Raw genomic sequence first — 57,671 nt, 5'->3', positions numbered from 1 at the left:
CTCCGCGGCGCTGGCGCGCAGGCGGTTAATACGGTTTTCGCTCCACTGCTTGAGCAGCAGGATGAAGAGCGCCAGGATCAGCAACAGGCTCGCCACGGCGAACGCGGCCACGTGGTTATATTCGTTGTAGAGAATCTCGACGTGCAGCGGCAAGGTGTTGGTCACCCCGCGAATGTGCCCGGATACCACCGACACCGCGCCGAACTCACCCATGGCCCGCGCGGTACACAGCACCACGCCATAGATCAGGCCCCATTTGATATTCGGCACGGTGACGTGCCAGAACATCTGCCAGCCATTGGCGCCAAGCAAACGCGCGGCCTCTTCCTCCTGGGTGCCTTGTTCCTGCATCAGCGGGATCAACTCACGGGCCACGAACGGCACGGTGACGAAAATCGTCGCCAGCACAATGCCCGGCAAGGCGAAGACGATCTGGATGTCGTGATCCTGCAACCATGGGCCGAACAAGCCCTGGGCGCCGAACATCAGCACGTAGACCAGACCTGCGATCACCGGCGACACCGAGAACGGCAAGTCGATCAGGGTCACCAGCATGCTCTTGCCGCGGAACGAGTATTTGCTCACGCACCACGCCGCGCTGACACCGAACACCAGGTTCAGCGGCACCGAAATCAACACCGCAATCACCGTGAGTTTCAGGGCCGACAACGCGTCCGGCTCAAAGATCGCGGTGAAGAACGCCCCCAGGCCCAGCTTCAGGCCCTGGGACACCACGATGAACAGCGGCAGTAACAGAAACAGCGCAAAAATCAGCCAGCCGAGGCCAATGAGGATTCGCCGCGAAACAGCACTGCCACGGCGGGCGGCGTTCGAGGAGGCCGCTGCAATAGACGATTGGGACATTTTTCGCGCCTCCTTATGGGGTTTCGATGCGCCGCTGCAACAAGTTGATCAGCAGCAACAGGACAAAGGAAACCACCAGCATCAGTACACCAATGGAGGTGGCGCCGGTGTAATCGTACTGGTCGAGTTTGACCATGATCAGCAGCGGCAGAATTTCGGTTTTCATTGGCATGTTGCCAGCGATGAAAATCACCGAACCGTACTCGCCGACTCCACGGGCAAAGGCCAAAGCGAAACCGGTCAGCCAGGCTGGGAGCAGCGCCGGCATCAGAATATGGCGGAAAACCTGCAACGGATTTGCCCCCAGGCACGCCGCCGCCTCCTCCACTTCACGGGGGATATCGGCCAGTACAGGCTGTACCGTACGTACTACGAATGGAAGTGTTACAAAAGTCAGCGCCAGGGTGATGCCGAGGGGGGTATACGCGATCTTGAAACCCAGGTCCGCCGCGAACTGACCCACCAGGCCGGTGGGGGTGTACAGCGCGGTCAACGCGATACCGGCCACGGCAGTGGGCAATGCGAAGGGCAGATCGATCATCGCATCGATGACTTTGCGCCCGGGGAAGGTGTAGCGCACCAGCACCCAGGCCAGCAGCGTGCCGATCACGCCGTTGATGATCGCGGCGTACAACGCGGTGCCGAAGCTCAGCTTCAACGCGGCCAGCACCCGAGGTGCCGAGATGATTGCCCAGAACTGGTCCCAGGTCAGTTGAGCGGCATGCACGAACATCGCCGCCAGTGGAATGAGCACAATCAGGCTGAGGTACACCAAGGTGTAGCCCAGCGTCAGCCCGAAGCCGGGTATGACGGGGGAGATACGACGCGACATAAAAGTCCTTGGTTGAGAACGCACTAAGCCCCGACGGTGAAGTCGGGGCCCGTTGGCATCTATTTCAGGTTACTGCGCCTGGTAGATCTGGTCGAACACGCCACCGTCATTGAAGAATTTCGGCTGGGCGGTTTTCCAGCCGCCGAAGTCCTTGTCGATGGTCACCAGTTCCAGGGTCGGGAACTGTTTGGCGTACTTGGCGGCTACGTCCTTGTCACGTGGACGATAGAAGTTTTTCGCCGCAATTTCCTGGCCGGCCGGGCTGTACAGGTGCTTGAGGTACGCTTCGGCGATTTCGGTATTGCCCTTCTTCTCGGCGTTCTTGTCGACCACAGCCACCGGTGGCTCGGCAAGGATCGACAGCGAAGGCACGACGATGTCGAACTTGTCGGCGCCGCCGTCTTCTTTCAAGGCCAGGAAAGCTTCGTTTTCCCAGGCCAGCAACACGTCGCCCTGGCCGTTGTTGACGAAGGTGATGGTCGAACCGCGAGCACCGGTGTCCAGCACAGGCACGTGCTTGAACAGGGTCTGTACGTACTCTTTGGCCTTGGCTTCGTTACCGCCATTGGCTTTCAGGCCATAGGCCCAGGCCGCGAGGAAGTTCCAGCGTGCACCGCCGGAGGTTTTCGGGTTCGGGGTGATGACCTCCACGCCGTTTTTGGTCAGGTCACCCCAGTCCTTGATGCCTTTCGGGTTGCCCTTGCGCACCAGGAACACGATGGTCGAGGTGTAAGGCGTGCTCGCTTCCGGCAGACGCTTCTGCCAGTCAGCCGGCAGGCTCTTGCCGAGCTTGGCGATTTCATCGATGTCGCCGGCCAGGGCCAGGGTCACCACGTCGGCCCGCAGACCGTCGATCACCGCCCGGCCCTGCTTGCCTGAGCCACCGTGGGACTGCTGGATCTTCACGTTGTCGCTAGCGTGGTCTTTCTTCCAGAAGTTGATGAACTCGGCGTTGTAGTCCTGATACAGCTCACGGGTCGGGTCATACGACACGTTGAGCAGTTCGTAATCCTTGGCAACCGCGGAACCAGCAAAAAGGGCACTGGCCAGGGCGGCCAACGCAAAATGGCGAATCGACGACATGGTGAAAGCTCCTGGAATTCTTGGTGTGGTGGCTTTTTCTTATGGTCTGGAACGGGTTGCCTGACTCAAGGATCGAAGCCTTCGACGCTCCCGCAGGAGCCGCCGAAGGCTGCGAACTTTTGATCTTTGCTTCAGCTCGACTTGTTGCCCGGATGCTGCAAACGGAATTTCTCTTTGCGTTCGATCTGTACCACCTGGGCGTTGTGCACGGTAATTTCCACCGCGCCAAAGCGCAGATCGCGCAAGGCGCTCTGGATCTCGCGCAAAATGGTGGCTTCGTCCTGCCCGTCAACACTGCGTAGGGATGCGCTCATGGTGCTGCTCCTTTAATGAGATATGCCTGGCAGTGGCGGGCACTGCGTACGGCGTGAGAGCAATAGTAGATAGGCGCAGATATTCTTAAAAAGACTATTTAAGAATGTTTATATAACCAGAATGCATTATTTGATGGGACAAGGGATTGCGGGGGATCTACTATTTTCAGGGCCACACAAAACCCTGTGGCGAGGGGGCTTGTCGGAACGCCGCACCGCCCCGTTCGGCTGCGTAGCAGACGCAAAGATTTGGGGCCGCTACGCGCCCCAACGGGGGCAAGCCCCCTCGCCACAAGAAGCAGCTCAGGCACTCATCCAATCAGCGGCGCCCGAACCCAATCCAAGGAAGCCGCCAGTACAGGTCGCCCAAACCAGTACCCCTGCCCCAGATCGCAATCGTGCTCGAGCAGGAAAGCCGCCTGCTCGACCTGCTCGATCCCCTCGGCATGCACTTGCATCCCCATGCTTTGCGCCAAGGCAACGATCACCCGAGCGATTGCCGCGTCGTCCTCATCACCCGGCAAGCCTGCAACGAATCCCTGATCGATCTTGAGTTTTTGCACCGGTAAACGCTTGAGTCGCAGCAACGACGAATAGCCCGTGCCGAAGTCATCGATGGCCAGCCGCACGCCTAACTCACGCAAGCGATGCATCTGCTCCAGCGCCACTTCCGGATCCTCCATCACCGCGCTTTCGGTGACTTCAAGCTCCAGATACACCGGATCCAGCCCGGTGTCGTGCAGCACCTGAGCCACCTGCTGGTACAACTCACGGCGAGCGAACAGGCGCGATGAAACGTTCACCGCAACAAACGACAACACCACGCCCGCGGCTTGCCACTGGCACATTTGCTGACAGGCCTGGCGCATGACCCAGGCATCGATCTCGGCAATCAACCCGGTGCGTTCGGCAATGGGGATGAACTCAGCCGGTGACACCAGTCCGCGCTGTGGATGCTCCCAGCGCACCAGGGCTTCGACGCCGATCAGACGGCTGGTCTTGAGGTCGTGCACAGGTTGGTAATAAACCCGCAACTCCTGCTGTTCCAGTGCTCGGCGCAACTCGAACGCAATCTCCACGCGTTGCTGGGCATGTGCGGTCAACTCTTCGGTATAGAGGGCATAACCGTCTCGGCCCGCGCTCTTGGCCTTGAACAGCGCCGAGTCGGCGTTGCGCAACAATTGCTCGGCACTCAAGGCATCACTGGGGAACAGGCTGATGCCGACACTGGCGTTGATGAACAACGAATGCCCGTCGATCTGGAACGGCTCCTTGAGCCCATCGACGACCTGCTGAGCCAACGCTGCGGCGTGCCCCGGTTGCGGGCAATTTTCAGCCAATACCGCGAATTCGTCGCCACTGAGCCGCGCCAGGGTGATGCCCGGGCCGAACAAGGTGTTCAGACGCTCAGCCACGCCCTTGAGCAGTTGGTCACCGACGCTGTGGCCAAGGCTGTCGTTGATCAATTTGAAGTGATCGAGGTCGATCATCAGCAACGCACAACCGCGCTTATGGGCCTGAGCCGAGGCCACGGCCTGCCCGGCACGGTCGGTAAACAGCAGGCGATTGGGCAGATCGGTCAGCGGATCGTGGTGGGCCAGGTGCGTCAGTTCATGCTCGGAGTTCTTGATCGCACTGATGTCGGAAAACACCGCAACGTACTGGCTGAGCCGCCCCTGATCGTCATGAACGAGGCGGATCGTCTGCCATTGCGGGTAAATCTCGCCGCTTTTGCGACGATTCCAGATTTCCCCGCTCCACTCGCCGAGGCTGTCGAGTGTCGCGAACATCGACTGGTAGAAACCCGGCGGGTGATGGCCCGACTTGAACATGCTCGGTCGTTGACCCAGCACTTCCTCACACTGGTAGCCGGTGATTTCCATGAACGCCCGGTTCACATGGACGATCAGCCCTTTGTTATTGGTGACCAGCACCCCTTCGCGGGTGCAATCGAACACCGCGGCCGCCTGTCGCAAACGCTCCCGGTCGGCATTACGTTCACGCAATTTGGCGCCGACGCCCAGGCAGCGAAACAAACGTGCACGCGCGATGAAAATCAGCCCGGCACTGAAGGCAACCCAGGCATAACCGTTGATCAGTTGCCAGCGCAGCAGGTCGGTGGAGTTATCGAAGAAACTGTTCAATAAATAACCACTGAACTGAAGCCAGACTACGGAAAGCACCAGGTAAAGTAGCGCTGCACGCAAGGCATCGCGATATGTGGCTGACATTCGAGCGTCCATGTCCCTACAAAAAAGGCTGGAATTATAGAATAAAGAAACATCCCGCCACTCTTATCTGAAAGGGCGACTGGTTTTATCTGTGGGCTAAGTGATAATGCGACGGCTGTTTTTTTCTTTATCGAGGGTCCTATAGGCTATGTGGTACGAAGGTTTTCTTGGCTTATCGCCCTGGTCACTGGTGGCAGTCACCCTGCTGATGACCCACGTCACAATCGTCGGCGTCACGGTCTATCTGCATCGCTATTCAGCCCATCGCTCGCTTGAGCTCAATGCCGGCCTGAAACATTTCTTCCGCTTCTGGCTGTGGTTGACCACGGCGCAGAACACCCGCGAGTGGACCGCTATCCACCGCAAGCATCACGCCAAATGCGAAACCGTCGATGACCCGCACAGCCCGGTCATCAAGGGCTTGTCCACCGTTCTGCGCAAAGGTGCCGAGCTGTACCGCGCCGAAGCGGAAAACCCCGAGACCCTGCGCATCTACGGCAAGAACTGCCCCGAAGACTGGATCGAGCGCAACCTCTACAGCCGCTTCCCGCTGCTGGGCGTGGCGATCATGGGCGTCATCGACCTGCTGCTGTTCGGCACCATCGGCATCACCATCTGGGCCATCCAGATGATGTGGATCCCGGTCTGGGCCGCCGGCGTGGTCAATGGCCTGGGCCATGCCATCGGCTACCGCAACTTCGAATGCCGCGATGCGGCGACCAATCTGGTGCCCTGGGGCATCCTGATCGGCGGCGAAGAACTGCATAACAACCATCACACCTACCCTAACTCGGCCAAACTGTCGGTGAAGAAGTGGGAATTCGACCTCGGCTGGGCCTGGATCCAGGTCTTCAGCTTCCTGCGCCTGGCCAAGGTTCAGCGGGTTGCGCCGATCGCCCACCGTGTCGAAGGCAAAGGCAACCTGGACATGGACACCGCCATGGCGATCCTCAACAACCGCTTCCAGATCATGGCCCAATACCGCAAGCTGGTGATCGCGCCGCTGGTCAAGCAAGAGCTGGAAAAGGTCGATCACTCGGTCCGCCACCAGTTCCACCGGGCCAAACGCCTGCTCTCGCGGGAAACCAGCCTGCTGGACGACAAGCACCACCTGCGCATCCAGACCATGCTCGAGCACAGCCAGGCGCTGAAGGTAATTTACGAGAAACGCCTGGCCTTGCAGCAGATCTGGGTCAAGACCAGCTCAAATGGTCACGACATGCTGGCCGCCATCAAGGATTGGGTACACGAGGCCGAGGCCAGCGGGATTCAATCCCTGCGCGACTTCGCCGACCAACTGAAAACCTACTCCCTGCGCCCCGCCACTGCCTGACCCTGAATCAAGGGCACCGTGGCGAGGGAGCTTGCTACCGCTCGGCTGCGCAGCAGCCGCAATACCTGACGACGCGTTTTAACTGAAAAAACGCGTCGCCAATACCACCCGGCGGGAGCAAGCTCCCTCGCCACGAAAAGCGGGAACTTCGCCCCAAATCTCCTATCTCAAAGACACTTCGCCACCCCGGCGGGCTTTGTGTTGGCCGCTGTCGAAATAGCGGCACGCCCTTTGAGACTTGTGCCGATGGTCAATAAAAACCTACAAGACACATCCCTTCCGCAGTGGCCCGAGGCCGCGCAAACGCTGATGGCGCTGATGCATGCGCAGGGCGAAGTGGCGCGCCTGAGCGAACGCGAACAGCTGTTCAGCTCGCTGCTGGTCAGCGTCAACGCCGTGCTTTGGGCATTCAACTGGGAAACCCGTCAGGTCCTCTACGTCAGCCCGGCCTATGACCGGATCTTCGGCCGCCCCGCCGGCCTGTTGCTGTCCGACTACAACCACTGGCGCGACAGTGTTTATCCCGACGATCTGGACTACGCCGAGCGCAGCCTGGCGCAAGTGCTGGTCAACGGCGCCGTTGAAGACCGCGAATACCGCATCATCGCCGCCGACGGCCAGGTGCGCTGGCTCAGCGACAAGTGCTTCATCAACCGTCAGGCCGAGCCGGGCCAGCCAGTGATCATCGTCGGCATTGCCGAAGACATCACCGAAAAGAAGCAGATGGAAACCGAGCTCCACCGCCTGGCCACCACCGACGTACTGACCCAAAGCAGCAACCGCCGACACTTCTTCGAATGTGCCAATCACGAATTCGAGCAGGCACGCCAGCAAGGCAAGCCGCTGGCCTTCCTGCTACTGGACATCGATGACTTTAAAGTGATCAACGACACCTACGGCCATCCGGAAGGCGACAAGGTGCTGCAACGCATCGCTGAGAGCGGTCGCGCGGCCCTGCGGCGTGGTGATCTGTTCGGGCGGATCGGCGGTGAGGAGTTCGCCGCGGTGTTCCCCGGATGTGCACCGGACATGGCCATGCAAGTGGCCGAGCGCCTGCAACGGGAGATTCAACGGTTGAGTTTCAGCCATGACGACCAGACGTTCGGCATCACCGTCAGCCAGGGCCTGACCAGCCTCACGCCCGAGGATGAAAACCTCGACAGCCTGTTCGCCCGCGCCGATGCGGCGATGTACCAGGCCAAGCGCCAGGGCAAGAACCGGATAATCTCCAGCTAAGAACTGTCTGGCGCTGAAGCCACCTGTGGCGAGGGGGCTTGCCCCCGTTGGGCTGCGAAGCAGTCCTGAATTCTGCAACCTCGCTCTGTCAGGAATACCGCGCTCTCTGGTTTCACGGCTGCTGCGCAACCGAACGGGGGCAAGCCCCCTCGCCACAGAGCCTCGCTCCTACAAGATTGGCGTCTGGCTTATTTTTTGCGCAAGCGCATCAGCTCCGGCAATCCGATCTTGAGCAACCGCGCCGTGCGGCTCTTGGCCAATGCCTCGATCCCCTCATGCTCGGTCAGGCGCGCCAGTTGCGCGGCCATGTTCATCACCAGCGCTTCGCGGGAGTAGACCCCGCCACCGAGCTGATAAACCGCCGCAATCAGCTCACGCAGCTCCAGCGGCAGGCGCCAACGGGTACGCAGCGCCGAACCGTAGGCCGCGCCGAATTCAGCCAAGGCATCGCCGACTTCCTCCCATTCATCCAGCTCACCACCGGCCTGCTTCCACTCCTGCAAACAGCGCAGCAACGCCAAGTCGCCGAGGCGATGCAGCATGCCTGCGCAATAGCAACGCTCCTGATCCAGATCCAGCAAGCGTGCCAGCGTTCGCGCGTATTCAGCAGTGTGCAGGGACAGTTCCCAATAGCGCTCGGCATAGTCCGCCAGTTGCGGATCGCTGAGCCGGGCACTGCGCTTGAGGGCGAGGCCCAGAATCAGGTTCATGCTTTGCCCGGTGCCCAAGCGATGCAGCGCCTGCGACAGGGTTTGCACGGCGGCGCCATGATGCTGGGCCGCGCTGTTGGCGGCAGCGATCAGCACGGCGGTGACTTGCGGATCGGTGCGGATTTCGTCTTCAAGCCGCGTCAGATCGAGGCCATCGGGATTGAGGCTACGCTTGATCGCCACCTGCACATCGGTCATCAGCGGCGCACCCTCTGCCAGTTCACGCCGTCGCTCCAGGTACACCGACAAGCTCATGCCCGGCGCCAGTGAGGGCACTTCGCAAGACACCTCTTCACCAGCATTCAGCAGCAAATCCTGCAGGCGCTGGGTCAGGTTTTCCATGTTCAGGGGTTTGGTCAGGTACGCCGTGGGCGCCAGGGGCAAGGCTTCACGCACGCTGGCACTGTCGTTGCGGCTGCTCATCAGAATGAACGGCAACGGCGGATTACGTTTGCGCTGACGAACGCTACGCAACACATTCAGGCCATCGACGCCGGGCAACTCCCAGTCGACGATCACCAGGTCATAAGGATTTTCCGCCAACAGCTGCAGCGTTTCCTGGCCATCGGCACACAGGTCCAGCCGCGCATCGCAGCGCACATTCAACAACACCTGCTTGAGCAGGTCGCGGGACCAAGGGTCCGCCTCGGCAATCAACACTCGCGGTACAGCGGGTAACACCACAGCAGTCATCTGCACACTCCAACGGCAATGCTTGCACCTTAGTCAATGCTGGCCATTCGATACAGCCCAATTGCCCCTGATGTGTTTCAAGGGGCATAAAAAAACCCGCCGAAGCGGGTTTTTTGTCGATCAGTTCACAAACGGATCAGAGCTCGGCGAAGCACTCTTCGATGATCGCCAGGCCTTTGTCCAGTTGCTCGTCCGGCGCGGTCAGCGGTACCAGCACGCGCAGAACGTTGCCGTAGGTGCCGCACGACAGCAGGATCAGGCCCTTGTCGCGAGCCTTGGCCACAACGGCGGCTACAGCAGCCGGGTTCGGCTTGTGGCTGTCGCCGTTTTCGAACAGCTCGACAGCGATCATCGCACCCAGGGCACGCACGTCGCCGATCACCGGGTATTTGGCCTGAATGGCTTTCAGGCCAGTCACCAGACGCTCGCCAACCGCTTTGCAACGGTCCAGCAGGTGCTCTTCTTCGAACACTTCCATCACGGCCAGGGCCGCGGCGCAAGCGATCGGGCTACCGGCGTAAGTGCCGCCCAGGCCGCCTGGAGCGATGGCGTCCATGTATTCGGCCTTGCCGCACACACCGGCCAGCGGGAAGCCGCCTGCGATGGATTTGGCGAAGGTGGTCAGGTCGGCGGCGACGCCCATCTGTTCCATGGCGAAGAAGGTGCCGGTACGGCCAGCGCCCGTTTGCACTTCGTCAGCGATCAACAGAATGCCGTGCTGGTCGCACAGGGCGCGCAGACGCTTCATGAACTCTTTAGGCGCGACGTAGAAACCGCCTTCACCCTGAACCGGCTCGATGATGATCGCAGCGATGTCACGCGGCTCGGCGTCGTTCTTGAAGATGCGCTCGATGCTGGCGATCGAATCGTCGATGCTCACACCGTGCAGTTCGTTCGGGTACAGCGCGCGGAAGATGCCGCCTGGCATCAGGCCCATGCCGGCCGAGTAAGGCACGACTTTACCGGTCAGGCCCAGGGTCATCATGGTGCGACCGTGGTAAGCGCCGGTGAACGCGATCACGCCGGCACGGCCAGTGGCGGCGCGGGCGATCTTGATGGAGTTTTCCACAGCTTCGGAGCCGGTGGTCACCAGCAGGGTTTTCTTGGCGAAATCACCTGGCACCTTGGCGTTGATTTTTTCGCACACCTCCACGTATGGCTCGTAGGCCAGCACCTGGAAGCAGGTGTGGGTCAGCTTGTTCAGCTGCGCAGTCACGGCGGCGATGACTTTCGGGTGCAAGTGACCGGTGTTCAGCACGGCGATACCGCCGGCGAAGTCGATGAACTCACGACCTTCAACGTCGGTCACGGTGGCGTTCTTCGCGTGGTCGGCGAAGATCGGGTGAATCTGGCCAACACCACGGGGTACGGCAGCGGTACGGCGGGCCATCAACTCAGCGTTAGTCTTGCTCATACATTCCTCATTCGCCGCTCATCGGTCGGCGTGGTTCAAGGATTAAGCGGCGGGGAAGCAACTACGGCAGCATGCGATGATCGACTGCCACAGCGTTCCCGGCCACAGAGAAAATTCCGTTTGAAGCGCGCAAAGGGACAGCGCTCTCGTGCCCTTTGCGTTTGAAGCAATGCCTTGCCGGGCCTATCCCTTCGGGCTTAGATGCCCAGGCAGAGGTATTTGATTTCCAGGTAGTCTTCGATGCCGTACTTGGAGCCTTCACGGCCCAGGCCCGACGCCTTGATGCCGCCGAACGGCGCGACTTCGTTGGAGATCAACCCGGTGTTGACGCCGACCATGCCGTATTCCAGGGCTTCAGCCACACGGAACACACGGCCCAGGTCACGCGCATAGAAGTACGAGGCCAGGCCGAACTCGGTGTCGTTGGACATCGCAATCACGTCGGCTTCGTCTTTGAAACGGAACAGTGGCGCCAACGGACCGAAGGTTTCTTCCTTGGCCACGGCCGCGTTGTTCGGCACGTTGGTCAGGATGGTCGGCTCGAAGAAGTTGCCTTGCATGCTCTTGCCACCCGCCAGCACGGTGGCGCCTTTGCCGACGGCGTCAGCAATGTGCTCTTGAACCTTGGCCACGGCTTTTTCGTCGATCAGCGGGCCAGTGGTGGTGCCGTCTTCCAGACCGTTGCCGATCTTGAGTTTGGCCACGGCCACTTTCAGTTTTTCGGCGAACGCGTCGTACACCGAATCCTGAATGTACAGGCGGTTGGCGCAGACGCAGGTCTGGCCGTTGTTGCGGTATTTGGAAATGATCGCGCCTTCGACAGCCTTATCCAGATCCGCGTCGTCGAACACGATGAACGGCGCGTTGCCGCCCAGTTCCAGCGAGACTTTCTTGATGTCCTTGGCGCACTCGGTCATCAGCTGACGCCCGATTTCGGTCGAACCGGTGAACGACAGTTTGCGCACGATCGGGTTGCCGGTCAGCTCGCTGCCGATGTCGCCGGCGCTGCCGGTCACCACACTGAACACGCCGTTCGGAATACCGGCACGCTGGGCCAGTTCAGCCAGGGCAAATGCAGAGAACGGAGTTTGCGAAGCAGGCTTGAGCACCATGGTGCAACCGGCGGCCAGGGCCGGGCCGGCTTTACGGGTGATCATCGCGGCCGGGAAGTTCCACGGAGTAATCGCAGCGGTCACGCCGATCGGCTGCTTGATCACGATCAGGCGCTTGTCTGGCTGGTGGCCCGGAATCACGTCACCGTAGACGCGCTTGGCTTCTTCAGCGAACCATTCGATAAAGGAAGCGGCGTAAACGATCTCGCCCTTGGCTTCGGCCAATGGCTTGCCTTGTTCCAGGGTCATCAGGCGAGCCAGATCGTCCTGGTTCTCGATGATCAGCTCGAACCAGCGACGCAGCTTGTTCGCGCGCTCCTTGGCGGTCAGTCCACGCCAGGCCGGCAGCGCTTTATCAGCAGCTTCAATCGCACGGCGGGTTTCGGCAGCGCCCATTTTCGGCACAGTGCCCAGAATTTCGCCCGTTGCCGGGTTATTGACCTTGATCGTCTGACCGTTGTCCGCATCGACCCAAGCGCCATCGATAAAGGCTTGCTGGCGGAACAACTGGGTGTCTTTAAGCTGCATGTCGGCTTTCCTTAACAGCACCGCGGCCAGCGCGGAGCGAATTATGATTGTAGAAAGGCGCCTTATAGGCTGCCGTCAGGGAAATCATTCACCGGGCTGAAGCACATAAATAGCGCACTGATCGAACTCGTGCGGTTCAGCACCCAGACAAGAGCGTTTGAAATCTCAAACGAATCCTAGGATCAAAGGGGGTAAAGGACAATAGGCTGTTCGAAAAAAAGAACGAAAACGCCGCATTTGCTTATTTTTTCTGATCAACGTAGCAAACGCAGGTTACGCTTTGGAAAAACGCAGGCGATTCAGCGGCATGGACGCCCGCAGCGCATATGAGTATCATGGCGCCCGCATTGCACCAGTAGCTCAGCTGGATAGAGTACTGCCCTCCGAAGGCAGGGGTCGTGGGTTCGAATCCCGCCTGGTGCACCAAATTTATGTTTCAAGCAGCATTTCTGTGTGCCAGAAACATTTCAGAAGCCCGCCTCGTGCGGGTTTTTTTATTTTCGTCGGTTCACTTGTCCTACAAAGGTCGAGCGTAATTCCTCGGTGATTTACAGAATCGACGCCCCTCTTTATAGAGAGCGTTCATAAGCTAAGCTCGTACAATAAATCTTGAGACTAGCTATGGGCGATCTGGCAGAATCGGCGCTTGCTGGGAGACCAGCAATCCCTCAGAACGTCCAATAGTTCCCAGAGCGGACAGAGATTCATTGAAATGACCTTGCTAACCAAAATTCTTGATGGAAATCAGCAGTCGGCTCTAGCCAAGCTATTCTCCGCGGCAGTGGTTCGAGAACTCGCCCAAAAAGGAAGGTCACCTTTATTTGCTCGTCTAATAAATGAGCACCTCGTAGTCAAAACCTCAAGTCTCACAGAGCCAATCAGTGCGATATTCGAGAGTGCATTCACACTTTTAACGAAAAAAGACTACCGACACGAATACGCGTACAAGTCAGCGATTACAAGAAAATTATTACTAGGTCGACACTCCCTAAAAACCGCCTCTATGGTTACGGAGTTCCGAGTTGGAAGTTCTAAGGCCGACGCAGCGATTTTCAATGGAACGTCCACAGCATATGAAATCAAGTCAGAGCGCGACAATCTAGGACGATTAAACACTCAATTAGACTCTTATAAAAAATTCTTCTCAAAGGTCTATGTCATCACTGGCGAAAATCACCTTAGCGAAGTTATCGACACTACCCCGCAAGATATTGGCGTACTCGTTCTAAACAAACGATTCGGCATAACGACAATCCGAGAGGTTTCGGACTCGCCTAGCAGAGTATCTACGGAAGCAATATTCGACTCAATTCAACTCCAAGAATCTCTTGACATTCTGAAGCACTTCGACATCACGCCGCCGAAACTTCCAAACACAGAAATACGTTCGGCAATACGAGAAATTTTTAAAACATTAGACCCTGCCGCGACTCATCACTATATGGTACAAACGCTTCGACGAACACGAAGCTCGTTGCACCTAACAAATCTATTATCGTCAACTCCAAAATCACTGCAAGCCGCAATATTGTCTACACCGCTGAAAACCAAAGAGCAAAAGGTACTGCTGGAAGCAATAAACACAAAAACAAAGGAGGCCCTGAACTGGGCAAAATAATATGTATCATCCTTATTTTCGCGGAAAACAGTTCGACCTGCTCACAATAAAAGAGTCTGCAGAAATACTCGCTAAAAGTGGGTTCATATCAATTATTGAACCGGTCCGCGAATCTCTAAGCGGGTTAAAAAGATCTATTGAGGCTTTATCTAACGCTGGAGCAATAGCCGCACTGATTGTTAACCCGAACTATGGAGATCATACTGACAGCGCTGAAGCGATTAAAAAATTTGTACACGAAGAGCTAGATACCCACACAAACATTTCCGTCGGAATATTACTTACCAGCACAATCAACACAACCGAAGCACTCTCTATTACCAGCGAATTCCCGAACCGACCTTTATACTTTATACACTCAGGATTCTCCGAACCAAAAGCATTAGCAGAGTCGACGGGGAGTTTGAATAGAGATATCAAACACGTATTCCTTGAAAGTCATTGTGGAAAACTATATCAAAAGCATTTCACAGACTACCAACGAGTTCTATTGCGAGATGGCTTTAAGCGTCAGGCTAATCGTAAATATCCTGATGTAGAGCCATTCTCAGATTTACATGCGACATTCAATGACGAGGGAATGAACGGATTTGGAGACTTTTTGATTGTAGGAGACGAGTATTCGGAGTCTGGTGGACCCGCATACGCGGTGGCTATTCATCTAACATTCATTGATCCAGACATGGACGATGCGATGTACACCTACCACTTCAAATCTGATCGACAAGACACCCCGACTGATCCTGCCGGAAAATTTTATGAGGCATTGGTCAAATTAGTAGCAGCCGTAAAAGAGCCAAACTCAAAAATCCTCAGGACATCCGCAGTTGAAGAGTTTTTGGGGTTATATGATCGAAAGCACTTCCCTGGCTTGGGGTATATTAAAAAGCTTTCGATGAAGCATCACATTGAAGTTCTTGCTAATTATCTCGGATGACTTATCGTGAGAAAATGCTGCTCGAACTGCTTTTGCGACGCCCACCTAGAAACCATAATAACTGAAATATCTGCTTTAACCGATCAATGCTCATTTTGCGGAATGCAAAATATGCCATTGGTGAGCCCAATTCAACTAAGAGAGTATTTCGAACTACTCTCCGGCATCTACACTCAATCAGAGGATGGGAAAACGCTAGGAGAGTGGTTTAAAGCAGATTGGAATCTATTTGAGAGCCTAGATCTCGCGAACACTAAAGATTTACTTTCCGACATATTTGAAGACGGTAATTTACCTAGATCTTTGTTTTCGCCATCAAGTAGATGCGATTCGGACAACCTCAACAAATGGGAGTTTTTACGAAAAGAACTCATGGAAGAAAACAGATTTTTCCCTAAAGGAGCTATCGACTCAGAAAGAATCACATATTTACTTTCGCAACTGATATACAAAGCGGCTCTTCCTGCAAAATGGTATCGTGCTAGAATTCAGGAAACTGACGAAGCATTCCCACTTGAAAAAATGGGGCCACCACCGAAAGACAAAGCAACGCATGGACGAGCAAATCCCGTAGGCATACCATATTTATATATGGCATCGAATATCGAAACCGCAATTACCGAAATTCGTCCACACACCGGTGAATATGTGACAGTAGCGGAGTTCGAGCTCATAGAAGAGCTTAAACTTGCAGATCTTAGAAACCCAAGACGCTCAGTTACACCATTCCCCTGCACCGACGAGATCGAAATTGCGTCATTAAGAGGGGATATTGATTTTTTAGCTAAGCTAGGTGAAGAGCTTACTCGGCCAGTTTTACCAAGATCTGCTGCTGTGGATTACATTCCGAGCCAGTATCTTTGTGAACTTATAAAAAACAATGGCTACGACGGAGTAATCTACAAAAGCTCAGTAGGCAACGAAATCAACATCGCTTTGTTTTATCCAGCTAAAGCTAGAGGAATCCAAACCATTCCACACCGGGTTCTACAGGTCTCGGTGAACGCACAGCCTCGCTAAATATTACTATTAGCGGAAGGGTTGAAGTTAATCTTATAAACTTCAATCCTTCAATAAATCCGCCGCCTCGGCTATCGCCCTCGGGTGAACTTGGTGATCTGTCCCCTATGGCTTGGTAGATCGCTGGAGCTCCGATAGACAATTCAAAAATGGATACGAGGCAAAGATTCCTCCAGATTTCGTTAGTGGCTGGGTTTTAAAGTTGGTTGACCGAGTTGTTTTTTCACTATCAGCAACACAATGACCGTTACCAGGGTGGCATGGAGCGCTTACATGAATTTGAGGCCTCCTATCTTGCGCGGGTCTGATTTTCCACTTAGTAAATCGGAATGGGCCTGTGTTAGGGAAAATAAGAAAACGCTGAAATGCCCTATTATTCTTGATGCGGTCACTTAATTCCCCTGAACACTCCCTCCTAACAGGGGGGAGTGTTCACAGATCAACAGCTAAGGCGTTGTAAATTTCGTATTGAAGGTCTCAGAAATCAGACGCTTCAAGTTAATAACTACGATAGTTTGGCTATAGGTTCCACCATCTAAATTCTCTATCCCGGATATCTCCCATTCAAAATCATTTCCGGCGACTTTGTTGATAGTTCCGAAACAAGTAAAAGAATCCGAAACCTTTTCCCCATCCTTAACATCAATGTCCCAAGCCACAATAAAATCAACAACCGCTAGAGCATGATTAAATGGACCAGAGTTATTGAATTCATACTTATACTCAATCGAACATACATTTTTTTCAGACAAGGGCGCCGGGGTATCCTCCGTACGCATCCCTAAACTATCAATGCCTTGCGTCGAAAAAGTTAACACTCTACGCCAAAATTTTTCCATCCCGATTTTTTTTGGTAGAAAAGATGAAAGTTGCGAGTACAGTATACCAACTAAATACTCTTCACCTGGACGGGGCGATAGAAATAAATGCTCTTTTCCGTTAGAGTCAGTCAAGCGAAAACGTTCTCGAGTTTTAATTTCTTCTTTCGCCTTCTCTAAATACTCAATTTGTTCGTTCAAGAGAATTTCTGAGCTTTCCCTACGCAGCCTATTTAAAAGCTCAGAAAAAGTTTTATCTGAACTTTTTTGCGCGTCGAGAAATTTTCTTATTTCTTGCAAAAAATCCGAATCATTTAAAGTATCGTAAGCTTTTTTACTCAAAGAGTTCCGATTGGTTACTAAATCAAAGTCGCCATCAACTATGATTGTATAATGACTAGCACTATCACCTTCAGATAAAACTTTGTACTCATCAATGAGAGCAAGCAGCTCAGGGTACTTACATATCTTTATCCCTTTAACCGAGACAAAAAGACCTCTTTGATCACTTAGTTTTATCCCCGAGTTGGTGCGCCCTTTCCGAGCAAGTGTCGTATACTCATCGTGTGCACGTCTATTGCCATCGATAGCTAAAATTATTGAAAACTTATTAGAGCCAACATTGAATTTTTTTGCTGCCCGACTATAAAACCGCCCGTCTCTTAAGCGTGCAATTTGAGCAGGACTTTTTAGACTTAGATCAGGATTCCCTCTCTCTAAATACGGATAACCAAATGGAACTTGGAACTCAACACCTGCAGAGTAGATGATGAGATCAGCAGGCTTCAATCCCGCTGATACCTGAGTTCTATGGCTCGCAGTGAACCCCTGCTTATCCGTAATATATCTTGCATCTCCATGCTTTGTATAATACCTAATGTAGTTTGTAACATACGACAATGCAGGATCATCACCCACCGAAAAGTATTTATTATAACCTTCAGTCTCCAGACTATCGATCATAATCAAAGTAGCAGAATTTGAAGTTGGCTTAGAAAGCCTGGACTTCAAATACTCCACAGACCCCGCAGTATCTGCAGACGCCCCAGAGAAAAAATTACTCAACACATTATCTATCTCATCTGTTTTTTCTGGCGAGATATCAAAAGTGGTATCTAAATTACTACGTGGATTTTCAACAATCTTATAATGCCAACTACCTTTTCTCCAGTCACTTGTCGACGCAACTAAAATTCGACTACTAGCAAAACAAAGTTTAGAGCCTTGACATTTGTACCCAATTGCATCCCCTTGTTTTTTGGTAGACTTTCCAATAGAAAAAAAAGCTTCCCATGGCGTTATACCATGCACTTCAGTTTCAACATCAAGACCTGACCCATCATCAAAAAAGACTAACCCATTCCTATCTTTTACGGGTATGTACAATATGTTTTTTGCTTGAGCATCGTACGAGTTTGAAATCAACTCCCTCAAAACCTCGCAAGGATCATTCCTATTAACTGACAACTCACCAAGTACATGCCTAAATTCTATCTGAGGGCGCATCTCAACTTCCTTTTAACTAAATAATTAAACACCTGAGACTTTTATCTACTTTATTCACTGGGGTTACGGCGTACCAGGCATTAACGCCCCTCATATTTCTCGCTTATCTCCAGCGCGTCAAGTCAACATAAATATTTTTTCAAAAATATCAGAAAAATACTTCACGTTGAACAGGAGAACAGGAGAACAGTTGTAAGTTTTCAGCTTCCCTCCTTCGTTTCCGAGCTTAAACCTTTCTGCACTTTCGGCTTTGATGGGGGTGTTCCACAGCGTCTTACCGCTTCAGGTATTTTGTGACGGTGGGTGCGGCCTCAAGGAAACTAATACAGCCCTCTGCCCCCCAGCTAATCCGCACTAACATATTGATAAATTTCGAATTTAAGGAACTCGAAGGCAAAGTCATAGGTTCGAATCCCACCCGGTGCACCATACTTAGAAACGAGAAAGCCGCAGATTTTAGGATCTATGGCTGTTTTGTGCCCATCCTTCATGCCTCAGGGCGAGTTGCTGGAGGGATTCAGTTGTTCGGTCTAACCGAACAACTGCCATTGATTAAAAACCACGAAACAGTTCTTTCATTCAGTCGTCCAATCCTCATCGCCCTCGAAGTCATCTCCTTCAGAATCATCCCCCTTCCGGCTTATTCTGAAGAAAAGCCCTACGCCTCTCGGAGGTTGCAGGAGATCAGCCTGCACGATACCCTTCTGCCGTCGCTGCCAATTCAGCGACCGGGCTTGGAAACCCGACGACATCAAGGCGCAACAGCGCCCCATCACGATTGCAGGCGTTTTTTTTCGCCCGCAATCTTGTGTTATGGCGGCTGTGCGTGGGACGTCTTCTGACGTGCCGGTTTCCTTGATTCCCGGTTTTCCAACCTGCGCACAGCTGTCACCCATTCGCTTGGAAACGAATGCGGCAGCTTCTCAAATCAAGGAAGTGAACTATGCGCAGCATTAATCCGTACAAATTTCGGCTTTTCCCTCACCTCGATTCCACATCGCGTAACGCCCCATCGCTTGTTCTCATGCACTGCTTCGCCAACATCGGAGGTGGTCAATGACCAAGCAATCTGAACTGAAAACCATCGGCTTCACCCCCTTCCACTACGGCTCTGTTGAACCGTTGTTTCGAGTGAATGGTGGTGTACCCATCAGCGAAGCGTTGGCTCAAGCGTCCGACCTGTTGTTCCTGGCCAAATCATTCGCCGAGGATGCAGCCTACGCAAAAGACACCGACCGCCACGCCTGGGCCGCGCATTATTTGACGGCGATGGGTAAGGCGGTAGTTGATGATGTGGTGAAAGTTCTGACGCAACCACCGCAGACGGCGACGCAACAAACCGCTGAATAGCGAGCAACTCCCCCTTGAAATGCGCCCCGATTTTTCGGGGCCTGCAATTTTTGGATGAGTGTTTTCATCGACGGTTACGCTCCGCTTCAACCTCATCAATGAGTGCATCAAGCTCGGCAAATAGGATTTCGGCAGGAATAGCCGGACGTGGGTCATTACGGCTGACGCCAATAGACTCACGTATTTCTGCGGCTCGTTGCTGATAGGCCGTGTCGGGCAAAGCGTAAGTAGCAGGCTGGTTATGGTTGAGAACGGCAACGGGCCGCCAAAGCGGTTTTTTCATTCTGTCGTCCAATCAAACTCGTCGTATTCATCATCGTCTTCTTCGTCCTCGATCAACTCATCATCAAGAACGTCTTCCTCAAGATCATCTTCTGCCTGCTTCGCCAGAAGAAACTCCTTACGACTCTCAGTCACTGCTCGCCTTAATTCCTCACCCTTCACCGGGCAGTTGAGCATTTGGGCGATGCGGTCGATTTTTTGGGCCACGGCATCCTCCAACGCATCGGCTATAGGCCGATAGTGCGCGCTTTCGGGTGTTGTTGCCAAATCGTCGACCGCTGTTCAGCTCATTTTTTCTGCAAATCCTTGAGTTTGGCCGCCAGGTTTTCCTTGGGAAAGCGCTTGTGCAATGTCGTCATCAGCGCTTCGGCGGCTTGGGTCTGACCGGCGTCTTGCAGGCGTATCACTTCCCGTAATTGATCATCCAATGACTTAACCGGCGCGGCGGCGCGTTTGCTGAGTTTGGCTTCGTCGACCATTTCGCTGTTGATCGATTCACGTTGCATCGGTGCAGCAAAATCCGCCATCGGCGCAGCCGGCGCGGGAGCGGACATGGCGCCGGTCGGTTCATCCAGGGAGCGCGCCGCGGCTTCCGGCTTGACGGCCGGTGCGGACGCTTTCGGCGCAGGTGCGAAGTCGTAACTCGGCAGTTGCTCAGGCATGCGTTGCACCAGCGCCAGCATCAGCGCAACCCCGACCAGGCTTGCGAACGCGACTTGCCAACGGGGCTGTTGGCAGGCGCGGAGCCAGCGTTGCCACAGGCTGGGCTTCGGCGCGGGGGCTTCGCGGTGGGCGGTGGCGAGGATGAAGGCGTCGAGATGGGCCGGTGGTTCGCCGCTGCTGTGATCGCGAAAATGCTTGAGCATTTCATCGTCGGGCGATGGCGGTGTTTGTTTGGCGTCAGTCATGTCAGTACCTCCTCGGCCAGCAGCCGACGCAGTTTTTGCTGGGCGTAGCGCAAGCGGCTTTTCACGGTTTCCAGCGGTGTTTCGGTAAGAGTGGCGATCTGTGGCAGGTCGAGGTCGCCGTGGGCGCGCAGCAGGAACACTTCGCGCTGATCGGCGGGCAGGGTTTGCAGGGCGGCTTCGAGGCGCTGACCGTCGCGGCTCAGGCTCAGCAGTTGTTCGGGGTCGGCTGCGTCGTCGATCAGGGCGTGGGTCTGTTCGTCATAGCTGTCGTGCAAGGGGTTGTGGATGCCATGTTTGCGCCAGTGATCGATCAGTCGGTTGCGGGCAATCTGGTAGAGCCAGGTACGAAAGTTCGCCCGGCCTTGTGGCTGACTGGTGCTGCGGATCAGGCTCAGCCAGGTTTCCTGATACACCTCTTCGGCCAGTTCGGGTTTGCCGCTGAGGCCGAGAAGGAATCGATACAGGCCCTGGCGGTGGCGGGCGTACAAAACTTCGAACGCCGGCCCGTCGCCAGAGCGGTAGCGCGCCAGCAGCGATTCATCGCTGCTGGCGGTTGAGCTGATTGCAGGATCGGACATGTCAGCTTTCACTCTATCCGGTTGTCGTTGGGCGGTTGATTCGAGGCGGTGGAGGCTCGCAGGCTCTGAGCTAACTCCACCAATTGCACGAACTCACCGCGCAGGCCAAACGGGTCATCACCCCGTGCACCACGGGCCAGGGTTTCGGTGTCTTTCAGGCTGAAATTACCGGTGTAGCGCCCATCCTTGAGCTGCTGGGAAAAGGCAGCGACGGCGGCGGCAAAGCGCAGGTCATCGCTGGCGGCCGAGAATTTGCCGGTCTCACCCTTCATGATTGGCCGCTCGATCAAGCGACTGTTCCCACCTTCCGGCAACTGATAACGCACCCGCAGCATCGCCAATTCTCCGTTTTTTGCGGAAACATCAGTCGCCGATTTGCCATAGCGCAACGGTTCCAGCCAGCCCTTCTCGCCCTTGGGCACAATTTCGTACAGCGCCGTCACCGTGTGCCCTGCGCCGATTTCTCCGGCGTCGACTTTGTCGTTGCTGAAATCCTCACGCTTCAAGGCGCGGTTCTCATAGCCCAACAGCCGGTATTCGCTGACCTGAGCCGGGTTGAACTCCACCTGCAGCTTCACGTTCTTCGCCACTACCGCCAAGGTCGAGCCGAGTTGATCCACCAGCACCTTGCGCGCTTCGCGCAGGTTGTCGATGTAGGCGTAGTTACCGTCGCCGGCGTCGGCCAGTTGTTCCATCAGGTGTTCATTGTAGTTATCCACACCAAAACCCAGGGTGGTCAGGGACACGCCGGTCTTGCGTTTATCCACAGCCATTTGCTTGAGGCTGTCGAAGTCGCTGATGCCGACGTTGAAGTCACCGTCGGTGGCTAGCAGGATGCGGTTGATGCCTTTGGGAATAAACGCCTGTTGCGCCATTTGGTAAGCCAGTTCAATACCCGACGCGCCGGCGGTCGAGCCGCCCGCCGTCAATTGATCGATGGCGGTACGAATTTTCGCTTTTTCCCGTCCGGAAGTCGGCTCCAGCACCACACGGGATTCTCCGGCGTAGACCACCAGCGAAACCCGGTCCTGCTCGCGCAGTTGATCGACCAGCAATTTCAGGGTGCTTTTGACCAGAGGCAGGCCTTCGCGACGGTCCATGGAACCGGACACGTCCACCAGAAATACCAGGTTCGCTGGGGCCAGCGTTGCCACCGCGCGATCGGAGGCCTTGATGCCGATACGCAGCAATCGGGTATGCGGGTTCCAGGGTGACGGTGCCAGCTCGGTGGTCACACCGAACGGTGAGCCGTCAGTGGGCAAGGCGTAATCGTAGGGGAAGTAATTGACCATTTCTTCCAGCCGCACCGCTCCTTCCGGCGGTAAACGCCCCTGATTGAGCAAGCGCCGGACATTGGCGTACGCGCCGGTATCGACATCGGCGCTGAAGGTCGAGACCGGCGCTTCGGCCACGCTGTGAATCGGGTTATCGGCCAGCGCCTGATATTGCTCGCGCTGTTCATCCCGATAGCCCTGTGGATAAGCCTCACCGGCCGGCACTGGCGCGAAAGCGACCAACGGGCCAGGTCGTGCGCTACGCTTGGCCATCGCGGTGTCCGCCATGGCCGCTTCGCGCACCAATGCTTCGGTTTTCGGCGCATTTTGAGCTGAGGGCACAACCGCTGCCGGGTTGCCCGTCTCAGAGGCTGGTGTGGATGAACCGCCGCAACCGGCAACGGCCAGCAGTAACCCGACGGCGAAACCCTGGGCCGCCGGGCGGAGGACATGCAGAGGAAGTGACATGGGGGCTGACCTCAGGAGGAAATTGACTCATTCATCCTCTGAGACGGACAGCCCACCAGGTTCGGGTTAAGCCGAAGTGAAAAATCTTCAGCGGTGATAACGCCGCACCACGCTGCTGTTTTTCAGCACATGGCCTTTGATCTGTTCCAGCAACTGCGCGCGGGTCAGGCCGGCAGGCAAGGCTTCTGGCGCCAGGTCCAGGGCGTAGATCTGGATGATGTAGTGATGGGAGCTGTCACCGATGGGCGGGCACGGGCCAACGTAGTGAGTGGTGCCTTTGATGTTGGTGCCACCCACGCCTTCGAGAGTGGATTTGGCGCCGACACCAGCCGGGATCTGCCGTGTCGTGGCCTTGATGCCGTAATGAATCCAGTGATCGACGCCCAGGCCTTTCTGGCCGTCCGGGTCGTGCATGACGATGGCGTAGCTGAGGGTGCCCGGAGGCCCGGCGCTCCAGCTCAGGGCCGGGGACTGATTCTTGCCGCCGCAACCGCTGGCATCGCTGGCTTCCGCCGACGTGAACAGCCGATTGTCCGAAACACCGGGAATGCTGAGGGTGAAACGCTCCTGGGCCTGCGCCGGCAACTGCACGCAAAGGGCGACTGCAACGGCCGCCAGCCAAGGGTTCAAAGAGGTCAATCGGGTCATACCGGAGCACCTTGTGCGGGGTGGGGCCGTCGTCGGCACGCAAACTATAGCCGGACCGTTCGTGCGGTGGCAGAGGGAATTGGCTGAACCTGTGAATAAGCACCAAACTCCTAAGTGAAACACCTGCCTGGAGATCGATCATGGCACTGCACCGCGTCGCCCGTTTTGCCGATGTGCCCCTCGACCGTGGCCTTGAGGTCCGTATCGACAAGATGAAAATCGTCTTGCTGCGGGTCGGCGATCAATTGCGCGCCTATCAGGGTAGATGTCCCCACGCCGGGGCGCCCTTGGCCAAAGGTGCGCTGTGTGAGGGTCGGCTGATCTGCCCGTGGCACAAGGCGGCTTATCGGCTCGAAGACGGCGCGCTGTGCGAGCCACCGTCCCTGGACAGTCTGCGGCGCTACCCGCTGGAATTGCGCGACGATGAGGTCTGGGTCGATGACCAGCCGATGCCCGGCCCCAGCACACCGCCGGCGGACGATAAGCGCACCTTTGCGATCATCGGCGCCGGTGCAGCGGGGACGGCCTGCGCGGCGGCGCTGCGGGAGAAAGGCTTCGGCGGTCGGGTGCTACTGATCGACCGTGAGCCCGAAGCCGGATACGACCGTACGGCATTGAGCAAATTCGTGATTGCCGGGGAGATGCCACCAGACGAAGTTCCGCCGCTGCGCGATGAAGATTTTTATCGTGAACAGCGCATTGAACGGATAAACAGCGATGTGATGGGCCTGGATGCACCGAGCCGGACCCTGCGCCTGGCCGATGGTCAATCGTTGAGCTATGACGCCGCGGTGATTGCCACCGGCGGCATACCAAAATCCCTGTCGCTGCCAGGCGCCGATCTGCCGCAGGTGTTCGTGTTGCGCTCGAAGGCGCAGGCGCAGCAGATTCTGACCACCGCAAAACCGGGTCAAAGGGCAGTGATTATCGGCGGCAGCTTCATTGGTCTGGAATCCGCTTCATCCCTGCGTCAATACGGCCTCGATGTCACCGTCCTGACGCGCCATGCCATCCCTTTCGAGGCGCAATTCGGCGAGGCCGTCGGCAAGGCGATTCGTGCCCTGCACGAGGCCAATGGCGTGGTGTTTCATACCGATGGCGAAGCGGCAGAGATCGAAGGCGCAGGCAAGGTCGAAGCAGTGCTGCTGGATAACGGTCAGCGCTTGCCGGCGGATCTGGTGCTGGTCGGCATTGGCGTCACCCCGGCGACCACCCCGTTTACCGATCTGCCGAAGGAAAAAGATCAGTCATTGAAGGTCGACGGCGGCATGCGCGTGACTGAGGGGCTGTGGGCCGTCGGCGATATCGCGACCTTCCCGCTCAATGGCCAGCCCCAACGGATCGAACACTGGCGCCTGGCCCAGCAACAGGCGCGGATTGCGGCGGCGAATATGCTCGGCGGCGACGAACGCTACCTCGACGTGCCGTATTTCTGGACCTGGCACTTCGGCAAAAACTACGACTACCTCGGACACGCCGAGGCCTGGGACGAGGTTGAGTTCAAGGGCGACCCTGAGCATCCACCGTTTATTGGCCTGTTCGCCAAAAACGGCGTGGTAGCGGCGGCCGTTGCCTGCGATCAGGAACGAGCCATGGCGATGCTCGCCGAACGGATGAAACAACCGCTGTCGATGGACGAGGCGTGGCGCCTGGTTCGGGATTTTGCCTGACGCACGTCCGCAACGCGTCAGGCTCAGATGTGGCTTATCGGCTCGCGGTTGTCATCATCTTCGGCCGGCAGGCGGATCACCAGTGGATGTTCCAATGGCGCCAAGGGCGGCGGCAGTTGAGACGGGTCGACCGGGGTGTAGTGTGTAACGACATGGCTGACATCGCCTTCCTGATCGTTGTGAATGGTCATTGAGCCCGGCGTGCGCAGTTTCGCCAGCCGGTCGCCGGTCAACTTGAAGCTTTTGCTCAGCCCCTGATCGTCCACCACCGGCGCCGGCAAGCGGCGCTGGGCGAAGCTCTTGCTTTTGCGTTGTTGATAACGCGCCCAGCCAATCAGGATCACCGCGTTGAACAGCGCCACCCACAGGTAGATCTGCAACGTGCCGAGGGCGTCGAAAAAAGACCCATCGATGCGCGGACCGTCATGGGTATCGATCAATGGCCACAGCCCCTGCGCCAGTAAATACAGCAGCCCGATCCAGGCCAGCACGGTGAAGACAACATCGATCACGACCAGAAAAGGCCGTTGCCGGGTTCTGATGATCTTCATTTGATGACCTCCTCTTCATCGTCATCCAGCGGCTTGATGCCCCGGTCCGGACTGACCCAGCGCGCGCGCTTCTGATGTTGGCCAAACAGCACTTTGGGGAAGCTGACCAGGGTGGTGAGCAGGCTGATGAACCAGAACACCAGCGGGTACCAGACCACCCAGAACATGGTCCTGCCGAGCCCTTTTTCGTAACGTCGGTCGATCATGATGCTGACCGCGAATTGCACCAGGCAAACCACCGCCAATAGCAGCCCGGTAAAGGCCGGTGGCATCAGGTGATGGACGGCAATGGCGGGCGGCATTTCGACGAAGTTGCCGACCCCCCAGAAAATCACCGACAACAGGAAGGTGAAGGCCCAACCGGTGGACAGGCAGTATTCGAACAGCAGTGGCCAGAGGTAACGATGGCGGTATTGCCAGATGCCCCGGATGTTCTTGAACAACACCTCGGCGCCGCCCTGGGCCCAGCGCAAGCGCTGTTTCCACAGGCCGCCGAGGGTTTCCGGCATGAGAATCCAGCACAACGCGCGGGGCTCGTAGAAAATGCTCCAGTGATCCAGCTGCAGCTTCCAACTGATGTCGATGTCTTCGGTGATCATGTCCGGGCTCCAGTAGCCGACCCGGTTCAGGGCCGTACGACGGAAGGCGACGATCACCCCGGAGACGGTGAAGATCCGCCCGAACACTCGCTGGGTGCGCTTGATCAGGCCGATGATCGAGGAGAACTCGCCGACCTGTACCCGGCCGATCAGGGTCGAACGGGTGCGGATTCGCGGGTTGCCGGTCACGGCGCCCAGTCGCGCGTTGTCGAGCATCGGCGCCACCAGATAGGCCGCGGTGTTCGGCGCCAGCAACGCATCACCGTCGATGCACACCAGGTACTCGCTGCGCGCCGCGATGGCGCCCATGCGCAGAGCCACGGCCTTGCCCTGGTTCTCCGCCAGGTGCAGCACCCGCAAACGCGGATCCTGCGCCGCCAGTGCGTCGAGCACCGCGGCGGTGTTGTCCTTGGAGCCGTCGTTGATCGCGATCACTTCGATGTTCGGGTAATGCTGGGCCAGCGCCGCGTGGATGGTATCGGCGGCGTTGTCGCCTTCGTTGTAGCAAGGGATCAGGATCGAGATCAGCGGTTCGCCGGCCAATGGTGGCGGCAAGGTGTCGTCCTGCCACGGCCAGTGCCGCTCCCAGTGCAGCCAGAAATACAGGCCGCCGGCGATCCACAGCCCCGACATGAACAGTGGGTAGAAGAACACGAAGTCCATCAGGAATTGCCCGGTGACCAGAAAGATCAGCCCAAGGGGAACCCCCAGGACGATCGCCAGAACCAATAGGGCCAGAAGTCTGTCCAGCATGTTATGGATTCCACTTGTTGGAGAGCGCCGGCCGCACGGCTTTCAGGTCCGGCTGGTTCTCGAGGAAGTTGTCTGGGTAGTAGCCGAAACTGGTGGCGCCCTGACGCTTGAGGCGGCCCATCCAGTCAGCCAACTGCCCGCCATCGATGTCGGCGTCTTTGTTTTTCCTCCAGTCGCGGGCCTGCAGCTCGAACACCGTGCGATCGAGGGCACCGGGGCGCGATTTGACCGTCGCCACCAGCGTTTCGAGCCAGGGGCCGGATTGCTGGAGGCTCTGTTTTTCCATCAGCGGCATGGCCATCGGCGCTGTCCAGTCGTAGGCGCCCAGGAAGTCGTCGAGGTTCTGCGCGAACCAGGCTTCGCTCTCGGGATTGAGCATTGGTTCGGCGAAAATATTGCGCGCCGTCTGCACTTGCGGGCCGCGAATGGCACGGACCTTGGCGGTCAGCTCATGAGTGAAGTCGATCAGGTAGCGACTCTTGAAGCGCGTCCAGCGTTGCAGGATGGCCGGATCGTCGCGCAGGGCGGCAATCGAACCGGGCAGACCGTTGGCGGCATAGACCTTCAGAGCTTCGGGGCCAGCGTCTTCGAAGTCTGACAGCACCGCGTCATCGTGATAGAGGATGCCGTCGACCGAGGTCAGGCGTGCCACGTCTTCGTAGATTTCACCGATGATGCGCCGCACGTTCGGGTCGAACGGTGACAAGCGTTTGTACTGGTCAGGATCGACTGACGTGGTGCCGGTTTTCGGGTCCCAACGGGTGACTCGCGGCAGCTTCGAATCCAGGGCAAAACTCAGCACCGGCATCCAGGCATAGACTTTCACGTGAGCCCGGGTGCGCAACTGCCAGGCCACGCGGTCAAAGAGGTCGGCACGCATCGGCAGGTGGCGGTTGGGGAAGTACAGCGAATGCACCAGGCCATCGCCCACAGGGTCGGCGAAAGCTTGCAGGAACACCGTGTTGGCGCCCATGTCGGCCATGCGCTGGATCAGCTTGCCGAGGTTGATTTCCTGTTGGGCCGGGTCCGGGTCGTAGACGTTGTCCAGGTCCACATGCACCACGCGCATCGGCGATTCGGCCTGCACCGAGACGACGCTGTTGGCGAAGTGTTCGCCATCCGGGTCCGAGGCCACCAGAAAGCGCGGGCTGCTCATCAGGTTGTCGAGGGCTTCGAGGCCGTCGTCCAGAGTCAGGGCCATCTGATAACCCTGGTCGTTGATCACTTGCAGCGAGGTGCCATCCGCCACGCCGTACGGCCAGACCCAGACTCGCGGTTTGTAGCCAGTGACCTTGCGGATCTTCTCCGAGATGGCCGCTACGTCGGCGCGCATCCGGGCCTGGAATTGGGCTTCGGTTTCATAGCGACCGATGGCGGCGTCATAGCGCCGGGTCGCGGCCGCCGGCTGCAGGTTACCTTGCGGGTTGGCCAACACGCCTTTGTGGCTGGCGTCGGTGTGGGCGGCGATTTCCACCAGGCCGGACCGGGAAATTTCGCGGATCTGCTCCCAGGTCAGGAAATCCGAACGCTTGCGCGGTGTGCCGGCGAAGTCCACCGGCTGGTTCAACGGCGTGTCGATCCACACCCCGACCGGCGCCAGCAAAGCGTGCCAGTTATAGGCGCGCAGCACCGGCATTACGCGGGTGTAGAAGCTCGAATAACCATCATCGAAACTCAGCATGATCGCCCGTGGCGGCAGCTCGGGACCGCCGTTGCGAGCGGCCATGACCTGATCGACGGTGACCGGTGTGTAGTTGTTCTCCCGCAGCCACGCCAGTTGCTCGAGCAGGCGCTCGGTGCGCACGGCCACCACCGCCTGATCGGGGTCGCGGTCTTCGACATCGTGGTATGCGATCCCCAGCACATGGTTTTTCGGCCAGGGTTTTTCATTGGCCGACACCGGGCGTTCGGACGGCGGTGCGAAGGTTGGGGCTTGCTGGGCACAGGCGCTGATCAACAGCACTCCCAGCAGGAGGATGAAACGCGAAATAAAAGGCATCTTCAAACTCTTCTAGAAGCGGTAAGTAAGGTCGACGAGCAGGCGCAGATCGGTTTCCCGGTCACCGTCAAATGGCCGGTTGATCACGCTCAGCAGGCCGCCCACCTCGAATACGTCGTTCCAGCTGTAGCGCTGGCCGTAGCCCAGCAGGGCGATACCGCCGGTGCCGTGATCGCGCTGGCTGTAAGTGCCCGCACCGGCCTGGAACTGCTGGCTCCAGGAGGTTTCGTAGCGGTGGTAGAGCACGTGATTGACGTTCACCGTCGGCAGCACGCTGAAGTCGGATTTGGGGTTGAAGTACGGCACATCGTCGGACTTGGAGTTATGGCTGCTGCCGACTTCCAGACCGAGGTCGACTTGCAGCCCCGGCGCGCGATAAACGCCCTCGCGACCGGTGAGTACGGCTTCGACACGGTTGTTGCCGTCGCTGAAGTGCGAGGGGCTGACCGCCAGTCTCCACTCACGGCTTTCATTGGCGCGCCAGCGGATAAAGCCGCTGCCGCCGTTGGCCGTGATGTCGCTGTTCAACGCTCGCAACGGCGTTTGTGCCGACAGGTATTCGAGGCTGCCGCCGTACTGCCAGTGATCGTCGATGTCTCGGGCAATCGCCAGGCGCGCGCCCTGTTTATCGCCAAAGCCGTAGGAATGGTTGGAAACTTCCGCTTCCAGGGACATGTCGCGGGTCCGGCGTTCGAGCCCGACACGCTGGAAGCGATGGTGGCCGGTGCCTTCCTGGAAATCGCCAGTGGCGTAGCCGGCACCGGCGAACAGGCGCCAGTCTTCATCGATGGGCGGGCTGTACAGCGTGGTTTCGATGCCGAAATCGCGGCTGCCGTTGACCGCCCCGACATCGCCGTTGCCGCCGCCATAACTCTTGCCGCCGTAGGCCTGCACTCGCAGCTCGGCCATGTCATGGACCGCACGCTGACGCTGCAAACGCTGCACCTGACGGTTGTCCGGAAAACGTGCGACCACATCGTCGGTCAGCGCATCCATCTGCCGCCATTCCTGCAGATCCATGGCCGTGTGGCCCTGAGCGATTTCCAGCCCGATATCCCGCGGGGCCATGCTCTCGGTTTCCTTGAGCTGATTCTCGGCGCGTCGTGGCCAGTCCCGGGCCAGGTACAGATCGGCCTGGGCCAGGCGCAGGCCGATGTTGCCCGGAGCCTGATCCACCAACGTCTGTAAACGCTGCTCGCCCGACGGTAGATCGGCGCCGTAGGTGCCGGCCTGGGCGGCAAGTTGCTGCGCGTCCATCCATTCATCGTTGGGATTGCCCACCGGCAGGCCCTTGAGCTCGATCCGTGGTTTCTGGGTCTTGGCCAGGTCTTCGGCGACCTTGCGCGCGTCATCGGCCTTGTCGCTTTCGAGCAGGGCGTAATAGAGCGCGGTGCTGTCTTCCAGGCGATCGCCGACATCGGCATCCGGCGCTACCAGCACCTGGCGATACAAATCGGTGGCGATTTCCGGCTGACGCTGATCCAGATAGGACGACGCCACCCAACGCAGGGCATAGGTCGGAATCTTCACGCCTTCGGCGAGCAGCTTCTGGTATTCGGCGATCACATCAGCGGTGCGCGCTCGGGCCTTGAGGGCGCCCATGCGGTCGATTCGCCAGCGGATGACGTCATCGTGGGCCGCAGGGTCCGGCGTCCAGGTCGCCAGCAACTGGTCGTAATCGGCCAGGGCCCGATCGGCGATCACATAACGTTCTTTTTCGCTGCGGGTGGCCAGTTCGGCCAGGCGCACGCGTTCGGCGGCCAGGTCACCTTCGAGACGGCGTTGCGTGACCGGGTCAATCAGCCCCGGCCGCTGACGCGCCAGGCGCAAGGCCGGCTCCGGCAAGCGGGCGCGTTGCAGGGCAATCACGTATTCCCGAGCGACTTCGGGTTTGCTGCCGGCGCGGGTGAAGGCCTGGTCGTATTCAAACAACGCATCGTAAGTGGCACCGGCGCGGGTCAAGGCGTAGGCCAAAGCCAGACGGCGGCCAGGATCATCCGGTTTCGCCGCCACCAGAGCCCTGGCGCGGGCAACCGCCTCGTCAGGTTTACCGGCGTCGGCCTGGGTCATCGCCAGGCCCAGCTGCAGGTCGGCATTTTGCGGTTCAAGGGCCAGGGCCTTGTTGTACACCTGGGTCGCCGAGTCCCAACGCTTGAGGTTGCGATAGGCCCGCGCGGTGGCAGTCAGGGCCTGGACCGGCAACGCTCGATCACGTCCCTGGGTTTCATAGACCTGTACCACTTCGGCATCCAGACCGGCCCAACTGGCGATCTGCAAGTGATCGCTGATCTGGCCAGTGGAGGCCTGGCTTACCGGCACCTGGCGCAACACCGTCAGCGCAGGCGTGTAATTGCCGGCCCGCGCATCGCGAACCATTTGATCGTAAGGGGTATCGGCGAGCGCCAGCACCGGCCACAACAATTGGCCGCACAACGCAACGCGAAACAAGGGGCGCAGCCCACGGTGAATAAAGGGACCAGCAATACGCGGCATTCGTCAGCATCCTTACATGGCCAGCCGGGTCGCAATGCCCCTTGCCCACTTGTGACGGAAAGCCGGATCGAAAGACCCGGCCAAGCTTTATCGAAACAGTCTTGCATGCAAGCGTAGTCAATAATTCAAGACACAATATTTCTTCAGATTCGTGACGGGCCTCCCCTCACCCCGTTTCGGAACCCCAGACAGCAAAACGCCCGGCGTCTGCGTGCTGCAGAGGCCGGGCGTTGCGCTGAAGCCTGCGGTTTTACTGGATGGTGACGTCGCCAGTGCCGCCGAGCTTACTCATCACAAAACCGACAAACTCTTCGAGGGTCATTTTCTGGCCGTTGAAGTCCACCTGATTGTTGGCGTAATGCAACTTGGTGACGACGTTGTTACCGTCCAGTTTTGCCAGTTGCGTACCGACCGCCATGCTGCTGAACATGTCGGCGGTTGCGCTCGCCTGATCGGCGATGAGCTTGGCATCGGTCTGACCGTCGATTTGCGACTGCACGGTGAGCAAATCAATGAGCATTGGCTTGGACACCAACACGTTGAACTCCAGCAACGCGATCAACTGCTTGACCAATTGGTCCGGCGGCAGGTCCATGGATTGCGGTTTGGTCAGGTCCAGCACCAGGTTGGCGCGGCTTTCGCCGTTGCTGGTGTTGAACGACAGGTTTTCCAAGGCCACCTGGGGACCTGCGGCCAGCAGTTTCTCCAGACCGGTCTTGACCTGTGCCTCTTCGGCCGGAGTCAGGTTCAGCTGTGGCGCCGGCAGACCGGCGGCAGTGGCTTCGGCGGCGGCCCGCTCGTACGGTTGCAGTTTGGTCTGGTAGATCTGCATCAGCGACATCGTCGACGGGATGTCGAGGTTTTTCAGGCTCATGGCCATCTGCGCAGACCCGATAACCTTGCCGTTCAAGGACACTTCACCGACCTTGTAATCGGCACGCCCCGAAGCGTTGGTGCCTGATTCCCCGGTCTGGTTCTTCATTTCAAAGTTCTTGAAACCGAGTACCGATTGCTTGGGGCCAAAGGTGGTTTTGCTGTTTGTCAGCTCGAGGGTGTTGTCACCGACGTAATAGCCGTAGGTGCTTTTGGTCAGGTTGCTGGCCAGGGTCAAGCCGTTGAGCTCAACCTGCACCGGCGTCTGGTCTTCAGCCACAGTGGTCAGCTTCAGGCTGTCCATGTACCCGTCGGCCTTGACCTTTTGCGCCTGGGCGCTGGCGGCCACGTCGAGTTTCAACCCGGAGAACGTCAGGTTGGACTTGTCATCCAGTGCCGCTTCCAGCGGCAGGAATTCGAGCGAGCCCTTGGTGGAGTTGTCGTAGCCGATGTTGACCACGCCTTTGACCGGAGATTTGTCCTTGGCAGCGGCGAACCACTTTTCGGTCAGCGGGGTTTTTTCCAGCTCGTAGTGACTGGTGGCCAGGACTGGCAACCACTTGAACGATACCAGGCGCGAGAACGGCAGCGGGCCGTGTTCGATGCGGTCGACGAACAGCATCTCCATCGGCGCTTCACCAAACATCTCGCCCTCGCCCTTGAGGCGGTAGTGCGCGGTGCTGCTGAACACATGACGCTCCAGCGACACCAGTTCCAGCGACGCCGTGCCGTTGGAACCCGCCAGCGCGGCATGCAGCTCTTTGTTGGCGTCGGCGATCGAGCTGTTCAGCACCCCATCGAGTTTGCTGCCGGTGTACCAGGCGCCGCCCGCGCTGATTGCACCGATGGCCACGACAATTCCTAGAAGCACGCCTGCTGATTTATTCATGAAGTACCCGATCAATGTCCATTGTTGAAAGTGTGGTCGTCTTCCCTGAACCCATAACGGGTCGCGGTCACGACTGCGCTGAAAGTGGCGAGGAGATTAGCATTTGCGCCGTGGGACGGCCCAATGATTAAAGGTGAAAGAGTGTCCATGGGCTGCGGCGGCCTGTGGACAACTGGCAGGGGAGAGTTTCGGCGATCGTTCAATCGCCTTCGCGAGCAGCCCTGCCAATACAACTTTACGAATACTGAACCTCGATCTCATCAAGTTGATGATCAAAACTTTTTAGCCGCGCGGTCCACGTATACACCAGCACTTCAAAATCCCGATTGATCACCGCCCCGCCAGTCACTTCCGCGCGTGGGTCACAGAAATCCAGTTGATAGCGTTCGCGGGCCATGGCGTTGGCGACATCGGACAGTTCTCGGGCATTGTTGAGCCAGTGCCAGCCCTCGTCGGCCACTTGCTTGTCCAGCGCCTGGCATTGCTTCTTCAAGGTTTCGAGGCTTTTTTCCAGCGGCGTGCCAGTCAGTTCGCCCATGACTTCCTGAAACGTGCGCCCCGGTTGCCAGTAACTGCCCCAGAAATATCGGTCGAACACCGTTTCTACCCGACGCAACGCCACCTTGGTGTCCCAGATCAGTACCAGGGTTTTGCCTTGTTCGAGTTGTCGTTTCTTGATGCGCTGGTTCTGGAGGGAAGCCCAGGCGACCACCACGATGGCCATCACGGCGATCAGTGCCGCCGCGCTGTCGAGGAAGATCAGCGCCTTGTCGATCTGGTGGGCCAGCATGACGCCATAAAAATAGGTGGCCGACAGCAAAACCAATGCCGCAATGGCGCACCAGAAGCCGGGAGCGTAAGGGTTTTTCATTATTAGATCCCCATGACCAACGCAAGCCTTGATCGACGGGTTCGCCGCGCGACCCCATCAAGTCAAAGCATAGCAACGGCCTCAGGGTTTGCCGGGTTGTGAGCCTTGCGTTCGTCCGCTTTCCCAGCCGCCGCCCAAGGCGAGGAACAAATCGATCTGGCTCATGGCGACCTGGGTGTTGGCCGAGGCCAGTTGCGCCCGTGCATCGGTGTAGGTGCGGGTGGCTTGCAAGTCCGCCAGGAACGACGCGCGACCGGCCTGGAAGAAGCGGTGGGTCTGGTCTGCCGCCAATTGCGCCGACTGTTCGGCGTCCGCCAACGCATCGCGACGCTGAAGTTGCGCGGAATATTGCGCCAGGCCGGTCTGAGTCTCGCGGATGGCGTTGAGCACCACGCCATCGAAATGCGCCAGCGCGCCTTGAGTTGCGAACTCGGCCTCACGGATTCGCGCGCGGGAGCCGTTGGACGGTACGGTCCAGGTCAGCAACGGACCGAAGCCCCAGCGATTGGTCGACGGTTTGCCAAGGTTTTCCAAGGTGCCGACCGTGCCCACGGTCGCGCCGATGCTGATGTCCGGGTACAACTCGCCGGTGGCAATGCCGATGCCGGCGGTGGCCGCCGCCAACTTGCGCTCGGCCTGGCGCACGTCGGGCCGGCGTTTGAGCAGTGTGGCGCCGTCACCCACCGGCAACAATTGGGTGACTTTCGGCAGTTCGGCGCAGTCGCTGGTGCCCGCCGGCAGTTGCTCGACCGGTTTGGCCAGCAGCATCGACAAGCGGAACAACCCGGCCTGACGTGCGGCTTCATAACGCGGCAATTCGGCGCGCAAGGATTTGAATTGGGTTTGCGAACGGGTGACCTGGGTTTCATCGCCGCGCCCGGCATCGCGCAAGCGCTGGGTCAGGGTGGTGCTCTGGGCTTGCAGGTCGAGGGAATGCTGGGCGATCTCCCGCTCTTCGTTGGCCGCACAAACCTGGGTGTAAGCCCGCACCACATCGGCCACCAGGGTAATACGCGCGGTATCCGCTGCCGCCTGGGTCGCATCGGCATTGGCCTTGGCCGCTTCGATGCCGCGCTGCAAGGTGCCGAACAGGTCGAACTGGTACGAGGTCGTGATGCCGATATCGCCGACGTTGGCCACGGGCACTTTCTCCGGTAGCAAGAACGCTTCGCCGGATTCCTGCAAACGCTGGGCGCCGACCTTCACGCCGCCGCTCCAACCGCCCGCCGCCTGCGCTTCGTCGACCTGAGCGCGAGCCCGCGAAAGATTCGCCGCCGCCACCCGCAAATCGGTGTTGGAGGCCATGGCTTGCTGCACCAATTGGTCCAGACGTGGATCCTGATACAACCGCCACCAATCGGCGGGCACCGGCGCCGAGACAACATGTTTGCCGTTCACCGCCAGGTCGCCCTGAAAGTCTTCACGGTGCACGGCGGCCTCGTCCGGCAAGTGATAATCCGGCCCCACCACCTGACAGGCCGACAGCAACAAGCCCAATCCGGCAACCGCCAAACCCGAGGCCCTGCTCATTTCGCCGGCCCTCCGATTTGATCGTCGATGATCGACACGGTGGCCGTACGCCCGGCAATCATGCGGAAATCTTCCGGCACCTCATCGAAAGCGATTCGCACCGGAATCCGCTGGGCCAGCCGCACCCAACTGAACGCCGGGTTGACGTTGGGCAACAGGTTGCTGCCACTGCTGCGGTCGCGGTCTTCGATGCCGGCGACGATGCTTTCGACATGCCCGCGCAGGCGCGCACGGTCGCCGATCACCCGAATGTCGACGCTCTGGCCGACATGAATGCCGTCCAGTTTGGTTTCTTCGAAATAGCCGTCGATGTGGAAGGAATTACTGTCGACCACCGACAACACCGGGCGCCCGGCGCTGACGAACTCCTGGGAGCGCGGCGCCCGGTCGTTGACGTAGCCATCCACCGGGCTGCGGATCACTGAGCGGTCGAGGTTGAGCTGGGCGCTGTCCACCGTCACTTGCGCTTCCATCAACGCCACTTCGGCGCGCGCCACCCGGGACTGGCTTTCTTCCAGTTGCTCGGCCGGGACCAGATTGCCCAAGCCACGGTTACGCTTGGCCTCGCGCTGGGCCTGGGCCAAGGTTTCCTGACGGTCGGCGACCGCCGCTTTGGCTTGGCGCAGGGCCAGCTTGAACCGGTCCTGATCGATGCTGAACAGCACCTGCCCGCGTTTCACCCACTGGTTGTCGCGCACCTCCACTTGCTGGATCAGCCCCGATACATCCGGGGCAATCTGCACGATGTCGGCACGGATGTGCCCGTCCCGGGTCCAGGGCGCGAACATGTAATACATGACCATGCGCCAGACCACGACAATCGCGAAGGTCACGATCAACAACGTCAGGACCACACGGCCGAGGGTCAATAAAGGTTTTTTCATGTCATCAGGTATCGACTGAGTGAGTCCACGGCGCCGAGCAGCACAGCGTAGAGAGCCACGTTGAACAATGCCCGGTGCCAGACCAGACGGTAAAAGTGCAGGCGCGTCAGCACCCCGTGCACCAACAGGAACAACACGTAGGTAATGCCCATCAGCACCAGCAGCGTGGGCAGGAACACCCCGCTGATATCCAGATCACCGATCATAAAGGCGCTCCATCGATGCCATGGGGAAGCGGTTCCTCGAGTTCGCCCGTGCCGACAAACTCGATGCCCGGCAACAGCGCCAGACGCAGGCCGCTCAAGGCGTGCAGCAGGTGCAGACGAGTTTCGTCATCACCTTGGCCGCCGAGAGCGCGGCGGGTGCGGTCGAGGGTCATCAGCAACGGACTCGGCGCCAACAAACGTTCGCCAGCCTTGAGACAGGCCTTGAAGTACTCACCAACTTCAGCCACCACCTGGCGCAGCAGCGCTTGCGGCGCACCGGGCACTCGCGGCGAATAGGCGAGCAGGTCCAGCAGATTCAGGGCCACGCGCACTTCGCGCAGGGCGATGCCGGTGTCCTGGCCGGTCATGGCCAGTCGCGGCAAATGCTGCATCAGGCGATCGAGCATCTGCACGCCCATATGCCGGTGTTCGGCCAGCGTGGCCGGCTCGGTCAGGCCGACGATGTCGCGCCAGCTGAAACGGGTCAGGCGCTTGGCCGCCAGATCCGCACCGAATGGCCGGGCGATCAGGGTCCAGATGAACGCGAACAGTAACCCCATGGGCCCGGCCAGGTTGGAGTTGGTGAAACTGAGAAAATCCGCGTCGTAGGCGCCCTGAATGCTGATGAAGGATGAGGTGTTGACGATGGTCAGCAACATCCCCAGGTAAAAACGCGGCTGCACCGTCAAGGTGCCGACGCAGATGAACGGGATGGCGAACGCCAGCACCAGCATCGGGAAGTCATGCAGGTTCGGCAGGATCAGAAACAGATAAAGGCCGGCGAACAGCACCGACATCGCGGTCCAGAAAAAGAATCGGTAGATCTGCGGCGCCGGGTCGTCCATCGACGCAAAGAAACTGCACGCCACCGCTGCCAGGATCACCGCGCTGCCGCCGTCGGTCCAGCCGAGCAGAATCCACAGCACCGAGGCGACGATGATCGCGGTGACCGTAGAAGCCGCCGAATACAGCATCAAGCCACGGTCGAGAAACGGTGACAGTCGCCCCAGGCGCCAGTGCCGATACACCGCGCGCCAGTTGTCCTGACTCTCACACTGAATGGCGTATTGCAGGCTGCGACAGTCTTGCCACAGGTCGATCCACTCGCCGAGGCGATACAGCGCGTTGGAGAACAGCAATTGCTTGCGATCGTCCAGCGCCTCGGCACTCGGCTGCAGCATTTGGAGCTGGTTTTTCAGGGCCTGCCAGCGGTCGAGATCAGCGTCTTTGTGGTCAAGCCATTCGGTGGTTGCGGTCAGCAGTGGCGCGAACTTATCCACAAGCTCCGGTGTGCGCCGCTCGAGGGCATAGAGCGCATCGTCGAGGGCGTCGATCACCGGCAACAGATGAATCATCCGACCGCGCAGCTCCTTGGTGTTGCGCACCGTTTGCGCTCTCGCGCCCTCGTGCGGCAGCTGACCGATCATCAATTCCAGGCTGTTGAAGTTCGCCACCATCGATGAACGCAAGGCGCTGACTTCCTCCGGCTGCACATTGCGGCTAAGGAAACGCAAGCTGTAGGTCGAGGCATCGGCAAACCATTTGTTCACCGAGTCGTTGAACACCGGCGCCAGCCGCCGTGGCCAGAACATGGCGCCGACGACCGCCGCGCAGGCGATGCCGAGAAAAATCTCTTCGGTCCGCGCCTCGGCCACGTCCCACACCGCCAAAGGGTTAGCCACCACCGGCAAGGCGATCAGCGGCAAGGTGTAACCGGCGAGCATCAAGGCATAGCTGTTGGCGGTGCGCAGATGCAGGGACAGGAACAGCAAAATCCCGGTCCACAGCGCGATGACCACCACCAGCACATAAGGGCTCTGAACGAACATCGGCACAAAAAACACCGCCGCCGCGGCACCGAGCAAGGTACCCGCCGCGCGGTACAACGCTTTGGAGCTGGTAGGGCCGAGAAATGGACTGGAAACGATATACACCGTGGCCATCGCCCAATACGGACGAGGCATTTGCATGAGCATGGCGATGTACAGCGCAATCATCGAGGCTGCGAACGTGCGCACACCGTAGAACCAGTCCCGCGCCGGGGGCACGCCGGTGAAAAAACCGCTCAAGGGTGAACCACCGGTGGATGATTGGCCGCTTCGAAGGCTTTGAGGACCCGCAACGCCGCTTCCAGATCACTCTGGTCGATCCCATCGAGCACATCCTGGCGCAAACGCACCAACTCGGCTTCCACCGACTGCACCAGCTCGCGACCGGTCGCGGTCAGGCTCAGACATTTGGCGCGTCGGTCATGAATGTCTTCGGTACGGCAGACGTAACCGGCATGACACAGCTGATCCAGCAACCGCACCAGCGACGGACTCTCCATCCCCGCCGCCTGCGCGACCGTCACCTGCCGCACTCCCTCGCCCAAGCGCCCGATCATCAACAGCGGTACAGCGCAGGCTTCGGAGATTCCATAGTTGACCAGCGTGGTCTGGCAGATCTTCCGCCAATGCCTGGCGGCCACCACCATGGAGCTGCTGATGTTCATCTGGAGAGCGGCGAGGTTCTTTGGCACGAGGGAATGCACACAATGTTAGTTTGCTAACTATCAATATGGCATTGGCGGGGAAAGCTGGTCAAGTTTTGAAACAATTCTCATGCCTGAAGCACGTCTGACGTGCCTAGATATCACTCAATAACCTTCCGGCTTCTTGTTCAATAAACTCAAAAACCTCCTCCGGCACGCTGTACTGAAACTGCTTGCGCCGGTTCTTGGAGACCTTCCCGTCATTGTCCAGGCACATCATCACCAGCTTCGACAGATCACTCCCGCGCACATCAAAACGTTGATTCACCGCCTTGATTACACGGTCGTACCGGTCGAGAAACTCGGTCTCTTCCCGCAATTCAACCTCCAAAGCACGACGGGCCATTTGCAGGGTGAATTCGACGCAGCGAGTGGCGTCCCAGTAGCGATAAATGGATGGGTGGCCAATGAATTCGAAAGACATTTGATCGGCGTCCAGCCAAGTGACATTCCAAAAATCGCGAGCGGAGTGTGAGAAATCCTTGAGGGCAGCCAGATAGTTGGACTCCTCGTGTTTCATCGCTACGGAAACAGGCAGTAAAAGGCCATTTTCCAGCGCACCGGAATGGCAGAGGGTCTGGTGGATCAAGAACCGTGATAGCCGGCCATTGCCGTCCATGAACGGGTGAAGAAAGACGAAACCAAATGCGGTCACTGCAGCCGCCACCAAGGGGTCGACCTGCTTTGAAGACCGATTGGCAAAGCTCATCAACTCTTCCATCAGTTCACGACACAGATCCGGAGCGGGAGGGACATAGCTGACGCCGGCGGCACCTCTCAAGCCGTTATGCAGGTGGTTCTGTTCATGGCGAAACAGGACGGCCTTATCGAAAGGGTTGGACACGGTGCTGTTCTGCAGTTCGACCAGATAGTCTTCACTCAACTCGCGCCCCTCATGAGCCTGGCGCAACAGTTGAACAAAACGACGAGACTTCTCTTCGCTGGGTTCTTCTTTCTCGATGGCGAAGGAGTCGCGGGTTTCGTGGAGATAAGCCCAGTTGATGGCACGATCCATCATTTCGGGCGGCAAAGTCGCCATGAAGGCTTTGGCTCGACCGAGAATGTCGAGACTGAGCAGGGTTTCGAGTTCAGGTGTTCGTTCCACGGTGGCACAGTAACGCAGAGAACCCAAACCGTTGAAATCGATACGCCAGCGACTATTGCGCACGGCCGGGCCGGTTACATAGAGCTTTGGATCAAATAGCGCGACGACACCGCCCCGCACCGGCACCGAATACTCAAGCTGTTGCCCGGTGAAGCTCTCCCACAAGAAGCAGGCCTTGCGGATAAACACGCCATTTGGGGATTTGGCCAATTCATTCAGCAGTTGCTTGGCAGAAACAGTTTCAAGTGCCTGGGCAAGAATGCAGAGATTGACGCCTTCGTGCTTGAGGGCAAAAAGAATATGCTCAAGCATTGAACCCTGAACAGGTGCCACAGACTGGGGAACAGCCAAGCAATCACCGATCAATGTGATACGAGTGACAGGCTTGATCATCGCCGCGCGTTTGGGCGCGAAGGCCTTGAGATTCAGCGCATCGCGCAGGTAGGCGTATCCAACAACGGGCATGGCGATGCTTCCACGGAAAAAATTCACTTTGGCGATTAAAGCCCAGATTTTTTTACCACTCACCAGTTTTTTTTACATTTCGCCATTTTTCTCCAGATTTTTTTACACCCCCCGCCCCTTCCTCAGCATTACATCCAGTTGATCCACCACCTCCGCCCAATCCGCGTCATCCAGAATTTCCTCACGCAGTAACTCTGCCTGGCTCTCGCTCCAGAAGAACGCGTCCGCCAGGTGCAGTTCGGGTTTGAGCGGCGAGTGGGTGGCGATGAATTTATCAATGCTTTCGGCGTCGTCAGGCAGGCCGAGTTGTTTGAACAGGGCCGGGAGGCTGTGGGTGGGGGATTCCATGTCGGGCTCCTTGTGATGGCTGAATGAGGGTGACCACAATGCGGCCATTCGCGGGCAAGCCCGCTCCCACAGGGTTTTCGCAATTCCTGTGGAAGTGGGCTTGACCGCGATGACGGCAGTTACGCCGACTGACTCAACTCGCACATCTCGGCATGCGGCACCATTTTCAAATATTCCGGCATGCTCATGTGTACCAGGTTGTTGTGGTTGCCGGCCTCGAGGTAGATGTCTTTCTGCCGGGTCAGCAATGGGTCGATGACCATGTCCAGGCCATAGGATTCGCCCAATGCAGGCACGGCGCCGCGTTCGCAATCGTCGAACAGGCGCGGCAGATTGCTTTCGCGGGTGACTTGCCATTCGCTGCTGCCACGGACTTTGCTCAGGTCCAGGTGACGGCTGGCGGGCAGTACGGCCATCAAGAAATGCCCGTGGTGGTCGTCCAGAATCACCGATTTGGCCACCCGTTCGGCGGGAATGCCTGCAAGCCGCGCCGTTTCAAGGCTGCTGGCCGAGTGCGGATGGGAAACGATGTCATATTCGCAGTGCGCCTTTTCCAGGCTGTTCTGCACGGTTCTTGCCATACGCATAATGCACCTCGGTGTCCGCAACAACGAATGGCGGACGATGGTTAGAATTTTTTCTCTCCATTAAAAGTCTAGGCCCGCGGGTGGAATCCGGCGGGAAATCCGCCCGTCGGAGGCGGTCAACAACTGGTCAAAATTCATACAGCCACAGGCTCAACTAGACTTGTACACAGAGCCACGAACGGCTCGCGGACGGATGACTCTCCCGGAGGGTCAAGTGAACATTCGTTGCTGTGTAATTGCGCTGCTGTTGGCCCTGAGCGGACCGGTTTTCGCAGCGGACACCGTTGTAGTGCTGGTTCCCGACCCGATCGGGATCTGGCTGATCACCTTCGGCATCGCGTTTATGATCGCCGAGGCGGCATTGCCCAATTTCGGCGTGGTCGGTTTTGGCGGCATTGTGATGTTCGTGATCGGCGCACTGATTCTGACCGATGCCGAAGTGCCTGTTCCCTTGATCATCGTCCTGGGGCTGATCAGCGCACTGCTGCTGATTTTCCTGCTGATTCGCGCCTTGAAAACCCGACCGCGCCGCAACTTCAGCGGCGACGCCGAATTGCTGGGCAGCGTGACGCCGATAACGTCGTTGCAGGCTGGCAATGCTTATGTCGGCTGGGTGCACCTGCAAGGCGAACAATGGCAAGTCATGAGTGCCACACCGCTTAAACCGGGACAACAGGTCCGGGTGGTGGCACGCAAGGGTCTACTGCTGCAAGTGGCCGCGACTGACGCGGCACCGGGTGGAGAATAGTCATGGGTCTGCAATTGGGTTTTGCCGCGCTGCTGTTATTGCTGATTGCACTGGCGGGGTCGACTTTCCGCATTCTGCGCGAATACGAACGCGGCGTGGTGTTCCAGCTCGGACGCTTCTGGCAGGTCAAGGGCCCGGGTCTGATCCTGCTGATTCCGGCGGTTCAACAAATGGTTCGTGTCGACCTGCGGACCGTGGTGCTCGACATACCGCCACAAGACGTGATCACCCGCGACAACGTCTCGGTCAAGGTCAATGCGGTGCTGTACTTCCGCGTACTCGACCCGCAACGGGCGATCATTCAGGTCGAGGACTTTCTCATGGCCACCAGCCAACTGGCCCAGACCACGTTGCGGGCGGTGCTCGGTAAACATGAACTCGATGAATTGCTGGCCGAACGGGAACGGCTGAACGTCGACGTCCAGCAAGTGCTCGATGCCCAGACCGATGCCTGGGGCATCAAGGTGGCCACCGTCGAGATCAAGCACGTAGACCTCAACGAATCGATGATTCGCGCCATCGCCAAACAGGCCGAAGCGGAACGGGAACGCCGGGCCAAGGTAATCCACGCCGAAGGCGAATTGCAGGCCTCGGAAAAACTCATGCAGGCTGCCGAAATGCTCGGGCGCCAGCCGGGAGCCATGCAGCTGCGTTACATGCAGACGCTGAGTGCGATCGCGGGGGACAAGAGTTCAACCATCGTCTTCCCGCTGCCGATCGAGTTACTCAAGGGGATGGCGGATTTGTCGTCAAAATCCTGAGCCGATCTTTTTCCAACGCCTCATACGGTTCCCGCGCCCAGCGTTCCACCCGCTCACGAAGCAACGCCGAGGCTTCGCGATGCTTGCCTTCGCTGTCGTCGACAAACACCTGCGACGGCTGCTTGGCATGTTGCCCCGCCGCCGCAAACACCTGCCGGCGCTGCTCGATGTCCAAAGCAAAGAACGTTGCCAACCGCCCCGCCATGGCCTGCGGCAATTCGCTGTAATTCACCGCCCGGCCACCAAACGCCTGGCATTGCGCCAACCCCGACGCCAGCAACCGCCCCAATCGCCGAGCGATGTAATCCTCACGGCCGCTGAACGCAAGTTCGTCATCCAGCACACTGGCGCCGATCATCCCCGGCGCCATGTGCATGCCCGGGCGACGCAAATGCGAGACAGCAATCTCCAGCGGATCGCGATAAAGAAACAGCCACGGTGTTTCAGGGAAGCACTCGCGCAGTAACGGCAGTTCACCGATGTTCCAGGCGTCGAGTTTGATCACCAACCGTTGCTCCACGCCACGTCGACATTGCCCGTAGGTCGACAGTAACCCTTTGATCGCGGCACGGCGCTCGATGGCAGGCAAATCGCTGCGCAGCAACGCGTCCAGTGGCGGTGGTTCGCTGATGACAATGTGGTTGTCGAGTCGCGCCAGCATCTGGCTGATCAGGGTCGAGCCACAGCGGGACGCGTGAAAGATAAAGGCGCTCGGCGTCAGGCCGGGACTGCAAGCCCGCCAGTCCGCGAGGGTCGACAACGCCGTTTTCCGCCGAAACGCCTGATTGAACGGCAGCCGCAGCGCATCCTCCACGGCGTCACGAAAAAACGGCTGATGCAGCCGCGTGTCACCGAACCAGCACCAATCGACTTGCCATTGCCCAGCCTCTTGCCACACGCGAATCGGCAACCAGCCCTCGAAGTTCAGGCGCTCCATTGTTCAGTCCACTGGCGGCGACCGTCGCGCATCGCCGCGCGCAATTCTTCGCGGGTGAACACGAGGCCACGCTCGGCGGCCAACGCCAGGGTGCGGTCGATAAAGGCTTCGTTGTCCGGCAAACCTTGCAAGGTCTTGCACAGCTGCGGATCGTCGGTCAGCAGTGCCTTGAATTGCTCTAAAGCTTGATGACCGATTAGCGGCGACGGCGTGGTTGCCAGCCCGTCGATAATCGCCTGCTCCAGCCAGGCGCCGGGCCGGCAATCGAGCACCAGATGAATCCGTGCCCGGGTATCGCGATTGTCCACGCGATGGGGCCGCGAGAGGTCGAGATACCAGCATTCACCAGCGGTCATCGGCATGCGCTGGCCGTCCAGCATGAAGTCCACATGGGGTGGGCTGAGCAGCGGGATATGCAAACGCAAGTCCGCATCCGGTTCGCCCAGGTCATAGTCACGATGCTCATGGATGCGCCCGCCCGGGCCAAGTCGCAACAGGCGCGCGCAGACGATCTCCAGCGGCAGATCCCGCAGCCCTTGCTGCCATCGACCATCCCGTCGCCAGGGTTCGCGCAATCGAGGTTCACCGCTTCCGGGTGCCAGCTCGGTCAAGGCATCGGCCGCGGAAATCAGCGCCACGCCGCTCCAGTCGCCAGTGTAGTAAGCGCTGTTGAAGTGACCGTGCCAGTCGTCCTCACCGATCGCCCCCAGCGCCTGCAACAGCAACGGCAAATCCACCGTCACCGGTAATCGGGAGAATGCCGGCCAGCTCATCGCTTTGGCAGCACCGCGCATTCACCGAGCCAGGTCAGCAAACGGTCAAGACAGGCCTCGACCGATTGCGTGCCCGTATCGAGCACCAGCGACGCACACGGCGGTGATTCGTAAGGCGCCGAGACACCGGTGAACCCCGCCAACTCACCCCGTCGAGCACGGGCGTAGTGACCTTTGGGATCACGCTGTTCACACACTGCCAAAGAGGCGTTGCACCAGACTTCGCGATAATCCTCACCCAACCGTCGGGCAAACAGTTCGCGCAACTCCACCAAGGGCGCGATCATCGCGAGGATGACAATCTGCCCATTCTCGACCAACAGCGCCGCCAGCTCGCTGGCGCGACGGATGTTCTCCAGGCGATCACTGTCGGTGAACCCCAGATCGCGATTGAGCCCGACCCGCAGTCCATCGCCATCGAGCACCACACTCTGCACGCCATGATCGAACAGCTCGGCGTGCAGTGCCTGGGCCAATGTCGACTTGCCCGCCGACGGTAAACCGGTCAGCAGAATCGCCGTGCCGCGATGGCCGTTGCGGGCCTCCCGTTGGGCGCGGCTGATGCTCGCCGTCGGCGCCAGCAGGTTAGTGGACCGGGGCATGGGCCACCGGTACCGTGATATCGCCCGCCGCCCACGCCGCTTCGCGATTGGCCAGTGCGGTGGCGATGGACTGGACTTCGGTAGATTGCACCTCGTCCGGCAGCGGATCGAGACCGGCACTGGCGAAGATTTGCCCGTAAGCGTTGCGCAGGTCAGCGTAGGACAGGTCGCGACGCAGATCGGCCTGCAACGTGTTCAGCTCGCCCTGGATCAGATCCAGTTCACCCAGCCCGGCCGCCTGATAGCGGTTGCGCAGTTGACCGACGATTTGCCCGTCGATGTTCGACAATTGCTGATTGGTCTGGAACTGCCGCAGTGCTTCGCGGTAGTTGGCGTTGGCCACGTAGAGCTGGGCCAACACTGCGATGGACATCGCCTGACGACGTGCCGTGGCGACTTCTTCGCCGGCCTTGGCGACGTCGATCGCGGCGGGTGCGGAAATCACATTGAACAGGTTCCAGGTGACCTTCACCCCGTAATCCGCCCAGCCCTGCTCCACCAAAAACGAGTTGCTGTCGTAATGCCCGCCAGCGGAGAACTCCAGCCCTGGTAACAGGCGCAGCATGGCTTTGCGGGTTTCGGCCGCGCTGATGCGGGTCTGATAATCCTGCTCGCGCAACTCCGGCCGACTGGTCAGGGCTTCCTGCTCCAGGCTGGCGAGGTCGACCTTGAGTTCCGGAATGTCGTAATCGTCCTGGGTCGCCAGCGTCAGCTCGGTATTCAGAGGCAGGTTAATCAGGGTCGCCAACTCGGTTTTTGCCAGCGACAGCGCGCGGCGTTGCTCTTCCAGTTGCCGGGTGGCTTCGATCAGCGAACGCTGATAAGCCAACGACTGGATCGGATCGCCGATACGCTGTTGGCTCATGCTCTGGCTATTCTCACGGGCGGTGTCGACCCGGGCCATGAGGCTGTCGATCTGCTTGAGCAAACGTTCAGCGGCCACGGCTCGCCAATAGGCCGAGCGCACGTCCTGGACGATGGTGTTGATCACCTTGCGCCGACGTTCCTGCACGATCAGCCGCTGATCGCCCTGCTGCTTGGCGCTGATGTAGCTGACGCCGAAGTCGAGCACGTTCCAGACCATGGTCAGGTCCGCCACGTCACGGTCGCGGTCCTGGGAGGTCGACGGTTCCAGAGACTGGGTGCCGGTGCGCACGCTCTGGCTGCTGGAGGCGTTGACGTTGTTGCGCCCCACGTAACCGGCATCCAGCGCCATGCGCGGCAGCATGTCGAAACTGGCGAGGTCGAGTTGGCGCTTGGCCAGGGCTTCTTCCATGATCTTGAGCCGGCCTTCGAGGTTGTATTTCACCGCGCGGGCCATGGCCTGGTGCAGGGTCAGCGGGCCGCTGAGGGGCTCCTGACCCTTGTACATGTTTTGCAGATCGCTTTTGGCGCGCTGTTGGCTGACGCTGCGTTCGATCGGTTGACTGGTGACTGCACATCCGCTGATCGCCAGCGCCAGCAGGCTGGCGCCGAACAACTTATGACTTCTTTTCATCCTTGTATTGCCCCCGGTGCCGCACTGCTTTTAATGGTTTTTTCAGGCCTGCATTTCACTGATGCCGACTTGCTGCAAAGCCGCGGCCAGGCTGTCGACCTGCCGCTGCTCGGTGTCTTTGAGCTGTTGTAATTGCTGGCCAAGACTCGGTGCGCCAAACACGCCGCGCAGCCCTTGGGAAGCATCCCCCGCCCTGATTGACTGATTACCAAAGATGTTCAGCGAATCCCCCTCGCTACTGGTGGCCTGATTGAACAGGCTCGACAGCGTGCTGCTGCCGAAGACCCCACCATCGCCCCCGCCAAAGCCGAGGAAGCCGTGGCCTGAGCCATCGCCACCGTTGTCGCTGCTGGTGAATACCTGCGCGATGAAGCTTGGCGTCAACGCCCCGTGGTTCATGAAGATGTCACCCAGAGGGCGAATGCCATTGCCCATCACCCGTTGTTCAAACAACGGGGCAAAGGTCAGCGGCGAGCCGAGATCGCCAGTGGGTGGGGTGAAGATGATCGGTTGTAATGGCACGTTCGGCGGATCGGCCACGACCACCGGTGTCAACACCAAGGGGGGTGGCGTCGGTACGGTGTCGATTGTGTAGTTATTGGATACCGCAATGCTGGCGCCCAGGTTGCCCGCCAGGTCCGTCACATTGCTGGTGTCCAGCGCAATGAAGTTACTCGGATCGGTAATGTTCGCGGTGGGGGTGAAGGTGCCGGTCCAGGTCTTGCCGCCGTCGCTGCTGGCCAGATTGGTCAGTTCACCGTTGGTCACGCTCAAGTCCGACAAATCGAAGTTGCTGACCGCTTCGCTGAACGTGAAGGTCACCAGCGACGTCTGGCCAATCCCCAGCACCGGGTTGGCAACCACGATGCTGACGGTCGGGCGGGTCGCATCAAGTGCGTAGTTGTTGGAGATGGCGATGCTGGCGCCGGCATTGCCCGCAGCGTCGAGCACATTGCCGGTGTCGAGCAGGATCAGGTTGGTCGCATCATTGATGCTTGCGGTCGGCGTGAGTGTGGCGGTCCAGGTCACTCCGCCGTCGCTGCTGGCCAGGTTGGACAACACGCCATTGGCCACGCTGAGGTCCGACAGGTCGAAACCGGACACCGCTTCGCTGAAGGTAAAGGTCACCGTGGTGGTCTCGCCGATACCCAGTTTATTGTCCGCGACCACAATGGTCGCGGTCGGGCGCGCGGTGTCGATGGCGTAGTTGTTGGAGTCAGTCACGCCGACGCCGCTGTTGCCCGACACGTTGGTCACACCGCTGTTGTCCAGGCTGATCAGGTTCGTGGTGTCCGTGACGCCGGCTGCAGGGGTGAACGTCGCGGTCCAGGTCACGCCGCCATCGCTGGACGAAACGCTGCTGAGGGTGCCGTTGGCGACCGTCAGGTCAGCATTGGTAAAACCGCTCACCGCTTCGCTGAAGGTAATGGTCACCAGCGAGGTTTCACCGGCCTTGAGGGCACTGTCGGCAACGACGATGGTGGCGGTCGGCACCTGGGTTTCCACTACATAGTTGGCCGAGTTGGTGGTGCCTGCTCCAGTGTTGCCAGCCACGTCCGACACGCCGCTGTTGTTCAGGGTAATGAGGTTGCTGGCGTCGGTAATCCCGGCAGTCGGGGTGAAGGTCGCGGTCCAGGTGAGGCCACCGTCGCTGCTGCTGACCGCGCTCAAGGTACCGTTGGCGACGCTCAAGTCACTGTTGTCGAAACCCGTCACCGCTTCGCTGAAGGTGATGGTCACCAGGGCGGTTTCCCCCGGCTTCAGGGTCGAATCACTCAACACAATGGTGGCGGTCGGGCGCTGGCTGTCGATGGCGTAGTTGTTGGAATCCGTGGTGCCGCTGCCGGCGTTGCCCGCCAGGTCGCTGATCCCGGTGTTGTCCAGGGTGATCAGGTTGGTGGTGTCGTTGATGCCCGCCGAAGGCGTGAAGGTCGCCGTCCAGGTGATGCCGCCATCGCTGCTGCTCACCGCGCTCAGCGTACCGTTGGCGATGGTCAGGTCGGCGTTGGTGAAACCGCTCACCGCTTCGCTGAAGGTGATGGTCACCAGCGAGGTTTCGCCGATTTGCAGCGCCGTGTCCGCGACCACGATGGTAGCCGTCGGGCGCACGGTGTCGATGGCGTAGTTGTTGGAATCGGTGGTGCCGCTGCCCACGTTACCGGAGGCGGCCGCCTGCACGCCGGTGTTGTCCAGGGTGATCAGGTTGGTCGCGTCGGTGATGCTGGCGGTCGGGGTGAACGTGGCTGTCCAGGTGATGCCGCCATCGCTGCTGCTCACTGCCGTGAGCGTACCGTTGGCGATGGTCAGGTCGGCATTGGTGAAACCGGTGACCGCTTCACTGAAGGTAATGGTCACCAGCGACGTTTCACCGATTTTCAGCGCGTTGTCGGCCACCACGATGGTGGCCGTTGGCAGCACCGTATCGATGGTGTAGTTGCCCGAGTTGGTGGTGCCACTGCCGGTGTTGCCGGCCACATCGGTCACACCGGTATTGTTCAGGGTGATGACGTTGCTCGTGTCATTCACGCCGGCGGTTGGGGTGAAGGTCGCGGTCCAGGTGATGCCGCCATCGCTGCTGCTCACTGCCGTGAGCGTACCGTTGGCGATGGTCAGGTCGGCATTGGTGAAACCGGTCACCGCCTCGGAGAAGGTGATCGTCACCAACGATGTTTCTCCGGCACTCAGGGCGGCGTCCGCCAAAACGATGGTGGCCGTCGGGCGTTGGCTGTCGACGGCGTAATTGTTGGAGTCGGTGGTGCCGCTTCCAGTATTGCCGGCCCCATCGGTCACCCCGGTGTTGTCCAGGGTAATCAGGTTGGTCGCATCGGTGATGCTCGCCGCCGGTGTCAGGGTTGCGGTGTAGGTGATGTTATCGCTGGTGCTCAGACTGCTCAGGGTACCGTTGCTCACCGTCAGGTCGGCGAGGCTGAAGCCGGTCACCGCCTCGGAGAAGGTGATGGTCACTACCGAAGTCTGACCCACCGCCAGCGCCGAGTCCGCGACCACGATGGTGGCCGTCGGGCGCACGGTATCGATGGCGTAGTTGTTGGAGTCGGTGGTGCCGCTACCGGCGTTGCCCGAGGCGTTGGTCACACCGCTGTTATCCAGGGTGATGACGTTGCTGGTGTCGGTGATGGCGCTGGTCGGGGTGAACGTGGCCGTCCAGGTGATGCCGCCGTCGCTGCTGCTCACCGCGCTCAGTGTACCGTTGGCGATGGTCAGGTCGGCGTTGGTGAAACCGCTCACCGCTTCGCTGAACGTAATGGTCACCAGCGAGGTTTCACCGATTTTCAGCGCATTGTCGGCCACCACGATGGTCGCCGTCGGCAGCACCGTATCGATGGTGTAGTTACCGGAGTTGGTAGTGCCGCTGCCGGTGTTTCCGGCCACGTCGGTGACACCGGTATTGTTCAGGGTGATGACGTTGCTCGAGTCATTCACGCCGACGGTCGGGGTGAAGGTCGCGGTCCAGGTGATGCCGCCATCGCTGCTGCTCACCGCCGTGAGCGTACCGTTGGCGATGGTCAGGTCGGCGTTGGTGAAACCGCTCACCGCTTCGCTGAAGGTGATGGTCACCAGCGAAGTTTCACCGGCACTCAAGGTGGTGTCTGCCAGGACGATGGTCGCGGTGGGACGGACCGTGTCGATGGCGTAGTTATTGGAATCGGTGGTGCCGCTGCCGGCGTTGCCCGACAGGTCGCTGATCCCGGTGTTGTCCAGGGTAATCAGGTTGGTGGTGTCGTTGATGCTGGCCGAAGGCGTGAAGGTCGCGGTCCAGGTGATGCCGCCGTCGCTGCTGCTCACCGCAGTGAGCGTACCGTTGGCGATGGTCAGGTCGGCGTTGGTGAATCCGCTGACCGCTTCACTGAAGGTGATCGTGACCAACGAGGTTTCACCAATTCTCAACGCCGTGTCCGCGACCACGATGGTGGCTGTCGGGCGGACCGTGTCGATGGCGTAGTTGTTGGAATCGGTCGTGCCAGTGCCTACGTTACCGCTGGCGGCCGCCTGCACGCCGGTGTTGTCCAGGGTGATCAGGTTGGTCGCGTCGGTGATGCTGGCAGTCGGGGTGAACGTCGCCGTCCAGGTGATGCCGCCGTCGCTGCTGCTCACCGCGGTGAGCGTACCGTTGGCGATGGTCAGGTCGGCGTTGGTGAAACCGGTTACCGCCTGATCGAAGGTGATGGTCACCAGTGACGTTTCGCCAATTTTCAGTGCGTTGTCGGCTACCACGATGGTCGCGGTCGGCGGGGCGGTGTCGATCACGTAGTTGTTCGAGTTGGTGGTGCCGCTGCCGGTGTTGCCCGCCAGATCACTGACTCCGGTGTTGTTCAGGGTGATCAGGTTGGTGGTGTCGTTGATGCCCGCCGAAGGCGTGAAGGTCGCCGTCCAGGTGATGCCGCCATCGCTGCTGCTCACCGCACTCAGCGTGCCATTGGCGATGGTCAGGTCGGCGTTGGTGAAACCGCTCACCGCTTCGCTGAAGGTAATGGTCACCAGCGAGGTTTCGCCCGCTGTCAGCGTTGTATCGGCCAGCACAATCGTGGCGGTCGGGCGCACCGTGTCGATGGCGTAGTTATTGGAATCGGTGGTGCCGCTGCCAGCGTTGCCCGCCAGGTCGCTGATCCCGGTGTTGTCCAGGGTGATCAGGTTGGTGGTGTCGTTGATGCTCGCCGAAGGCGTGAAGGTTGCGGTCCAGGTGATACCGCCGTCGCTGCTGCTCACCGCCGTGAGTGTCCCGTTGGCGATGGTCAGGTCCGCATTGGTGAAACCGCTCACCGCTTCGCTGAAGGTGATGGTCACCAGCGAGGTTTCGCCGATTTTCAGCGCATTGTCCGCCACCACGATGGTGGCCGTCGGGCGGACCGTGTCGATGGCGTAGTTGTTGGAGTCGGTGGTGCCGCTGCCCGCATTGCCGACAGCATCGATGACCCCGGTGTTGTCCAGGGTGATCAGGTTGGTCGTGTCGCTGATGCTGGCGGTCGGGGTAAAGGTCGCCGTCCAGGTGATGCCGCCGTCGCTGCTGCTCACCGCAGTGAGTGTGCCGTTGGCGATGGTCAGGTCGGCATTGGTGAAGCCGGTCACCGCCTCGCTGAAGGTGATCGTCACCAGTGAGGTTTCGCCGATTTTCAGCGCATTGTCCGCCACCACGATGGTCGCGGTCGGACGGAGCGTATCGATCGCATAATTGTTCGAATCGGTGGTGCCGCTACCGGCGTTGCCCGCGAGATCGCTGACCCCGGTGTTGTTCAGGGTAATCAGGTTGGTCGTGTCATTAACGCTGGCCGAAGGCGTAAAGGTCGCGGTCCAGGTGATGCCGCCATCGCTGCTGCTCACTGCGGTAAGTGTACCGTTGGCAATCGTCAGGTCGGCGTTGGTGAAACCGCTGACTGCTTCACTGAACGTGATGGTCACCAACGAGGTTTCACCAACACTCAGGCTGGTATCGGCCACCACCAGGGTCGCGGTCGGGCGCACGGTATCGATGGCGTAGTTGTTGGAGTCGGTGGTGCCGCTACCGGCGTTGCCCGCCAGGTCGCTGACTCCGGTGTTGTCCAGAGTGATCAGGTTGGTCGTATCGGTGATGCTGGCGGTTGGGGTGAAGGTTCCCGTCCAGGTGATGCCGCCATCGCTGCTGCTCACCGCCGTGAGCGTACCGTTGGCAATCGTCAGGTCCGCGTTGGTGAGACCGGTGACCGCTTCATTGAAGGTGATGGTCACCAGCGAGGTTTCGCCGACTTTCAGCGCATTGTCCGCCACCACGATGGTCGCGGTCGGGCGTACGGTGTCGACCGTGTAGTTATTGGAGTTAGTGGTGCCGACGCCAGCGGTGCCCAGGCCGTTTATCACGCCGGTGTTGTCCAGGGTGATGACGTTGGTCGTATCGGAAATACTGGCGGACGGGGTGAACGTTGCCGTCCAGGTGATGCCGCCATCGCTGCTGCTGACGGAGCTCAGGGTACCGTTGGGGATAGTCAGGTCCGCGTTGGTGAAACCGGTCACGGCCTCGGAGAACGTGATGGTCACCAAGGACGTTTCGCCGATGCTCAGCGTGGTATCAGCGACCACAATGGTCGCGGTCGGCGGTGGCGAATACGCGGTGTTGAGTACGCCACCGTCGTTGTAGATAGTCGAGAAAGAGGTCGGCGAGGTGCCGGTTGAACCTCCGCCCTGCGCGGTACCGCCTGCACCACTGGCTGCGGCATTACCAGCCAGGGCCGCGAAGTTGGCAGCCGTGATCAGCAGCGTGCCTTTGTTCCAGATCGCACCGACGCCCCGGCCGCCAATGCCGCCATTACTGGCATTGCTGCCTTGGCCACCACCACCGCCACCGCCGCCACCGGCGCCGATGTTGTTGCTGATGGTCGACGTGCCGATGACGGTTATGGTGCCGCTGCTGGCGTTGTAGATCCCGCCTACCGCGTTGCCGCCAGCACCACCTACCTTGTCCCAACCGGCCCCGCCGCCGCCACCGCCAATGGAAATCGTGCCATTGGTGGCCGTCGCACCGTTACCGCCATTGCTGTAATAGGAAACGCCCACCCCGCCAGCACCGCCAGTGGTGGAACCACCGCGACCGCCCATGTGGGTGGCGTCATAACCGCCGCCATAACCACCGACACCGCCGCTGCCCGCCTGGCCGCCCAATGTGCCGGTGCCCGGCCCTGCCGAACCGCCGTGCCCGCCGCCCTGGCCGCCCAAACCGCCACCGCCACCGCCGCCTCCGCCGTAAAAAGCGCCCGTGACACCGCCGCCGCCACCACCACCGGAAGCGGCGTTGGAGGTCACGGTAACGTTTTTCAGGGTCAGTATCCCTGCGTTGAAAATCCCCCCGGCCATTGCGCCCGTGGCGCCGTAGCCACCGTTGCCACCGTTGCCCGCCACCAGGCCACGGGTGATCACCAGGCCATCGAGTGTCACCGTGCTGCCAGACGCCACTTCAACCACTCGGGTCTTGTACTGACCATCAAGAGTCACATCTGCCACACCGTCGTTGTTCAAGTCGCCATCAACGTAGACGTTCTTGTTGATCAGCAATTCGGAGGTCAATTGCACCGTCATGCCAGTGCTGAATGTGACGATATCGCCGCTCTGCGCCGAGGCGAGGGCGGCACGCAGCGAGCCGACGCCCGTGTTGGCGTTGTTGGTGGCGGTCCAGGTGGCCAGGCCCCACTGATACTCGCTCATGGCCGTGGTCGAGAGCACGTTGGCGCTTTCGATGTTGCCGGTGGCGATTTCCAGATTCCAGTCGCCACCGACCCCGGTGCGGTTGCTGGAAGCGGCGATATCACGACCGGTCAGTTGCGCCAGCGAGTCGACAAAACTCAAGCCACGCTCGCCTTCGGCGGTGTAGCAGCCGTAGATCATGATGTCGCCGCCGACGTTCATGTCCTTGCCGATTTCCGCCAGCACGGCGCTGCGGGCCGCGACGTTATCGGCCGACAGATAACTGTTACCCAGCCACAGATCGCCTGCGTTGCCGTGAGCGATGATCTGCACCGAACTGATGCCTTGATGGGTATCGAGGTAGTCGGCAATCTGCTGCAAGCCGTCCTTGCTCGCGTCCAGCTGAACCACCTGAGTACCAGGCGCGACGCCTTTAAGCAGGCTGTCGGCGTCCTTGACCCGCGAATCGACGAACACCACGCTTTGCCCCGGCACCGCGACAGGCGTCGGGGTTGGCGTGGCATCGGCCTGGCCGTGGGTGTCCTTGCTGGCGACCGGCTGATCGGCGGTCGGTGCCTTGACCGCGTCGGCCGTGGTATGGGTGTCAGCCTGGGCAGTATCGGCCACCGTGGCGGCCACCGCACCATCGAACAGCATGCGCGGCTCCAGGGACATGATCATTGGCGAGGCCAGCGCTCGTGCGCCTTGAGTAACCCGCGACTTGCCTTTGCTCCACCACATGCTGCTCACCCGGACTCGAACTTTTTGACAGACCAATGAAAACGCCGCGATCAACTGATCGCGGCGTCGGCTTTCATACGAATGACATTGGCGGCGCTGGCTGAGCCATCGAGCCAAAAGGACAACTCGGCGTATTGCTTGAACAAATCCGGCGGCAGGATCGTGCGCCTGGACTGCAACTGGACCTTGGCCTTCACCTTGTGCAGCCCCGAGAGGCCAAGGGCCTGGTCGAATTCCGGCGCGTCGTAGGCCAAATGATCGAAATCATGTTCGAACCAGGGTTCACCGATGAAGTCGTAGACCAGCCGCATCACCCGCTCTGGCGCCTGGCTCAGCAGGTCGTAATCGATGATCAGCAGTGAGTCGGCGTGTTCGCCGTAATAGGCTTCCTTGAGGGCGGCCCAGGAAAACCCCACCAGTCGATTGCGTTGGGCCAGGGTTTCACAGCGGCTGTAGACTGTATTGCGTTCGACCGCATCGCCGAACAGCTTGGTGTTTTCAAAGGGATTGGCGCGGTACAGGCGCTCGATGCTGTCCATGACCCAAGCGACATTGCGCACGCAAGCAATGATCTTGGCTTGAGGGAACAGATCGCTGATCGCCGGCAGGCGCGAACTCCACAGGCGGTTGGTGTCGAACACCACCGGTTTGTCGGCCTTGTCGGCGTAGTAAGAATCGAACAGGCCACGCAACAGGCGGCGACGCAGGTCGGTGTCGATCACCGCGCCGAATTCGCTGCCGGCGCTGCATTGCTCCAAAACGCCGGAAAAGAGTGCGCCCACGGGGCTGGTCATGCCGGCATGGAAACGCGGATTCTGCAAAAGAATGGCAGAAAGCAGGGTCGAGCCCGAGCGCGGCAAGCCGGAGATAAAGTGGAATTGCTGCAATCCATTCACCCGTCATTCAGTCCTTTGTACGACGGAGCGTAGACCATGAATGGCCTTACAGCTAGTGGTGTTTTGATATCAAATCGGAGCTAAATCGACTGGAAAACGCAATTTATATAACTGTTTAAAAGTTGAATCGTTTAAGCCCTGAAACCACGAATTACTTCAGCACATACAAGCGTGCCACGGCGCCTCCCCCCCGGGCTTCGTCGACGCGTCGCCAGCCCGCGGGCAACGGAGCGAACTCGTCCGCCCCCTCGATGCTACCGACCAGCCATACCCGACCAGTGCCTTTGGGCAAGGCGCCGAGGCTATCCAGGTAGATGTCATTGGTCACCAGCGTACCGAAACCGTAGGCATTCGGCCGGCTCGACCGGCCATCGGCCAACGGTGGCGTGTATAGCATCGGTTTGGCGTCGGTCTGGTTGTAATAGACGTAACTCAGGTACCAGAGCATGTCGCTGGTGACGATTCGGTCGCCGGGCATGAAGTGCTGGTTCACGTGTTTGGCCATGACGCTGATCTGATCCTCAGTATCCACCGTGGCATTGTTCTTCACCCCCACCAGCTCGACACCGGCAAACAGCAGCAGCACGGCCAGCGCCAAGACCTTGAAGTCTGCGTACAAGCGATCGACGGCCAGCGCGACAACCATCGGCAGACCCAAGGCGTAAGCGGTCAGGTAACGCTCGATGAACACCGGCGAGATGAACGACACCGCAAACACCAGCAATAACGGGATCGCGGTGTAGATCACCGCCAGCGCACTGCCACGAAACACACTGCGGTCGCGGGCCAGCGCCACGCCCGCCAGGGCCACCAATGCCAGTGGCAGCGCGATAAAAATCAGCGTGGGCAGGTTCTCGCCATCGTCCTGGATCAGGAGCGACCAGATCATCGACGGCAATGAGTCGAGCATGACGGGGGGCTCCCACCCCACATCACCATTGGCCTTGAGCAGATCCAAGTGCTGGATCAGATCGATCAGGCTGGGCACCCACGGCAGGTACAACAGCACAATCGCCACATTGGCCAACCACCAGCCCGAGCGCTGAATGTGCCGCAGTCGATACCCTGGCTGCACACGGATCAGGCCCAGATACAACCAGTGACACAGCACGCACAGCGCGGTGAAGTAATGGGTGTAGAACGCAACTGTCATCAGCAGGGTGTAGATCACCAGATAGCGCGTGCGTTGTGGCCGTTTTATCCAGTACACCAAGGCGATCGTGGCACCGATCAGCCACATCCCCAACAGCGAATACATCCGCACTTCCTGGCTATACCGCACCGCCGTCGGCAACAGCGCCAGCAGAACCCCGGCCAGCAACGCGGCGCGGCGGGTCGCGAGCAAGTCCACCAGCCAGACACCGAGCCCGACCGTGGCAATCCCCGGCAGCGCGCTCAGACAACGAATCGAAAAAATGCCGTCGCCGAACAGCTC

The 57,671-nt window shown here is 59.0% G+C and carries 46 protein-coding genes and 1 tRNA gene (2 of these 47 cut by a window edge); 11 read left to right on the top strand and 36 right to left on the bottom strand.

Going from position 1 to position 57,671, the window contains the following annotated elements; all coding sequences use genetic code 11:
- The 5 genes from cysW to dibA form a co-directional block, all read right to left on the bottom strand.
- On the bottom strand, positions 1-864 hold the 5' portion of the coding sequence (gene cysW / locus PSH69_RS00965; RefSeq protein WP_305410765.1) for a sulfate ABC transporter permease subunit CysW. Its footprint begins 6 nt before the window's first position; only the first 864 of its 870 coding nucleotides appear in the window; the start codon lies at positions 862-864; the stop codon falls past the left edge of the window.
- A 13-nt stretch (positions 865-877) separates the two neighbouring features.
- Positions 878-1,696 (bottom strand): sulfate ABC transporter permease subunit CysT, encoded by an 819-nt coding sequence (gene cysT / locus PSH69_RS00960; protein WP_018929362.1) that lies wholly within the window; start codon positions 1,694-1,696, stop codon positions 878-880.
- Between the two features lie 69 nt (positions 1,697-1,765).
- A complete protein-coding gene (locus PSH69_RS00955) occupies positions 1,766-2,779 on the bottom strand; it encodes a sulfate ABC transporter substrate-binding protein (RefSeq protein WP_305410764.1) in 1,014 nt (337 codons plus the stop codon).
- 131 nt (positions 2,780-2,910) lie between these two features.
- A complete protein-coding gene (oscA, locus tag PSH69_RS00950; RefSeq protein WP_018929364.1) occupies positions 2,911-3,093 on the bottom strand; it encodes a sulfur starvation response protein OscA in 183 nt (60 codons plus the stop codon).
- A 311-nt stretch (positions 3,094-3,404) separates the two neighbouring features.
- On the bottom strand, positions 3,405-5,324 hold the full coding sequence (dibA, locus tag PSH69_RS00945) for a phosphodiesterase DibA (protein ID WP_305410763.1): 1,920 nt from the start codon (positions 5,322-5,324) through the stop codon (positions 3,405-3,407).
- Between the two features lie 148 nt (positions 5,325-5,472).
- On the opposite strand from dibA, the gene desA reads away from it, so the two are divergent.
- Together desA and PSH69_RS00935 are read left to right on the top strand one after the other, a co-directional pair.
- Positions 5,473-6,657: a delta-9 fatty acid desaturase DesA gene (gene desA, locus PSH69_RS00940; RefSeq protein ID WP_018929366.1), complete on the top strand. Its 1,185-nt coding sequence runs from the start codon at positions 5,473-5,475 to the stop codon at positions 6,655-6,657.
- A gap of 246 nt (positions 6,658-6,903) precedes the next feature.
- Positions 6,904-7,893, top strand: a complete 990-nt coding sequence (locus PSH69_RS00935; protein ID WP_019651547.1) for a sensor domain-containing diguanylate cyclase — start codon at positions 6,904-6,906, stop codon at positions 7,891-7,893.
- 188 nt (positions 7,894-8,081) lie between these two features.
- On the opposite strand, the gene PSH69_RS00930 is transcribed toward PSH69_RS00935, so the two are convergent.
- The 3 genes from PSH69_RS00930 to gabD form a co-directional block, all read right to left on the bottom strand.
- Positions 8,082-9,296 carry a response regulator gene (locus PSH69_RS00930; RefSeq protein ID WP_305410761.1) on the bottom strand — a complete coding sequence of 405 codons (1,215 nt, stop codon included), beginning with the start codon at positions 9,294-9,296 and terminating at the stop codon, positions 8,082-8,084.
- A gap of 136 nt (positions 9,297-9,432) precedes the next feature.
- Entirely contained in the window at positions 9,433-10,710 is a 1,278-nt protein-coding gene (gabT, locus tag PSH69_RS00925; protein ID WP_018929369.1) for a 4-aminobutyrate--2-oxoglutarate transaminase, read from the bottom strand.
- Positions 10,711-10,907: 197 nt separating this feature from the next.
- On the bottom strand, positions 10,908-12,350 hold the full coding sequence (gene gabD / locus PSH69_RS00920; protein ID WP_008068633.1) for an NADP-dependent succinate-semialdehyde dehydrogenase: 1,443 nt from the start codon (positions 12,348-12,350) through the stop codon (positions 10,908-10,910).
- Between the two features lie 349 nt (positions 12,351-12,699).
- Between gabD and PSH69_RS00915 the strand changes: the two genes are divergently transcribed.
- The 4 genes from PSH69_RS00915 to PSH69_RS00900 all read left to right on the top strand — a co-directional run bounded on the left by PSH69_RS00915 (position 12,700) and on the right by PSH69_RS00900 (position 15,925).
- A tRNA-Arg gene (locus PSH69_RS00915) sits at positions 12,700-12,776 on the top strand.
- Between the two features lie 286 nt (positions 12,777-13,062).
- The gene (locus PSH69_RS00910) at positions 13,063-13,968 is read left to right on the top strand and encodes a sce7726 family protein (protein ID WP_305410760.1); all 906 of its coding nucleotides are present in this window, start codon (positions 13,063-13,065) and stop codon (positions 13,966-13,968) included.
- A 1-nt stretch (position 13,969) separates the two neighbouring features.
- On the top strand, positions 13,970-14,905 hold the full coding sequence (locus tag PSH69_RS00905) for a sce7725 family protein (protein WP_305410759.1): 936 nt from the start codon (positions 13,970-13,972) through the stop codon (positions 14,903-14,905).
- Between the two features lie 111 nt (positions 14,906-15,016).
- Positions 15,017-15,925 (top strand): RES family NAD+ phosphorylase, encoded by a 909-nt coding sequence (locus tag PSH69_RS00900; RefSeq protein WP_305410758.1) that lies wholly within the window; start codon positions 15,017-15,019, stop codon positions 15,923-15,925.
- A gap of 446 nt (positions 15,926-16,371) precedes the next feature.
- Here the strand turns inward: PSH69_RS00900 and PSH69_RS00895 are convergent, their stop codons facing one another.
- Positions 16,372-18,249 (bottom strand): hypothetical protein, encoded by a 1,878-nt coding sequence (locus PSH69_RS00895; protein WP_305410757.1) that lies wholly within the window; start codon positions 18,247-18,249, stop codon positions 16,372-16,374.
- A 521-nt stretch (positions 18,250-18,770) separates the two neighbouring features.
- Here PSH69_RS00895 and PSH69_RS00890 point away from each other — a divergent pair.
- On the top strand, positions 18,771-19,091 hold the full coding sequence (locus PSH69_RS00890) for a hypothetical protein (RefSeq protein ID WP_305410756.1): 321 nt from the start codon (positions 18,771-18,773) through the stop codon (positions 19,089-19,091).
- Positions 19,092-19,305: 214 nt separating this feature from the next.
- Complete coding sequence (locus tag PSH69_RS00885; protein WP_305410755.1) at positions 19,306-19,599, top strand: DUF3077 domain-containing protein; 294 nt, start codon at positions 19,306-19,308, stop codon at positions 19,597-19,599.
- 64 nt (positions 19,600-19,663) lie between these two features.
- Here PSH69_RS00885 and PSH69_RS00880 read toward each other — a convergent pair whose 3' ends face one another.
- The 6 genes from PSH69_RS00880 to PSH69_RS00855 all read right to left on the bottom strand — a co-directional run bounded on the left by PSH69_RS00880 (position 19,664) and on the right by PSH69_RS00855 (position 23,757).
- Positions 19,664-19,882 carry a hypothetical protein gene (locus tag PSH69_RS00880; protein ID WP_305410754.1) on the bottom strand — a complete coding sequence of 73 codons (219 nt, stop codon included), beginning with the start codon at positions 19,880-19,882 and terminating at the stop codon, positions 19,664-19,666.
- The gene (locus PSH69_RS00875) at positions 19,879-20,148 is read right to left on the bottom strand and encodes a hypothetical protein (RefSeq protein WP_253417307.1); all 270 of its coding nucleotides are present in this window, start codon (positions 20,146-20,148) and stop codon (positions 19,879-19,881) included. The genes PSH69_RS00880 and PSH69_RS00875 overlap by 4 nt, the downstream gene beginning before the upstream one ends.
- Positions 20,149-20,168: 20 nt before the next feature.
- On the bottom strand, positions 20,169-20,789 hold the full coding sequence (locus tag PSH69_RS00870) for a hypothetical protein (protein ID WP_305410753.1): 621 nt from the start codon (positions 20,787-20,789) through the stop codon (positions 20,169-20,171).
- Complete coding sequence (locus tag PSH69_RS00865; protein WP_305410752.1) at positions 20,786-21,367, bottom strand: RNA polymerase sigma factor; 582 nt, start codon at positions 21,365-21,367, stop codon at positions 20,786-20,788. The genes PSH69_RS00870 and PSH69_RS00865 overlap by 4 nt, the downstream gene beginning before the upstream one ends.
- Positions 21,368-21,375: 8 nt before the next feature.
- The gene (locus PSH69_RS00860; protein ID WP_305410751.1) at positions 21,376-23,109 is read right to left on the bottom strand and encodes a VWA domain-containing protein; all 1,734 of its coding nucleotides are present in this window, start codon (positions 23,107-23,109) and stop codon (positions 21,376-21,378) included.
- 87 nt (positions 23,110-23,196) lie between these two features.
- Positions 23,197-23,757, bottom strand: coding sequence for a YbhB/YbcL family Raf kinase inhibitor-like protein (locus PSH69_RS00855; RefSeq protein ID WP_105347433.1), 561 nt, complete (start codon positions 23,755-23,757; stop codon positions 23,197-23,199).
- A gap of 140 nt (positions 23,758-23,897) precedes the next feature.
- Between PSH69_RS00855 and PSH69_RS00850 the strand changes: the two genes are divergently transcribed.
- Positions 23,898-25,427, top strand: a complete 1,530-nt coding sequence (locus PSH69_RS00850) for an apoptosis inducing factor family protein (protein ID WP_305410749.1) — start codon at positions 23,898-23,900, stop codon at positions 25,425-25,427.
- Positions 25,428-25,450: 23 nt separating this feature from the next.
- Here the strand turns inward: PSH69_RS00850 and pgaD are convergent, their stop codons facing one another.
- The 14 genes from pgaD to PSH69_RS00780 all read right to left on the bottom strand — a co-directional run bounded on the left by pgaD (position 25,451) and on the right by PSH69_RS00780 (position 42,113).
- Positions 25,451-25,978 (bottom strand): poly-beta-1,6-N-acetyl-D-glucosamine biosynthesis protein PgaD, encoded by a 528-nt coding sequence (pgaD, locus tag PSH69_RS00845; protein ID WP_305410747.1) that lies wholly within the window; start codon positions 25,976-25,978, stop codon positions 25,451-25,453.
- Positions 25,975-27,330 carry a poly-beta-1,6-N-acetyl-D-glucosamine synthase gene (pgaC, locus tag PSH69_RS00840; RefSeq protein WP_018929378.1) on the bottom strand — a complete coding sequence of 452 codons (1,356 nt, stop codon included), beginning with the start codon at positions 27,328-27,330 and terminating at the stop codon, positions 25,975-25,977. Before pgaC ends, pgaD begins: the two co-directional genes overlap by 4 nt.
- A gap of 1 nt (position 27,331) precedes the next feature.
- Complete coding sequence (gene pgaB, locus PSH69_RS00835) at positions 27,332-29,329, bottom strand: poly-beta-1,6-N-acetyl-D-glucosamine N-deacetylase PgaB (RefSeq protein ID WP_305410746.1); 1,998 nt, start codon at positions 29,327-29,329, stop codon at positions 27,332-27,334.
- 12 nt (positions 29,330-29,341) lie between these two features.
- On the bottom strand, positions 29,342-31,822 hold the full coding sequence (gene pgaA, locus PSH69_RS00830; RefSeq protein ID WP_305410745.1) for a poly-beta-1,6 N-acetyl-D-glucosamine export porin PgaA: 2,481 nt from the start codon (positions 31,820-31,822) through the stop codon (positions 29,342-29,344).
- A gap of 250 nt (positions 31,823-32,072) precedes the next feature.
- Positions 32,073-33,584: a YdgA family protein gene (locus PSH69_RS00825; protein WP_028939533.1), complete on the bottom strand. Its 1,512-nt coding sequence runs from the start codon at positions 33,582-33,584 to the stop codon at positions 32,073-32,075.
- 235 nt (positions 33,585-33,819) lie between these two features.
- Positions 33,820-34,455, bottom strand: a complete 636-nt coding sequence (locus PSH69_RS00820) for a hypothetical protein (RefSeq protein ID WP_019651562.1) — start codon at positions 34,453-34,455, stop codon at positions 33,820-33,822.
- Positions 34,456-34,536: 81 nt separating this feature from the next.
- Positions 34,537-35,985 (bottom strand): efflux transporter outer membrane subunit, encoded by a 1,449-nt coding sequence (locus PSH69_RS00815; protein ID WP_305410743.1) that lies wholly within the window; start codon positions 35,983-35,985, stop codon positions 34,537-34,539.
- Complete coding sequence (locus PSH69_RS00810; protein ID WP_064615762.1) at positions 35,982-36,869, bottom strand: HlyD family secretion protein; 888 nt, start codon at positions 36,867-36,869, stop codon at positions 35,982-35,984. Before PSH69_RS00810 ends, PSH69_RS00815 begins: the two co-directional genes overlap by 4 nt.
- Positions 36,866-37,075, bottom strand: a complete 210-nt coding sequence (locus tag PSH69_RS00805; RefSeq protein WP_018929385.1) for a DUF1656 domain-containing protein — start codon at positions 37,073-37,075, stop codon at positions 36,866-36,868. The genes PSH69_RS00810 and PSH69_RS00805 overlap by 4 nt, the downstream gene beginning before the upstream one ends.
- Positions 37,072-39,144, bottom strand: coding sequence for an FUSC family protein (locus PSH69_RS00800; protein WP_305410742.1), 2,073 nt, complete (start codon positions 39,142-39,144; stop codon positions 37,072-37,074). Before PSH69_RS00800 ends, PSH69_RS00805 begins: the two co-directional genes overlap by 4 nt.
- The gene (locus PSH69_RS00795; RefSeq protein WP_305410741.1) at positions 39,141-39,569 is read right to left on the bottom strand and encodes a MarR family winged helix-turn-helix transcriptional regulator; all 429 of its coding nucleotides are present in this window, start codon (positions 39,567-39,569) and stop codon (positions 39,141-39,143) included. Before PSH69_RS00795 ends, PSH69_RS00800 begins: the two co-directional genes overlap by 4 nt.
- 133 nt (positions 39,570-39,702) lie before the next feature.
- Positions 39,703-41,178, bottom strand: a complete 1,476-nt coding sequence (locus PSH69_RS00790; protein WP_305412766.1) for a Fic family protein — start codon at positions 41,176-41,178, stop codon at positions 39,703-39,705.
- Positions 41,179-41,280: 102 nt separating this feature from the next.
- The gene (locus PSH69_RS00785) at positions 41,281-41,526 is read right to left on the bottom strand and encodes a DUF2789 domain-containing protein (protein ID WP_007940999.1); all 246 of its coding nucleotides are present in this window, start codon (positions 41,524-41,526) and stop codon (positions 41,281-41,283) included.
- Positions 41,527-41,645: 119 nt separating this feature from the next.
- Positions 41,646-42,113, bottom strand: a complete 468-nt coding sequence (locus PSH69_RS00780) for an aminoacyl-tRNA deacylase (protein ID WP_305410740.1) — start codon at positions 42,111-42,113, stop codon at positions 41,646-41,648.
- A gap of 214 nt (positions 42,114-42,327) precedes the next feature.
- Between PSH69_RS00780 and PSH69_RS00775 the strand changes: the two genes are divergently transcribed.
- The gene (locus PSH69_RS00775; RefSeq protein WP_111454004.1) at positions 42,328-42,861 is read left to right on the top strand and encodes an NfeD family protein; all 534 of its coding nucleotides are present in this window, start codon (positions 42,328-42,330) and stop codon (positions 42,859-42,861) included.
- A gap of 2 nt (positions 42,862-42,863) precedes the next feature.
- Complete coding sequence (locus PSH69_RS00770) at positions 42,864-43,622, top strand: slipin family protein (RefSeq protein WP_019581674.1); 759 nt, start codon at positions 42,864-42,866, stop codon at positions 43,620-43,622.
- Here PSH69_RS00770 and PSH69_RS00765 read toward each other — a convergent pair.
- The 7 genes from PSH69_RS00765 to PSH69_RS00735 all read right to left on the bottom strand — a co-directional run.
- Positions 43,588-44,559 carry a sulfotransferase family protein gene (locus PSH69_RS00765; RefSeq protein ID WP_305410737.1) on the bottom strand — a complete coding sequence of 324 codons (972 nt, stop codon included), beginning with the start codon at positions 44,557-44,559 and terminating at the stop codon, positions 43,588-43,590. The two genes, PSH69_RS00770 and PSH69_RS00765, sit on opposite strands and share 35 nt — an antisense overlap.
- Positions 44,547-45,332, bottom strand: a complete 786-nt coding sequence (locus PSH69_RS00760; RefSeq protein WP_305412765.1) for an aspartyl/asparaginyl beta-hydroxylase domain-containing protein — start codon at positions 45,330-45,332, stop codon at positions 44,547-44,549. Before PSH69_RS00760 ends, PSH69_RS00765 begins: the two co-directional genes overlap by 13 nt.
- On the bottom strand, positions 45,329-45,934 hold the full coding sequence (gene cysC, locus PSH69_RS00755) for an adenylyl-sulfate kinase (RefSeq protein ID WP_305410736.1): 606 nt from the start codon (positions 45,932-45,934) through the stop codon (positions 45,329-45,331). The genes PSH69_RS00760 and cysC overlap by 4 nt, the downstream gene beginning before the upstream one ends.
- Positions 45,918-47,432 carry a TolC family protein gene (locus PSH69_RS00750; RefSeq protein ID WP_305410735.1) on the bottom strand — a complete coding sequence of 505 codons (1,515 nt, stop codon included), beginning with the start codon at positions 47,430-47,432 and terminating at the stop codon, positions 45,918-45,920. The genes cysC and PSH69_RS00750 overlap by 17 nt, the downstream gene beginning before the upstream one ends.
- 42 nt (positions 47,433-47,474) lie before the next feature.
- Entirely contained in the window at positions 47,475-55,340 is a 7,866-nt protein-coding gene (locus PSH69_RS00745; RefSeq protein ID WP_305410734.1) for an Ig-like domain-containing protein, read from the bottom strand.
- Positions 55,341-55,390: 50 nt separating this feature from the next.
- Complete coding sequence (locus tag PSH69_RS00740; RefSeq protein WP_018929397.1) at positions 55,391-56,236, bottom strand: sulfotransferase; 846 nt, start codon at positions 56,234-56,236, stop codon at positions 55,391-55,393.
- Positions 56,237-56,387: 151 nt separating this feature from the next.
- On the bottom strand, positions 56,388-57,671 hold the 3' portion of the coding sequence (locus PSH69_RS00735; protein ID WP_305410733.1) for a glycosyltransferase family 39 protein. The gene runs 288 nt beyond the window's last position; only the last 1,284 of its 1,572 coding nucleotides appear in the window; its start codon lies beyond the right edge, outside the window; it ends in the stop codon at positions 56,388-56,390.

Source organism: Pseudomonas sp. FP1740 (assembly GCF_030687165.1).
Lineage (GTDB): Bacteria > Pseudomonadota > Gammaproteobacteria > Pseudomonadales > Pseudomonadaceae > Aquipseudomonas.
This window is presented reverse-complemented; position numbering and strand designations above follow the sequence as displayed.

What these genes read in the sequence shown, in the direction of transcription:
- PSH69_RS00885 (WP_305410755.1), top strand. Translation starts at nt 19,306, where the DNA reads ATGACCAAGCAATCTGAACTGAAAACCATCGGCTTCACCCCCTTCCAC.
- PSH69_RS00955 (WP_305410764.1), bottom strand. Translation starts at nt 2,779, where the DNA reads ATGTCGTCGATTCGCCATTTTGCGTTGGCCGCCCTGGCCAGTGCCCTT.
- PSH69_RS00750 (WP_305410735.1), bottom strand. Translation starts at nt 47,432, where the DNA reads ATGAAAAGAAGTCATAAGTTGTTCGGCGCCAGCCTGCTGGCGCTGGCG.
- PSH69_RS00780 (WP_305410740.1), bottom strand. Translation starts at nt 42,113, where the DNA reads ATGCGTATGGCAAGAACCGTGCAGAACAGCCTGGAAAAGGCGCACTGC.
- PSH69_RS00930 (WP_305410761.1), bottom strand. Translation starts at nt 9,296, where the DNA reads ATGACTGCTGTGGTGTTACCCGCTGTACCGCGAGTGTTGATTGCCGAG.
- PSH69_RS00895 (WP_305410757.1), bottom strand. Translation starts at nt 18,249, where the DNA reads ATGCGCCCTCAGATAGAATTTAGGCATGTACTTGGTGAGTTGTCAGTT.
- PSH69_RS00825 (WP_028939533.1), bottom strand. Translation starts at nt 33,584, where the DNA reads ATGAATAAATCAGCAGGCGTGCTTCTAGGAATTGTCGTGGCCATCGGT.
- PSH69_RS00805 (WP_018929385.1), bottom strand. Translation starts at nt 37,075, where the DNA reads ATGATCGGTGATCTGGATATCAGCGGGGTGTTCCTGCCCACGCTGCTG.
- gabD (WP_008068633.1), bottom strand. Translation starts at nt 12,350, where the DNA reads ATGCAGCTTAAAGACACCCAGTTGTTCCGCCAGCAAGCCTTTATCGAT.
- pgaC (WP_018929378.1), bottom strand. Translation starts at nt 27,330, where the DNA reads ATGCTGGACAGACTTCTGGCCCTATTGGTTCTGGCGATCGTCCTGGGG.
- PSH69_RS00855 (WP_105347433.1), bottom strand. Translation starts at nt 23,757, where the DNA reads ATGACCCGATTGACCTCTTTGAACCCTTGGCTGGCGGCCGTTGCAGTC.
- cysT (WP_018929362.1), bottom strand. Translation starts at nt 1,696, where the DNA reads ATGTCGCGTCGTATCTCCCCCGTCATACCCGGCTTCGGGCTGACGCTG.
- PSH69_RS00865 (WP_305410752.1), bottom strand. Translation starts at nt 21,367, where the DNA reads ATGTCCGATCCTGCAATCAGCTCAACCGCCAGCAGCGATGAATCGCTG.
- PSH69_RS00765 (WP_305410737.1), bottom strand. Translation starts at nt 44,559, where the DNA reads ATGGAGCGCCTGAACTTCGAGGGCTGGTTGCCGATTCGCGTGTGGCAA.
- PSH69_RS00810 (WP_064615762.1), bottom strand. Translation starts at nt 36,869, where the DNA reads ATGAAAAAACCTTTATTGACCCTCGGCCGTGTGGTCCTGACGTTGTTG.
- PSH69_RS00850 (WP_305410749.1), top strand. Translation starts at nt 23,898, where the DNA reads ATGGCACTGCACCGCGTCGCCCGTTTTGCCGATGTGCCCCTCGACCGT.
- PSH69_RS00745 (WP_305410734.1), bottom strand. Translation starts at nt 55,340, where the DNA reads ATGTGGTGGAGCAAAGGCAAGTCGCGGGTTACTCAAGGCGCACGAGCG.
- dibA (WP_305410763.1), bottom strand. Translation starts at nt 5,324, where the DNA reads ATGTCAGCCACATATCGCGATGCCTTGCGTGCAGCGCTACTTTACCTG.
- PSH69_RS00770 (WP_019581674.1), top strand. Translation starts at nt 42,864, where the DNA reads ATGGGTCTGCAATTGGGTTTTGCCGCGCTGCTGTTATTGCTGATTGCA.
- PSH69_RS00935 (WP_019651547.1), top strand. Translation starts at nt 6,904, where the DNA reads ATGGTCAATAAAAACCTACAAGACACATCCCTTCCGCAGTGGCCCGAG.
- PSH69_RS00870 (WP_305410753.1), bottom strand. Translation starts at nt 20,789, where the DNA reads ATGACTGACGCCAAACAAACACCGCCATCGCCCGACGATGAAATGCTC.
- oscA (WP_018929364.1), bottom strand. Translation starts at nt 3,093, where the DNA reads ATGAGCGCATCCCTACGCAGTGTTGACGGGCAGGACGAAGCCACCATT.
- PSH69_RS00820 (WP_019651562.1), bottom strand. Translation starts at nt 34,455, where the DNA reads ATGAAAAACCCTTACGCTCCCGGCTTCTGGTGCGCCATTGCGGCATTG.
- PSH69_RS00860 (WP_305410751.1), bottom strand. Translation starts at nt 23,109, where the DNA reads ATGTCACTTCCTCTGCATGTCCTCCGCCCGGCGGCCCAGGGTTTCGCC.
- PSH69_RS00815 (WP_305410743.1), bottom strand. Translation starts at nt 35,985, where the DNA reads ATGAGCAGGGCCTCGGGTTTGGCGGTTGCCGGATTGGGCTTGTTGCTG.
- desA (WP_018929366.1), top strand. Translation starts at nt 5,473, where the DNA reads ATGTGGTACGAAGGTTTTCTTGGCTTATCGCCCTGGTCACTGGTGGCA.
- PSH69_RS00910 (WP_305410760.1), top strand. Translation starts at nt 13,063, where the DNA reads ATGACCTTGCTAACCAAAATTCTTGATGGAAATCAGCAGTCGGCTCTA.
- PSH69_RS00760 (WP_305412765.1), bottom strand. Translation starts at nt 45,332, where the DNA reads ATGAGCTGGCCGGCATTCTCCCGATTACCGGTGACGGTGGATTTGCCG.
- PSH69_RS00905 (WP_305410759.1), top strand. Translation starts at nt 13,970, where the DNA reads ATGTATCATCCTTATTTTCGCGGAAAACAGTTCGACCTGCTCACAATA.
- PSH69_RS00785 (WP_007940999.1), bottom strand. Translation starts at nt 41,526, where the DNA reads ATGGAATCCCCCACCCACAGCCTCCCGGCCCTGTTCAAACAACTCGGC.
- pgaA (WP_305410745.1), bottom strand. Translation starts at nt 31,822, where the DNA reads ATGCCGCGTATTGCTGGTCCCTTTATTCACCGTGGGCTGCGCCCCTTG.
- pgaB (WP_305410746.1), bottom strand. Translation starts at nt 29,329, where the DNA reads ATGCCTTTTATTTCGCGTTTCATCCTCCTGCTGGGAGTGCTGTTGATC.
- pgaD (WP_305410747.1), bottom strand. Translation starts at nt 25,978, where the DNA reads ATGAAGATCATCAGAACCCGGCAACGGCCTTTTCTGGTCGTGATCGAT.
- PSH69_RS00880 (WP_305410754.1), bottom strand. Translation starts at nt 19,882, where the DNA reads ATGAAAAAACCGCTTTGGCGGCCCGTTGCCGTTCTCAACCATAACCAG.
- PSH69_RS00795 (WP_305410741.1), bottom strand. Translation starts at nt 39,569, where the DNA reads ATGAACATCAGCAGCTCCATGGTGGTGGCCGCCAGGCATTGGCGGAAG.
- PSH69_RS00900 (WP_305410758.1), top strand. Translation starts at nt 15,017, where the DNA reads ATGCCATTGGTGAGCCCAATTCAACTAAGAGAGTATTTCGAACTACTC.
- cysC (WP_305410736.1), bottom strand. Translation starts at nt 45,934, where the DNA reads ATGCCCCGGTCCACTAACCTGCTGGCGCCGACGGCGAGCATCAGCCGC.
- PSH69_RS00790 (WP_305412766.1), bottom strand. Translation starts at nt 41,178, where the DNA reads ATGCCCGTTGTTGGATACGCCTACCTGCGCGATGCGCTGAATCTCAAG.
- gabT (WP_018929369.1), bottom strand. Translation starts at nt 10,710, where the DNA reads ATGAGCAAGACTAACGCTGAGTTGATGGCCCGCCGTACCGCTGCCGTA.